Origin of the sequence: Brenneria tiliae (assembly GCF_023347575.1) — a bacterium.
In the GTDB taxonomy this organism is placed as follows: Bacteria; Pseudomonadota; Gammaproteobacteria; order Enterobacterales; family Enterobacteriaceae; genus Brenneria; species Brenneria corticis.
Genome location: NZ_JAKPCB010000094.1, coordinates 115,344 through 173,014, shown reverse-complemented (window position 1 = coordinate 173,014; position 57,671 = coordinate 115,344). Strand labels below are relative to the sequence as shown.

50 protein-coding genes, 1 tRNA gene and 2 pseudogenes (2 of these 53 cut by a window edge) are annotated in these 57,671 nt (G+C 56.1%); 10 read left to right on the top strand and 43 right to left on the bottom strand.

Translation table 11 applies throughout. The features are described from left to right. The 25 genes from tssH to MFP24_RS08430 form a co-directional block, all read right to left on the bottom strand. A protein-coding gene (gene tssH, locus MFP24_RS08545; protein WP_249229850.1) for a type VI secretion system ATPase TssH crosses the window boundary here: on the bottom strand, nucleotides 1–641 show its 5' end (the start). Its footprint begins 1,972 nt before the window's first position; only the first 641 of its 2,613 coding nucleotides appear in the window; the start codon lies at nucleotides 639–641; its stop codon lies off the left edge, out of view. A gap of 112 nt (nucleotides 642–753) precedes the next feature. Next, nucleotides 754–1,797, bottom strand: coding sequence for a type VI secretion system baseplate subunit TssG (tssG, locus tag MFP24_RS08540; protein WP_249229851.1), 1,044 nt, complete (start codon nucleotides 1,795–1,797; stop codon nucleotides 754–756). After that, nucleotides 1,794–3,665: a type VI secretion system baseplate subunit TssF gene (tssF, locus tag MFP24_RS08535; RefSeq protein ID WP_249229852.1), complete on the bottom strand. Its 1,872-nt coding sequence runs from the start codon at nucleotides 3,663–3,665 to the stop codon at nucleotides 1,794–1,796. The genes tssG and tssF overlap by 4 nt, the downstream gene beginning before the upstream one ends. Before the next feature lie 2 nt (nucleotides 3,666–3,667). Further along, a complete protein-coding gene (gene tssE, locus MFP24_RS08530; RefSeq protein ID WP_249229853.1) occupies nucleotides 3,668–4,237 on the bottom strand; it encodes a type VI secretion system baseplate subunit TssE in 570 nt (189 codons plus the stop codon). Then, nucleotides 4,230–5,045, bottom strand: a complete 816-nt coding sequence (locus MFP24_RS08525) for a type VI secretion system accessory protein TagJ (RefSeq protein WP_249229854.1) — start codon at nucleotides 5,043–5,045, stop codon at nucleotides 4,230–4,232. Before MFP24_RS08525 ends, tssE begins: the two co-directional genes overlap by 8 nt. Before the next feature lie 17 nt (nucleotides 5,046–5,062). After that, nucleotides 5,063–6,034, bottom strand: coding sequence for a hypothetical protein (locus MFP24_RS08520; RefSeq protein ID WP_249229855.1), 972 nt, complete (start codon nucleotides 6,032–6,034; stop codon nucleotides 5,063–5,065). Between the two features lie 21 nt (nucleotides 6,035–6,055). Continuing rightward, a complete protein-coding gene (locus MFP24_RS08515) occupies nucleotides 6,056–6,850 on the bottom strand; it encodes a PP2C family protein-serine/threonine phosphatase (protein ID WP_249229856.1) in 795 nt (264 codons plus the stop codon). A gap of 2 nt (nucleotides 6,851–6,852) precedes the next feature. Further along, the gene (tagH, locus tag MFP24_RS08510) at nucleotides 6,853–8,622 is read right to left on the bottom strand and encodes a type VI secretion system-associated FHA domain protein TagH (protein WP_249229857.1); all 1,770 of its coding nucleotides are present in this window, start codon (nucleotides 8,620–8,622) and stop codon (nucleotides 6,853–6,855) included. A gap of 48 nt (nucleotides 8,623–8,670) precedes the next feature. Next, entirely contained in the window at nucleotides 8,671–8,868 is a 198-nt protein-coding gene (locus MFP24_RS08505) for a hypothetical protein (RefSeq protein ID WP_249229858.1), read from the bottom strand. Between the two features lie 472 nt (nucleotides 8,869–9,340). Beyond that, nucleotides 9,341–9,823, bottom strand: a complete 483-nt coding sequence (locus MFP24_RS08500) for an Hcp family type VI secretion system effector (protein ID WP_136168594.1) — start codon at nucleotides 9,821–9,823, stop codon at nucleotides 9,341–9,343. A gap of 232 nt (nucleotides 9,824–10,055) precedes the next feature. Then, nucleotides 10,056–10,244 carry a T6SS effector amidase Tae4 family protein gene (locus tag MFP24_RS24090; protein ID WP_318011334.1) on the bottom strand — a complete coding sequence of 63 codons (189 nt, stop codon included), beginning with the start codon at nucleotides 10,242–10,244 and terminating at the stop codon, nucleotides 10,056–10,058. A 41-nt stretch (nucleotides 10,245–10,285) separates the two neighbouring features. Continuing rightward, nucleotides 10,286–10,549: a hypothetical protein gene (locus MFP24_RS24085; RefSeq protein WP_318011333.1), complete on the bottom strand. Its 264-nt coding sequence runs from the start codon at nucleotides 10,547–10,549 to the stop codon at nucleotides 10,286–10,288. Next, nucleotides 10,549–10,950, bottom strand: coding sequence for a Rap1a/Tai family immunity protein (locus tag MFP24_RS08490; protein ID WP_249229859.1), 402 nt, complete (start codon nucleotides 10,948–10,950; stop codon nucleotides 10,549–10,551). Before MFP24_RS08490 ends, MFP24_RS24085 begins: the two co-directional genes overlap by 1 nt. Before the next feature lie 142 nt (nucleotides 10,951–11,092). Continuing rightward, nucleotides 11,093–11,530, bottom strand: coding sequence for a T6SS amidase immunity protein Tai4 family protein (locus tag MFP24_RS08485; RefSeq protein WP_249229860.1), 438 nt, complete (start codon nucleotides 11,528–11,530; stop codon nucleotides 11,093–11,095). Continuing rightward, nucleotides 11,527–12,084 carry a type VI secretion system amidase effector protein Tae4 gene (locus MFP24_RS08480; protein ID WP_249229861.1) on the bottom strand — a complete coding sequence of 186 codons (558 nt, stop codon included), beginning with the start codon at nucleotides 12,082–12,084 and terminating at the stop codon, nucleotides 11,527–11,529. Before MFP24_RS08480 ends, MFP24_RS08485 begins: the two co-directional genes overlap by 4 nt. Nucleotides 12,085–12,104: 20 nt before the next feature. Beyond that, complete coding sequence (gene tssC / locus MFP24_RS08475; protein WP_249229862.1) at nucleotides 12,105–13,604, bottom strand: type VI secretion system contractile sheath large subunit; 1,500 nt, start codon at nucleotides 13,602–13,604, stop codon at nucleotides 12,105–12,107. A gap of 3 nt (nucleotides 13,605–13,607) precedes the next feature. Next, nucleotides 13,608–14,147 carry a type VI secretion system contractile sheath small subunit gene (tssB, locus tag MFP24_RS08470; RefSeq protein ID WP_249229863.1) on the bottom strand — a complete coding sequence of 180 codons (540 nt, stop codon included), beginning with the start codon at nucleotides 14,145–14,147 and terminating at the stop codon, nucleotides 13,608–13,610. A 65-nt stretch (nucleotides 14,148–14,212) separates the two neighbouring features. Continuing rightward, nucleotides 14,213–15,226: a type VI secretion system protein TssA gene (tssA, locus tag MFP24_RS08465; RefSeq protein WP_249229864.1), complete on the bottom strand. Its 1,014-nt coding sequence runs from the start codon at nucleotides 15,224–15,226 to the stop codon at nucleotides 14,213–14,215. Between the two features lie 15 nt (nucleotides 15,227–15,241). Then, nucleotides 15,242–15,949 carry a type VI secretion system-associated protein TagF gene (gene tagF / locus MFP24_RS08460; protein WP_249229865.1) on the bottom strand — a complete coding sequence of 236 codons (708 nt, stop codon included), beginning with the start codon at nucleotides 15,947–15,949 and terminating at the stop codon, nucleotides 15,242–15,244. Nucleotides 15,950–15,965: 16 nt separating this feature from the next. Continuing rightward, nucleotides 15,966–19,583 carry a type VI secretion system membrane subunit TssM gene (gene tssM / locus MFP24_RS08455; RefSeq protein ID WP_249229866.1) on the bottom strand — a complete coding sequence of 1,206 codons (3,618 nt, stop codon included), beginning with the start codon at nucleotides 19,581–19,583 and terminating at the stop codon, nucleotides 15,966–15,968. A 3-nt stretch (nucleotides 19,584–19,586) separates the two neighbouring features. Further along, a complete protein-coding gene (locus MFP24_RS08450; protein WP_249229867.1) occupies nucleotides 19,587–20,825 on the bottom strand; it encodes a DotU family type VI secretion system protein in 1,239 nt (412 codons plus the stop codon). Nucleotides 20,826–20,843: 18 nt separating this feature from the next. Continuing rightward, entirely contained in the window at nucleotides 20,844–22,187 is a 1,344-nt protein-coding gene (gene tssK / locus MFP24_RS08445; protein WP_249229868.1) for a type VI secretion system baseplate subunit TssK, read from the bottom strand. Between the two features lie 24 nt (nucleotides 22,188–22,211). Continuing rightward, the gene (gene tssJ, locus MFP24_RS08440; protein WP_249229869.1) at nucleotides 22,212–22,718 is read right to left on the bottom strand and encodes a type VI secretion system lipoprotein TssJ; all 507 of its coding nucleotides are present in this window, start codon (nucleotides 22,716–22,718) and stop codon (nucleotides 22,212–22,214) included. Between the two features lie 25 nt (nucleotides 22,719–22,743). Then, nucleotides 22,744–23,244, bottom strand: coding sequence for an SH3 domain-containing protein (locus MFP24_RS08435; RefSeq protein WP_249229870.1), 501 nt, complete (start codon nucleotides 23,242–23,244; stop codon nucleotides 22,744–22,746). A gap of 1,119 nt (nucleotides 23,245–24,363) precedes the next feature. Further along, on the bottom strand, nucleotides 24,364–25,905 hold the full coding sequence (locus MFP24_RS08430; RefSeq protein WP_249229871.1) for a nucleoside hydrolase-like domain-containing protein: 1,542 nt from the start codon (nucleotides 25,903–25,905) through the stop codon (nucleotides 24,364–24,366). A 227-nt stretch (nucleotides 25,906–26,132) separates the two neighbouring features. On the opposite strand from MFP24_RS08430, the pseudogene MFP24_RS08425 reads away from it, so the two are divergent. Then, a pseudogene (locus MFP24_RS08425) lies at nucleotides 26,133–26,342 on the top strand (DDE-type integrase/transposase/recombinase); the annotation flags it as partial. Nucleotides 26,343–26,389: 47 nt separating this feature from the next. Here MFP24_RS08425 and MFP24_RS08420 read toward each other — a convergent pair. After that, complete coding sequence (locus tag MFP24_RS08420) at nucleotides 26,390–27,049, bottom strand: TetR/AcrR family transcriptional regulator (RefSeq protein WP_249229872.1); 660 nt, start codon at nucleotides 27,047–27,049, stop codon at nucleotides 26,390–26,392. A 220-nt stretch (nucleotides 27,050–27,269) separates the two neighbouring features. Between MFP24_RS08420 and MFP24_RS08415 the strand changes: the two genes are divergently transcribed. The 5 genes and pseudogenes from MFP24_RS08415 to MFP24_RS08390 all read left to right on the top strand — a co-directional run bounded on the left by MFP24_RS08415 (nucleotide 27,270) and on the right by MFP24_RS08390 (nucleotide 33,099). Continuing rightward, complete coding sequence (locus tag MFP24_RS08415; RefSeq protein ID WP_249229873.1) at nucleotides 27,270–28,748, top strand: efflux transporter outer membrane subunit; 1,479 nt, start codon at nucleotides 27,270–27,272, stop codon at nucleotides 28,746–28,748. Then, the gene (locus MFP24_RS08410; RefSeq protein WP_249229874.1) at nucleotides 28,745–30,328 is read left to right on the top strand and encodes an MFS transporter; all 1,584 of its coding nucleotides are present in this window, start codon (nucleotides 28,745–28,747) and stop codon (nucleotides 30,326–30,328) included. The genes MFP24_RS08415 and MFP24_RS08410 overlap by 4 nt, the downstream gene beginning before the upstream one ends. 17 nt (nucleotides 30,329–30,345) lie before the next feature. After that, nucleotides 30,346–31,356, top strand: a complete 1,011-nt coding sequence (locus MFP24_RS08405; protein ID WP_249229875.1) for an HlyD family secretion protein — start codon at nucleotides 30,346–30,348, stop codon at nucleotides 31,354–31,356. Nucleotides 31,357–31,410: 54 nt separating this feature from the next. Continuing rightward, nucleotides 31,411–31,653 (top strand): annotated as a pseudogene (locus MFP24_RS08400) (DUF190 domain-containing protein); the annotation flags it as partial. 414 nt (nucleotides 31,654–32,067) lie between these two features. Then, nucleotides 32,068–33,099, top strand: a complete 1,032-nt coding sequence (locus tag MFP24_RS08390) for an IS630 family transposase (protein ID WP_249229877.1) — start codon at nucleotides 32,068–32,070, stop codon at nucleotides 33,097–33,099. Between the two features lie 5 nt (nucleotides 33,100–33,104). On the opposite strand, the gene MFP24_RS08385 is transcribed toward MFP24_RS08390, so the two are convergent. The 9 genes from MFP24_RS08385 to cuyB all read right to left on the bottom strand — a co-directional run bounded on the left by MFP24_RS08385 (nucleotide 33,105) and on the right by cuyB (nucleotide 42,573). Continuing rightward, entirely contained in the window at nucleotides 33,105–33,278 is a 174-nt protein-coding gene (locus MFP24_RS08385; RefSeq protein ID WP_438839185.1) for an Arm DNA-binding domain-containing protein, read from the bottom strand. 229 nt (nucleotides 33,279–33,507) lie between these two features. Beyond that, nucleotides 33,508–33,583, bottom strand: a tRNA-Asn gene (locus MFP24_RS08380). 153 nt (nucleotides 33,584–33,736) lie between these two features. Continuing rightward, entirely contained in the window at nucleotides 33,737–34,855 is a 1,119-nt protein-coding gene (fbpC, locus tag MFP24_RS08375; RefSeq protein ID WP_263458444.1) for a ferric ABC transporter ATP-binding protein, read from the bottom strand. Nucleotides 34,856–34,869: 14 nt separating this feature from the next. Next, nucleotides 34,870–36,948, bottom strand: a complete 2,079-nt coding sequence (locus MFP24_RS08370) for an ABC transporter permease (protein ID WP_249229878.1) — start codon at nucleotides 36,946–36,948, stop codon at nucleotides 34,870–34,872. Between the two features lie 145 nt (nucleotides 36,949–37,093). After that, on the bottom strand, nucleotides 37,094–38,125 hold the full coding sequence (locus tag MFP24_RS08365; RefSeq protein WP_249229879.1) for an ABC transporter substrate-binding protein: 1,032 nt from the start codon (nucleotides 38,123–38,125) through the stop codon (nucleotides 37,094–37,096). A 28-nt stretch (nucleotides 38,126–38,153) separates the two neighbouring features. Beyond that, nucleotides 38,154–39,461 carry an MFS transporter family glucose-6-phosphate receptor UhpC gene (gene uhpC / locus MFP24_RS08360; RefSeq protein ID WP_249229880.1) on the bottom strand — a complete coding sequence of 436 codons (1,308 nt, stop codon included), beginning with the start codon at nucleotides 39,459–39,461 and terminating at the stop codon, nucleotides 38,154–38,156. 89 nt (nucleotides 39,462–39,550) lie between these two features. Further along, nucleotides 39,551–41,125 (bottom strand): MASE1 domain-containing sensor histidine kinase, encoded by a 1,575-nt coding sequence (locus tag MFP24_RS08355; RefSeq protein WP_249229881.1) that lies wholly within the window; start codon nucleotides 41,123–41,125, stop codon nucleotides 39,551–39,553. A gap of 3 nt (nucleotides 41,126–41,128) precedes the next feature. Beyond that, on the bottom strand, nucleotides 41,129–41,758 hold the full coding sequence (locus MFP24_RS08350) for a response regulator transcription factor (RefSeq protein ID WP_249229882.1): 630 nt from the start codon (nucleotides 41,756–41,758) through the stop codon (nucleotides 41,129–41,131). A 98-nt stretch (nucleotides 41,759–41,856) separates the two neighbouring features. Then, nucleotides 41,857–42,573 carry a cysteate racemase gene (cuyB, locus tag MFP24_RS08345; RefSeq protein WP_249229883.1) on the bottom strand — a complete coding sequence of 239 codons (717 nt, stop codon included), beginning with the start codon at nucleotides 42,571–42,573 and terminating at the stop codon, nucleotides 41,857–41,859. Nucleotides 42,574–42,793: 220 nt separating this feature from the next. On the opposite strand from cuyB, the gene hypT reads away from it, so the two are divergent. Further along, nucleotides 42,794–43,684, top strand: a complete 891-nt coding sequence (gene hypT, locus MFP24_RS08340) for a hypochlorite stress DNA-binding transcriptional regulator HypT (RefSeq protein ID WP_249229884.1) — start codon at nucleotides 42,794–42,796, stop codon at nucleotides 43,682–43,684. Nucleotides 43,685–43,753: 69 nt separating this feature from the next. Here hypT and MFP24_RS08335 read toward each other — a convergent pair whose 3' ends face one another. Next, the gene (locus MFP24_RS08335) at nucleotides 43,754–45,049 is read right to left on the bottom strand and encodes a dicarboxylate/amino acid:cation symporter (RefSeq protein ID WP_249229885.1); all 1,296 of its coding nucleotides are present in this window, start codon (nucleotides 45,047–45,049) and stop codon (nucleotides 43,754–43,756) included. Nucleotides 45,050–45,795: 746 nt separating this feature from the next. Between MFP24_RS08335 and flhA the strand changes: the two genes are divergently transcribed. Continuing rightward, nucleotides 45,796–47,946, top strand: a complete 2,151-nt coding sequence (gene flhA, locus MFP24_RS08330) for a formate hydrogenlyase transcriptional activator FlhA (RefSeq protein WP_249229886.1) — start codon at nucleotides 45,796–45,798, stop codon at nucleotides 47,944–47,946. A gap of 77 nt (nucleotides 47,947–48,023) precedes the next feature. Here flhA and fdhF read toward each other — a convergent pair whose 3' ends face one another. Both fdhF and MFP24_RS08320 read right to left on the bottom strand, forming a co-directional pair. Then, nucleotides 48,024–50,174 carry a formate dehydrogenase subunit alpha gene (gene fdhF, locus MFP24_RS08325; RefSeq protein ID WP_249229887.1) on the bottom strand — a complete coding sequence of 717 codons (2,151 nt, stop codon included), beginning with the start codon at nucleotides 50,172–50,174 and terminating at the stop codon, nucleotides 48,024–48,026. Between the two features lie 38 nt (nucleotides 50,175–50,212). After that, a complete protein-coding gene (locus MFP24_RS08320) occupies nucleotides 50,213–50,752 on the bottom strand; it encodes a 4Fe-4S binding protein (protein WP_249229888.1) in 540 nt (179 codons plus the stop codon). 340 nt (nucleotides 50,753–51,092) lie between these two features. Here MFP24_RS08320 and MFP24_RS08315 point away from each other — a divergent pair, with 340 nt between their 5' ends. Next, entirely contained in the window at nucleotides 51,093–51,794 is a 702-nt protein-coding gene (locus tag MFP24_RS08315) for a lipopolysaccharide core heptose(II) kinase RfaY (RefSeq protein ID WP_249229889.1), read from the top strand. A gap of 336 nt (nucleotides 51,795–52,130) precedes the next feature. After that, nucleotides 52,131–53,813, top strand: coding sequence for a methyl-accepting chemotaxis protein (locus MFP24_RS08310; RefSeq protein ID WP_249229890.1), 1,683 nt, complete (start codon nucleotides 52,131–52,133; stop codon nucleotides 53,811–53,813). Between the two features lie 94 nt (nucleotides 53,814–53,907). Here MFP24_RS08310 and hycI read toward each other — a convergent pair whose 3' ends face one another. The 5 genes in view from hycI to MFP24_RS08285 are tightly spaced (at most 10 nt apart) and all read right to left on the bottom strand, a layout consistent with a single transcriptional unit that may run on beyond the window. Continuing rightward, nucleotides 53,908–54,402, bottom strand: a complete 495-nt coding sequence (hycI, locus tag MFP24_RS08305) for a hydrogenase maturation peptidase HycI (RefSeq protein ID WP_249229891.1) — start codon at nucleotides 54,400–54,402, stop codon at nucleotides 53,908–53,910. Beyond that, nucleotides 54,395–54,799 carry a formate hydrogenlyase maturation HycH family protein gene (locus tag MFP24_RS08300; RefSeq protein ID WP_249229892.1) on the bottom strand — a complete coding sequence of 135 codons (405 nt, stop codon included), beginning with the start codon at nucleotides 54,797–54,799 and terminating at the stop codon, nucleotides 54,395–54,397. The genes hycI and MFP24_RS08300 overlap by 8 nt, the downstream gene beginning before the upstream one ends. Then, nucleotides 54,796–55,587 carry an NADH-quinone oxidoreductase subunit B family protein gene (locus tag MFP24_RS08295; RefSeq protein WP_249229893.1) on the bottom strand — a complete coding sequence of 264 codons (792 nt, stop codon included), beginning with the start codon at nucleotides 55,585–55,587 and terminating at the stop codon, nucleotides 54,796–54,798. Before MFP24_RS08295 ends, MFP24_RS08300 begins: the two co-directional genes overlap by 4 nt. After that, the gene (gene hyfH, locus MFP24_RS08290; RefSeq protein ID WP_249229894.1) at nucleotides 55,584–56,168 is read right to left on the bottom strand and encodes a hydrogenase 4 subunit H; all 585 of its coding nucleotides are present in this window, start codon (nucleotides 56,166–56,168) and stop codon (nucleotides 55,584–55,586) included. Before hyfH ends, MFP24_RS08295 begins: the two co-directional genes overlap by 4 nt. A 10-nt stretch (nucleotides 56,169–56,178) precedes the next feature. Further along, nucleotides 56,179–57,671 carry the 3' portion of a hydrogenase large subunit gene (locus tag MFP24_RS08285; protein ID WP_249229895.1) on the bottom strand. It continues 244 nt past the right edge of the window, so 1,493 of the gene's 1,737 nt are visible here — the last part of the coding sequence; its start codon lies off the right edge, out of view — the gene reads right to left on this strand; the stop codon is at nucleotides 56,179–56,181.

Genomic DNA, 57,671 nt, shown 5'->3' with positions numbered 1-57,671 from the left:
ATCAGGATATCGACCATCTGGCGAATTTCTCCGTCGCGCCCGACCACCGGGTCGATTTTCCCTTCGCGCGCCCGTTGCGTCAGATCCTGACCGTACTGCGACAGCGTGCTTTGCTGGGCAGGCGCGCTTCCCGCTTCCGGCGGGGCGGCGGCAGCCTGCTGCGTTTCTTTGCCGGCGGCAAAAATGGCATCGAAGCGATCGGTCAGCTCGTCGGCGCTGACGCGATCGAACTGCGGCGAAATGCCCCTCAGTACGTTTGCCAGGTTTCGCGTTTTCAGAATGCCAATCAGCAGATGACCGCCGCGGATGCGGTTGACGCCGAATTTCAGCGATCCGTAGACCCAGGCGCGCTCCACGGCGCTGTCGATATGTTCGGAGAGATCGGAAATCGAACTGGCCCCGCGCGGCAATTTATCCAGCGCCGCGACAATATCCCGGCTGAGCGCCACCTCATCCAGCGAAAAGTGGCGGATAAGTTGTTGCAGGTCGCCATCCTGCTGCTGCATCAGTTGATGCAGCCAGTGCGTCAGCTCTACGTAGGGGTTGCCGCGCAGTTTGCAAAAGGCGGTGGCGCTTTCCAGCGAGGTAAATAACAGCGTGTCCAATTTGCCGAACAGTACGGCGCGGCTGATTTCTGACATGATCGATTCCGTTTATCAAGATGCGTAATGAACGCAACAGGCAGTATTATTTTCGGGCGTACGCACAGGGGGAGAAATGCGTAAACACCATAAAAAGGGAAAACGTTTTGCTTTACCTCTCCACGCTAAATACCAGATCTCCGCGCGGCGCGGGCTGCGGCTGATGACCGAGCCAGGTGGCGTAACCCAACGGCGCGCTGTCGCCGAGCGCGGCGCCGCAGACGGCCTCTTGGTGCAAAATCAGGCGCACTTCCCACAGGTATTCGATCCCCAGATACTGGCGTATCCAGTCGCGCAGTTCCGATACCCAGGCGCCGCCCGGCACGAAACGCCGGTAGGTTTCGAGATCCAGCGGTCCCAGCTCAAGGCGAAATTTATGCTGCGCATCCCGTACCGCAACGCCGAGGAAGGCTGATTTCCCCAGGCGCGGCACGCGTCTGCCCGCGCCAAGGCGCGCCTGTTCACCGGCGGTGAGGGACATCCACTGCGCGACATTCTCCACCAGCCGAACCGGCACCTGAAAATAGTGGCGCAGGATCTTTTCCAGCCCTTCGGCGTCGCGTCCGTGACGCGAGAGATGCCCGGCAAGCGCGTAGCGCGCGTGGTGGCTGAGACCGCCTTTTTCCATCTGGCCGGGTTGCCCCATCCCGATGAGCGATGCGAGATACCGCTCGAAGCGTTTGTCATCTTCCCGGTCGAGGGAAACCGTCGGCTGCGCGTCGGCCCAGGCGCGGTAAAAAAGCAGCGTCAGGCGGTGGTGAAACAGATCCGCAAAGGCGCTCAGGCTATCGTCCTGATGATGATAAATGCGCTCGCGCGCATATTCGGTCATATGCAGCGGCAGCGGACCGTTGGGGCCGAAGAGGCCGAAACTTAAAATAGCGACATCGTGCAGCGGCGAGTTATCGCGTGAACTCACTTCGGCAATCGTCGAGGGGGCGAAGGCCATGGACGGTTTCTGGCCGATGCGCAGCGGTTCAAAGCGAGGCAGCGGCGCGCGCCCAAGCAGGTAACGTTCGCCGCCCTGAGCGTCCAGGCGCCGCAGAAGCTGGAACAGGTCGTAGCGCCAGGGCGCGGTCATTACCGCGTCCCAGAACGTTTCCGACAGCGGCGTCAGACGCCGTATCGGAGTGCAGGCTGGCAGCGTCTCGCTCATATCAACGCCCTTTTACCCATGCGAGGCTCCCAGTAGCCGACTTCACCGCGCTGCTGACTTTTGAGGGTGAATTCGGTAAAACTGTTCATGGCCACCAGGCGGGCGAACATGCGTTCCAGCACGCTTCCCAGCAGCCAGGGGCTGGAGCCGGAAAATGCCTGTTCATCCACGGTAAGCGTGATGCCCACGCCGCGGGCAAACACAATCGGACCCGGCTCCGGCACCCGGCGGTGCACCGGCTCCAGCACGCAGTGGCGGATACCTTCGATCTGCCGCGCCACCGGCGTTTCCGCAAGCTGGGCGTAAAGGCCGAGCAGCTGGCGCAACGCCGCCGCGCCTTCGCCGTCATCGCTATCCATCAGGCTTAGATAGTTCATTTGCAGCTGGCTGATAAGCCGCCAGGTGCTGAGCCCTTCCGCCAGCGCCGGGCGCGGCGGCGTCGGACCTTTACGCATCGTAAGCGCGCGTACCGGCAGGGAGTCCGGCATCACGAACTGGCCGAGATCCTGTTGCAGCATCAGCGGCAAATCGCGGCTGGTGCACAATACTTCGGCGGTGATATAGCGCAAATCGTCGCGCCACGGCGCGTGATGTTCATCCACCAGCGAGACGAACGCCTCCGAACCGACGTAGCCGGTGCGGGCGCCATAGCGCAGAGCATGTTCGGAAAGCGCGCGCTGTTCGCGGCGCAGCGAAAAATAGGCGCCGTAGTTGTCGCCATCCCGGCTCCAGGTGCTCCAGAACGGGCGAAAAACCTGCTCATCGTGCAGCCCATCCACGCTGGCGTAGAGTTTTTGCACCGCGAAAATTTCGTAATCCAAAGGACGGATATTATCCACCACCAGATGATATTCATGCTGGGCGTCGCTGATTTTCTGGCGTTCGGCCACTTTGGGAAACAGGTTGATGACCGGCGTACAATGCAGCGCCAGATGGTCTTTATCCACCACTCGCTCAAGCTGCGCGTCGGCCTTATCCAGCAGAATGATGATGTCGAATGCCTTGACCTCGCCGCTTTGCGCCAGCAGCGGGCGCAGGCCGCGCACGCTGATAAACTGGAAACGGGCCGGGAAGGCGAAATATTCATGCAGCAGGCGGTAGCCGTCGAAGTTCCGCAAGTCGTCCGGCAGCAGGGCCTGATCGGCTTCGAAGCCCTCCTGGCGCAGGGCGTCATCGCCAAGGACGATGCGCGCCGGATTCGGCCCCAGGGTCTGGCAGACGATGCCTACCTGGTGCTCCATCAGCAATTCCAGCAGTTTCAGCGCCTGAATATCGGGACCGCTGAGGAAAAAGTCGAGACGGTCGAAATCAAGGTGCCTGAGGTTGACCGGGCCGTCGCACGCCACGCGCACGCGCAGCGCGCTCACCGCGCCGCGCTGGCTTAAACCAAGCTGGCCGAGCGGCGCGTCGGCGGGCACGCCGCCAAGCTCCGCCAGACCGATGTGCAGCGGCAGCAGCGTGACGTCATGAGCCGTGGCGTAGCTGCAGGTGACGCCGCTTTTCTTCAGGGTCTGGCTGTCCATCATGGTGCCGCGCGGCACCACAAAACCGTTGCTCAGATCGCCTTTGGCGCCGTCGGGGTGCAGTTCCGCAATGGCCATCGAGGGCGTCGGCGCCAGGTAGTTGGGGGCGATCATTTCCAGCAGACGCTGGGAAAAGCGCGGGAACTCAGCGTCCATTTTTAGCTGCACGCGCGAGGTAAGAAAGGCAAAACCTTCCATCAAGCGTTCGACATACGGGTCCGCCACGTCGATGCCGCGCATGCCGAGACGTCCCGCCACCTTGGGATAGCGCTCGGCGAATTCCGCGCCCATTTCGCGCAGATACGCCAACTCACGGTTGTAATAGTCGAGCAGTTTACTCTCCATGTTCACCCCGCGTCTTTCAGTTCAAAGTAGCCGTTTTCAAGATCCACATCGGTACGGAACAGAAACTCCAGCGGATAGGGCACGCACCACAGCCGGCCTTTGATTTCAATCGACAGCACGTTGTGCAGGTCGAGGGATTTCGGGTCGGAGACGCAGCGCACCTGTAGCCCCTGCGGCAGGATGCGCGGTTCAAAGTGCAAAATCGCCTCGGTGAGCTTGCGCTGAATATCCTGCCATTCAATGTCGGACATTCGTTGTCCGGCCAGCGGGGCGACGCCGAAATTGAGCACCGAACGGCGAATGTGATCCATACCGCTTAAATCGTGCTGCGCTTCATTGTTGATGGTGTTGAACAGCCATTGCAGGTCGCGCAGCACGTGGCGGCGCAGCGTGCTGTGAGAAATCAGATTGCCGTTGACCGGCTCCTTGCGTTTGTCGGGCGCGTCGTCCGTCAGGCGGTCGAGCAGCGAGGGCTGCATTTTATCGCGCGCGCCGATGGTCTCCTGCCCGCGGCGAAACCGCCAGCCGCTGTGCAGCAGGTTATTCCCCTCTTCGCGATACGGCTTATTCATGCCCGTCTTCATCCGTGGCGAATATCAGGCTATCGAGCGAGAGCAACGGGAACTCGTCGCTGTCGTTGAGCCATACTTTCTGACCGAGCCCCAGATACTGTTCTCCTGCGCCGTTTATCGTCTGCCATTCGGTGGCGCGGGCCAGCAGGAAGCGCTCTTCGGCGTCTTCCGTCAGCGGATAACGCGCCGGGATCTGGCAGACCTGTTCGGTGCCGTCCACCAGTCTGACCGAGGTATGCCGCCACACCAGATCGGTGACGCTCGCCGGTGCCTGAAAACGCATTTCCGCGATGGCGCTAAACGGCAGCCAGAAGTAGCGGCCGTTGACAATGATTTCACACACCGGTCCCAGACGGGCATCGCCGTCCATCAGCCAGTCGAAGCGATGGGCGCCATCCTGCGACCTTAGTGCTCCCGGGTTGAGGTCGGCTTGTTCGAACGCGGCCGCGCGCAGCGCGCCGGCGGCCTCGGCGTCGCGGGCGCGCTGCGCATCCAATAGCGGAGCGAGCCACGGCCACTGGGTATCCGGCATATTCGGACGGGCGCGCCCTGCCATGACTTCACTACGCCGTTGTTCGCCGGTAATCGCCTGTTCCAGCAGGGTGATGGTCGGTTTCGCCTGTGGTTTCAGCGCCAGCCAGCTTTTTAGCTGGATCAGCGCGCGTCCCCAGTTCCCCGCCAGGCACAGCAACTGCACAAAGGCCGCGCGCAGATCGGCGTTAGCTGGCTGGCTTTTGATGTCGTTTTCAAGGCGCGTCAGCGTGTCGGCGAGCGACGCGCTCGCCAGTTGTTGATAAAGAGTTTGCATCATGGCTCCTGAGGGGGTTACTTCAGCGTGCGGTATGCGCCGGCCGCCGGATCGCGCAGCTGCGGATACAAGGCGTCGACCAGCACAATGGTCAGGCTGGCGCCCGGCTCCAGCCAGGAGGACCAGACTTTACGCACCTCTTCCAGACGTAAACGCAGGCGTTCGTCGTTACCGGCCAGATCGTGCGGCACTTCCACCGCCACGGTGCCGTTCGCCCGCCAGGCGTTAAGGTCTGCGGCGTAGGGCAGGATCATCCAGCTTTGCGCCAGGCGTCCGTCGCTGACCACCATACGTTCGTTGTTAGCGCTGGCGATGGTCAGTTTTTCGGCGTCGGCTTTTTTGTTCAGTCCAATCACCGGGAAACCCTGTACGAAGGTTATGGCGATCTTCTTTTCGCCGTCGGCGCTCAGCTGAGTGACGTCGTAGCGGCCGTTTAGCCAGACGTCCGTTTCACATTTGTCATCGCCAACGGTCGGAATAAACAGCGCCGGCGCATGGGGGCCCCCTTGCCAGAAGGTGCGCAGATAGCAACCATCCCGCAGGCTGAATTTCAGCCACGGAGTCTGGTCGGCGGGAGGCGATAGATCTTCGACGCGCACCTGCGGCGGAGTATTCACGGCCTGTTCCACCGGCTGGCTGGCTGGGATAATCGGCGCCCAGTCGTTAATTTTGACGGCGTTTCCCTGAGCGATCGAGGTGCCGTCGGGTTGGTTAAACTGCCAGTGAATCACGTCAAGCTTGGCGCACTGGCTTTCCAGCAGCGAACCCAGGCGGGGCATAAAGGATTCCAGTACGCTGATTTTTTTATCGCCGTTAGCCACAACGCGCAGCGATAGCTCCGCCGTGCACCAGCTTTTCGGTGTGTTGTCTTTGATGTTGTCGATCCAGACATCCAGTTTCTGGGAGGTGGACTGAACAATCCGGTAATTTTCTGCCTGAGCGCTGGCGGATACCGCAAGCAGGGCCAAACCCGAAAGCCAAAGTTTCATAAAAATCCTTGTTAGCCTTAATCAATCACGGAGGGGGAGAAACTGCTCGGCGTCAGAAAGCGAATGTAGCAGGGTGGTGTCCTGAGGCTCGCCGATCCAGACGGCCACTGCGCTGTAATTGTCCTGCTTGCCCGGCGTCCGATGCTCGTTTTTCAACAGAATCTGGTTCATCAGCGTCAGCCAATCCTGCGGGGACTTCACCATATGCAACGACTGTTTCATCTGTTCTTCGCTGACGCCATGCCAGAAACCGTCGGTGCAGAGTAAAAACGCGTCGCCGTCTTCAATCGGCACCACGTCGCTGTAGCTGGATTCCCGGCCTTCATCGTCCATACCGAGGGCGAAGTAGAGCAGGTTGTCGTTAATGCCGTCGGTCTGGTGTCCCGCGTCTTTCATCTGCTGAATCAGGCTGTGGTCGGTGGTGACCTGGTAGAGCCAGCCGCGGCGAAACAGATAGAGGCGGCTGTCGCCGGCATGCACCCAGTAAGCGAGCTGGTAATCCCGGTCGATAAATAAACTGACCAGCGTCGTGCCCATGCGATGATAATCTTTCGCCGCTTTCTGTTCGCTGCGGATGCTATGGTTCGCTTCATTCACGTAGTCGCGAATGTGCTGCGCATTCAGGTGATTATCGCCGTCAAACCGTGAAAGGATGGCGTCGCGGGCGAGTTTCGCCGCCACATCGCCTCCCGGTAGTCCGGCGATGCCGTCGCATACCACAAAGCAAGCCGAACGCTCGCCGATGGTCTCACCGATCTGATCCTGGTTGCTGGCGCGAGCGCCTTGCCTGGAAAGTGAGGCCGTATTGATATTCATCGTTATTCCGATCCGCTTTGTGAGTCTTTGTACTGGTTCACTTCCATGTCGTAGGCGTGCAGGAAGGCTTCGCCGAACAAGGTATGGAAATCGTCTTCGATTTCGCCCGCGGTATCATTGTATTGACGAACGAAATAGTCCCACAGCGCCGCTTTGCGGCTGGTGGATAGCGACAGCCGCGAGGTGGCGCCGTCACGTTTCGCCGCTTCCTCCAGCAGGTCCGGATTAAAGGATTGCAGCATGGCGGCAATAATGGCGCGGATACCGGAAATCATTCCCAACTGGTGCGCCTGAAGGTCGATAAGCGCATCGCGCACCGATTTTTTCGGCGGCATAAAACCCGGCATACGGGAGCCAAACATCTGCATCAGCACCGTTTTGCCGGAAGGCAGCAGTTTGAAAGGGTTGTTGGCGTCATCCAGCACCATGGTCATATCCGCTTTTACGCCGCGCTTCAGAATAGAGCGCGAGGACAGGAGCGCCACGGTGCCCTGCGAGAACATGCTTAGCATCTGGCCGAGCTGATGCATGCTGTCCCGGTCAAACTGCGGGATCGGCTGCATATCGCCCAGCCCCATGCCTTCGAGTAATGCTTCCAGCAGTTCGCCATGCAGTACATCGCCGCGTACGGATGATGCCGCCGCGCGGCTCTGCGCATCGCTGGTGTTTACCGGGTCGATGCGCAGGCGGCCGGTGGGCGTCTGGCTGGCGCTGCGTTGTACGGTCTGCGGGGTGGGCAGGGTGATGCTGGCGTAATCCTGTGGCTCCTGCTCCTGACTCCGCGGCGTTTCCTCCTCCGGTTCATCGCTCAACAAGGATGAGTTATCCGCCGGGGAGTAGGAGAAGGGCGTATTTTCCTTCGCCGGCGCGGGAATTTCATTATCCGCCGTCGCTGGCGCTTCGGACCGCGGAACGCTTTGCGGTTCGGGAGCTATTTCCGCGTCGTCAGGCTGCGTCAGCGGCAGCGCGCCGCCCAGCAGACCGAGCGGATCCTCGCTATTGATATGGGATTTGCCGCTGCCCGCGCCGGCGAAAAGCGCAAGTGGATCCAGTTCGTTTTCTTCGTCGTTTGCCTGGGGAGATGATGCGTTGCCCGACGGCGTCAGCGTGGTGGGCGTGGCATCGTTGAAGATGCTATCGCTGTTAAAGAGTTCTTCATTGTTGAAAAGCTGGTCGGTTTCGACATGCTTTTTGTCAAACAGCGGCTCTTGCGTATCGAAATGCGCCAGCGGATCTTCCGGGTTGCGCTCTGGTTCCTGCGGCGCGCTAAACGGATTGATCAGCGGCTCTTCCGGCGGCCTTGAACGGGCGCCGGAAATATTGTCGGAAATGGAAAACTCCTGCATCAGGCTATCCCAAATTTCCGCCGGCACGGCGGTGGGGACGTTTTCCGCCGGCGGCGTCTGCGCCGGACGCTGGGCCGCCGCCGCGTTGCCGGGAGCCGGACTGGCGTTCAGCGTCAGTTCGCTGACTTGCAGACGATACTCGTCGATGCCGAGGATATCGCCGTCCTGAAGTTCAACCTGACGACCGCGATCCAGGGGAACGTCGTTCAGCATCATGCGCGTCACATTACCGCGGTTGGTAATACGGCATTCGCCATCGGCGGAGATATGGACAATCGCTTGCAGCCGCGAAATGGCGCGGTCATTATCCGGCAAAACCAGATTATTATCGGTGCCGCGGCCAATAGTTCCCCCCGGCGGGCTAAAATCGCAGCTACTCTGCGGTGGCTGATGACCGGGTTTGGTGGTGATGATTGTGAATCGCATAGCGTATTCCTGCCTGGGTATATGATTAGCGCTCAAACGGCGCGGGTCTCAACGAGGCCCGTGCGGTTTGGGGGCTAAAATTAACTCTCTGAGCTCTGCAATATTGTTTGCGCCCAATGAACCGATTTTATCCGTCAACGTTGCATCGATTCCCAGGTTGTTATTTTTATCTATATTGAAAACAATAGATTCGTTGGCGATGGAATTAGGCGAAGTCGCTTCATATACAATCGCCAGTTTAACCACGGCGCTATCTTTAGCAGAAATGATACCGACAGATCTTGTTTTATTACAAACTTCTGCTTCCCAGTTGCTGAAACCTATTGGTGGTATTAGTTTGATAATTTCTGGTTTATTGACTGACTAACCAACAAAACAGACATTGTCATCATTTTGATTGAATTCTCTACCGGAAATAAAGTACCCAAACTTCTTGGTTGTTAATGTTTATTTTAAAATTCCGATCATCAACCGGAGATCCTCTATTAATGGAGGTGTTTCAGCGCCTTTTGATATAGTGGTTGCTCAAAAATAGTTGCATTAATTGATTGAAGCGATGTCGAGGCAAAGATAGATGTCGGTGCCAATATGGAAAAAGTCAATATTAAAATACGCATGGTTTTTTCTTAATGACTATTATTTTTCCTCAACTTAAAGCGTAATCCGTAATTATGATTCGGGGGCCAAAATTAGCCCCCGATAAAGAGAGCTTAATTTATTACGCTTCTTTATTTTCCTTGATATTCCAGCCAGCGCTGCTTTCCGCGCCTTTACCGCCGGAAGCGGTCTGCTCCCAGTACTGCTGTTTCACTTTCGCCGCCTGGAAGGCGTAGTTTACGCCGACGGTATCGCCGTTATCCGCACCGGTGTACTGTACCGAAGTGACCAGAACTTCTTCCAGCGTAATGCGGGTGTACTCCACCTGTTGGCCGCCTGATTTGCAGACCGAGAGTTCAACTTTGGTCAGGTGCTTACCGCTGGAGCAGTGTTTCAGGATTGCGGTGGTGGATTTGTCAATCAGCGCATTAACGTGCAGATCGTTAAAATTCACTTTACCGGCGCCGCCGCCGCCGCCCACGCCCATATTTCCCGGTTGGGAAGCCCCCCAGGAGAAAGACGTGATATCAGTCCAGCCAGTGTGATTGGAATCTTTTGATTCACCGGTTACACCGTCAACTTTCAGAAACATATCAATAGCCATAGTATCTACTCTTCGTTGTTAGTTACAATATATTGCTTTCGAAAAAGCACTTATATGGCAAACAGGAAAGCATGGGGCCGAATAAAACCGTCCATATTTTACCTCTGCCTCGTGACTGGACAGATGGAATATCTGTCCAATCATCTCAGTCGCTTGCCTGTGGGCAAGCGACTAAAATCGGTATGATTATTAAACTTATATCAATGGAATCCATAAAAATATTTATACAGGATTATTTTAATTCCCAGAACCAGACTTCTTTGCAGTTAAAAAAACACTCAGAGTGACATTGAAGTATATTATCACTCAAGGGTTCCAGGAGGTCGATATGTCCGCCTCCATAGCCAGTGATGGCATTGAAGAAGACAACGCCTTTTCTATTTCTCAATGCGCGGGCAGCCTGATTAGCATCTGTATACAATTCGGCTTTACCGAAAATATTATCTTTATAAAGTTGGTCAGCTAATAGTTTAGCGCCAGGCTCAATTTTTTTCCTTTATAAGGGCCTTTTTTAATCGAAATGCGTCCTTGAAAAGAAATATTGCATTTCAATAATGCCAAACTCACCCTAACTGCGCAGGTGTTTTGATAACTCTGATTTTCTCTGATTAAATCTTTATAGTCATAACCTATTTCTGCATATATATCTTCAGAAGAAACAAAACTAGGATTCTCACCTCTGGATGAATAGTGATGTTTTTTTAATTGTTCATATAATGGTTTCATCACTTTCTCCTTTCTTTGCATGAATTATTCTGTATTAAAGCCTCTTCAATCAGATGAGCGGCTCTTTCCTGTAATCTTTCAGCAGGTAATTTCTTAAAATATGAAAATACAATTTCGCTTAAAGTGAGTGATTTCAAAACATTATAACTACACCAGGATTTTCCTTCTGTTGCATCGAAAACACCTAATAGATACATATCAGCTTGTTGTCTTGCCTGGTTATCATTTTGAGCAGTCCATGCACGAAGAAAGTCCGTGCCGCTAAGATTTACATCGTTACGAGAAATTTGTCCCTCTATGAGTGCAGGATCAAGTATTTCTTGGCCAGCTGAAGCCAGTGGCGATATCACTAGCATCGAACTGATAACCACTGACAGTAAAAAATGATTTTTATTTACCATATAAATATCTCTTTATGTAAAAGCTCTGATGGCTGATAAATAGCAGTGAGAAAATGGCGAGGATATATTTTTTCAGCGGTCATTAAAGCAACTTCCATAACCAGACTTCTTTTTCTAATATCCTAATAAATTTGAATTTTTTTTACTGATTGTCCTGATACCAGGTATGGTCAGGGTCGCCGTCAATAACCTCGCGAGATAACTTGTCCAATTCCGGACTGTGATAGAGACGCAGGCAATTTAACGTGACGCCTTTGGTATCCGGGCCCACCTCGCGGTGTGACGGATTATAGGTCGACTTGAATTTATCGATAAGCGCATTAATTTTCCGATCGCCGTTTTCAATATCAAAAGGCATCCATTCTCTCATCGCATTTGCTGTTCTGGCCGCATCCAGAGAAAAGAGAGTATCTTCTGCCGATACCTGTGCAATACACCGGGCTAGCGCCAGTTCTTTTACCACCTGGTGATAGGGCATTTTTTTTATAAAATCAACAGGGTCAAAGGGCGTTTTACTAACGACGTGAAAAGACGTGCATAATAATCCAGTTAACAGTGAAAATGCGATTAGTCTTTTCATGACAACTCCCAAAAATTCGCCTTGTTTGTTGTATAATTCGCGTTGGTATCATTGAAGTAACAATGATCGGAACAAAGGCTGCCATTCCAGAATGTCGCATGCCCGTTGGCATCGCCCCAACCGGAAACTTCAAACAAGATCAATCCATTCTTGTTTTTTAGCTGTTCAACAGGCAATTGTGGATAGTTGATAATTAAATCCGCGTTTCCCCATACGTTATTCAGGTATTCAATAACATCCTTAACACGATAGAAATACCATTTCCTGTCTGCTCCGGAGACTGTTTTACTTCCTATCCTTGGGATTGGGTGACCGGTATAATTCAACACATAGCTCATCCTTACGGCGCAAGAATTTTCCCATCCCCCGTCTCTGACCGGAATCTCAAAATTCCTCTTCACCGTTCCGCCGATGGTGTCTTTCACTTTACCGATCGGATCGTTAGGATCATAGATCTGTTTCGCCGCCGTCCACGCCGCGATAAAACCGGGTCTTATTCCCATCGTTCTGTGCTCCTGATTTATCTTGGTCATGTGGATAAGAGCCGTACTCATACGGCTCCGTAACCATTACATTATGCTTCTTTACTCTTCAGCGATGGCAGCTTTGAAACCAGCCGCAGAGAGACGGTCAGTCCTTCCAACTGGTAGTGCGGACGCAGGAAGAACTTGGCGGTGTAGTAACCCGGGTTGTCCTCGATCTCCTGCACCTGCACTTCGGCGGCGGCCAGCGGTTTACGGGATTTGGTTTCCTGAGACGAGTTGGCCGGGTCGCCGTCGACGTAGTTCATTACCCAGTCATTTAGCCAGCGCTCCATTTCGTCACGCTCGCGGAACGAGCCAATCTTGTCGCGCACGATGCATTTGAGGTAATGCGCAAAGCGGCAGCAGGCGAACAAATAGGGCAGGCGCGCCGCCAGACGCGCGTTGGCCGTGGCGTCGGCGTCGTGGTATTCCGTCGGTTTTTGCAGCGACTGGGCGCCGATAAAGGCGGCAAAGTCCGAGTTTTTGCGGTGTACCAGCGGCATAAAGCCGTTTTTCGCCAGTTCCGCTTCACGACGATCGCTGATGGCGATTTCAGTCGGACATTTCATGTCCACGCCGCCGTCGTCGCTCGGGAAGGTATGGCAGGGCAGATTTTCCACCGAACCGCCTGATTCGACGCCGCGGATGGACGTGCACCAGCCGAACTCTTTAAATGAGCGGTTGATGTTGGCGGCCATCGCGTAGGCGGCGTTGGTCCAGGTGTAGTTGCCGTGGTTCGCGCCGTCGGTTTCTTCTTCAAAATCGAAGCTGTCGACGGGGTTGGTGCGCACGCCGTACGGCAGACGCGCCAGGAAACGCGGCATCACCAGGCCCAGATAGCGCGCGTCTTCAGACTCGCGCAGGCTGCGCCAGGCGGCGTATTCGGTGTTCTGGAAAATTTTGGTCAGATCGCGCGGATTGGCCAGTTCCTGCCAGGACTCCATCTGCATGATGCTTGGGGCGGTACCGGCAATAAACGGGCAGTGGCTGGCGGAACCAATGCGCGCCATTTCACCCAGCAACTCCACGTCCTGCGGGCTGTGGTCGAAGTAGTAATCGCCCACCAGGCAGCCGAACGGCTCACCGCCGAACTGGCCGTATTCTTCTTCATAGATTTTTTTGAAGATTGGGCTTTGATCCCAGCCTACGCCTTTGTGGCGTTTCAGGGTGCGGCCCAGCTCCTGCTTGGTGATGCTCATAAAGCGAATTTTTAGCATCTCGTCGGTTTCAGTATTACTGACCAGGTAGTTCAGCCCGCGCCAGGCGCTTTCCAGCTTCTGGAACTCTTCGTGGTGAATAATCTGGTTAACCTGCTGGGAAAGTTTCTCGTCGAGGCCGGCGATCAGATTCTGAATGGTGCGATAGATATCGGAGGAGACGGTTACCGTATTTTCCAGCGCCTGCTGGGCCAGCGTTTTCACCGCGCTTTCCACCGCCGAACGCGCCTGGTCGGTCTTTGGCCGGAACTCTTTATTAAGCAGCGCGCTGAATTCGTCTTCACTGAACGTCTTCTGCGCTTGCTGTGTCTGCTGTTGGGAAGGATTGCTCATCGATTACTCCTCGTTACCTTTTTCCGCGTTATCACCCTTGGGCAACTGGCTCAGCGCCTTGAGCAGCGTAGGGTCCTGAAGCACTTTGGCAATCAGTTCTTCCGCGCCGTTTTTGCCATCCATATAGGTCAGCAGGTTGGAAAGCTGAGTGCGAGCTTCGAGCAGTTTGTTAAGCGGTTCGACTTTGCGCGCTATGGCATCCGGCTGGAAATCCTCCATGCTTTCAAACGTCAGTTCGACGTTAATCTTGCCATCGTCGGTCAGCGTGTTATCGACCTGGTAGGCAACGCGGGGTTTCAACGCCTTCATGCGTTCGTCAAAATTATCAATGTCGATTTCAAGGAACTTGCGTTCATCGATCGACGGCAGCGGATCGACGGGTTTTCCTGCCAGATCGGCCATCACTCCCATGACAAACGGAAGCTGAATTTTGCGTTCCGCGCCGTAAATCTCTACGTCGTACTCAATCTGTACGCGTGGCGCACGATTTCGGGCGATAAATTTTTGCCCACTGGATTTATTGGTTGGCATGATATTCTCCATCGGATATGCGCGTTGAAAGTCTGGCTGCAGGCGTCAACGCCCACTACCGTTACGGGCGGACACGGCTATTCGCGGCGTCCGAAGATGTTTTCCAGTTGATTGACGCCGTCCGGCGCCAGATCGCGAATAATGTCCATAAAGTTCATTTCAATCAGCCGCTGCACGCGCTCGATCATCTGCGGGGCAGGGTGGCTGGGCTCGTGCAGGACAAAGTACTGCTTCACTTTCTCCAGCATCAACTGCGCATCCTCACGGGAGCGAACCTGTGCGGAACGCCAATCTCCTGCCCCGCGAGGGGCGGAAACGGTCGGTGCGGGTACGGTTTCCTGTTTCATCTCCGGCTCCCTTGTGGGGATTAAGGTTGAAAGATCGGTGCTCTGACAGGACTCGGCGACGGTGCTGACCAGTTTCCGCAGCTGTTCCATCTCCGGTACGCCGCTCTCGCCCAAATGTTCGACGAGTATTTCGCAGATGGTCTTCAGCCGCTCATTGATCAGTTGGATGGCTTCGATGCCCGGCTGGTTGCTGCTGGCCAGCTCATCCAGCAGACGCGCCCGGCCACCGGGGTAGTCCGGGCATTCGGTTTTGCTGCCGTCGAGCAATGCCTGGGCGTCACGCAGGGTGATTTCATCCGCAGCGTTGCGCAACAATTTGGCCTGACGCAGCGCGGCCGTCAGCGCCGATTTATCGCCAAGCGCCGCCAGCGCATTGATACGGTAAAAGGGATCGCGCGCGCCATACTCTTCCAACTGCGGATAGAGCGCTTCCCAGTAGAGTAACAACGCCTGCTGGATAAGCAGCAGGCCGTCGGCGTAACCGGGCAGGCCGCGGCGTTTGGTCCAGGCGTGGGTCAATGCGAGCATGACCCGCAAATCTTTAGTGCGGGCGAGCAGGGAGGCGGCGAGCTTCTCGACTTTGGTCCAGTCGGCGGGTTCCGCCGGGATAATCGTCTCGCCGAATTGCTGCTCGGCTTTGCCCTGGCTTGCCTGCTCCATCGCCTGAAAGTCGGCATCGTATTCAAGATTTTCCCCACACGGCTTTTCCGCTGTCACCGGCGTGAGAAAGGTTTCAATATCCATTCGCTCTCCTGCGATTTATTCAAACATCGGCGGATAGAGTCCGTGGCGGCCGGGACGTGCGCCGCCGGCGGGGTCGAACAACAGCGAAAACAGCTGTCCGGTGAAGTTGCCGCTGTGGACGTGGGTATAGAGCGGATAGCCGTCGCTGCGGTTGGTCCACCAGAAACTGGTCTGGCGCTGCGGGTCGAAACAGTCGCTGGCCTGGCACCAGCTAAGATTGGCGGGGGCATCCTCATAGCCGATAACCTCCAGAATTTCTGAACGAGACTCCTGCGCGGGTATGGCTGGCGCCGGGATGGCGAGCAACGTCTGGTCAAGCTGCTCTGCCGAATAGCCGTTGCTTACGGCATGGTGGAGCGTGCGTCCCAACTGCTGATACCAATCGCCGGCCATTGCCAGCAGCCGGGGCGACCATTCAGCGGGATTAAAAGCGCACAGCGCGCACAGCGGATACTGACGGCCTACGCTGTCGCGTCCGGGCAGCAGGCAGCCTATCTGTACCTGCTGGCTGCCGAGCATCGGCGGCACCGCGAAATTCCACACCGGCGCGTTGCCGAATTGGCGACTGCCGGCAGCGCGCTCTTCGTCTGTTCGCCAGTTCAGCAACCCTACCTGAAACCAGTGCGACCACTGGCGCAGTAGCGCATCGGGGAACCGGCGCTGTAAAAAGTCGCCGGCGCTGGGTAATTTGCCGTACCAGCTAATCACAGGATAGTTACTCATAGTCCGTTCCTTGCGGTTATGGGCATACGAAGCCGGGAAGCTGGAAAGGATTGCGGATGCTGTTCGGTACAAATTCCAGCGTCACCTGATGTCCGTCAACCGTGAAAGTGGCCTGACGGCTGAGATTGCCGCCAGGCGTGATGCGAGCGCGGTCGAAAAAACGGTTCAGCGCCCAGGAACCGTTGGTTACCAGCGTTGAGGTCGTCCCGTCGGCGAGCCCCAGCTGCATCCGCACCTGGTTGGTTCCGCCCGGGCCGGGCCAGCTTACCAACTGAACGGCCTGCGGACCGTGGCTGTAACGCAGCTGCTGACCATCCACATCCAGCGTCAGATTAAGAATGGCGTTATCCATCCGCACGGTGCGCACGGTGACTCGATAGGATGGCGTGGCCGTACCGTTGGCGAAAAAAGCGTCGCGAATGGATTGCGCCTGCTGGAACGGGCGCAGCAGGCTTTCGCTGCCGGGCAGGGTTTTGCCATCGATGCCCGGCGTAAAGCGCCAGCGCTGCTGGGTGGTATCGACCTTGTTGGTCAGGTTGTCGCGAAAAAAGGTGTCCATCAGTCCGGTTCCTGGCGCGAACATGCGCGCCAGATCGTCCGGGGTTACGTCATTGCCGGCCGAACGGATCAGCGGGTAGCGCCCGGCAATGGCCTGACGGCAGAAGCTGCCCACCTCGACGCTGATGCGTTTGCGGATGTTTTCAAGATCCCGGCGCTGAGTATCGCTGCTTGCGCCGACCGCCATGCTGCTGAACATCCCCTGCAACTCTTTTGGCAGACGACCGGCGCTGGCCTGTAGACGGCTGATGGCGTCATTCCCCGGCGCGGTCATGCCGCTGTTGGCCGCGTCCTGGACGGCGGTAAGATAGCGGTATAGATCGTCGACCTGCTTGAGAAAATCGTCGAATACGATGGTTTTGCTGCCTTTCTCCAGCGGCTTCGCCAGTTCAATTATCGGGGTATAGTGATCGGTGACCAGCTGTTCCGGCGTTTGCGCGCCGGCGGTGGCTATCGGCGCATTGTCATTATTGCCGAACAGCGTTTCCAGCGTACGCGTGGTGCTATTGCCGCTTTGCGAGGACGGTTCCTGCTCAGCCTCATTTTCCGTTGTACGAGCGATGGTCAACGCCTTGCCGAGGTTGATGACCAACTTGCGCAACGGCGAGTTACTGCTGGAGATCAGCCGTATGGTATTGATGCGCTGCGCGAGGTCGGAGCTGTTGTTAAGCTGAATATCGGCAAGGAAACCGTCCCAGTTGGCGATGAAATCCCGCATATATAGCTGGCGCACGGCGTTGTCGGTCTGCTGCTTGTCTTCCTGCGGCGCGTTCACGCCCAGCACCCAGGCGTCGTCCTTGTGTAAGGCGGCGGCGACGCCGTCAATCCGGTCGTTGAAGCTGTTCCAGTAGCCATCGGGCGTATACAGGCCCGGTACGCCGTCGCTGATGGATTTGCCGCTTTTGCGGGAAAACGCCAGTTCGCTTTGCGGGCCGACGAGGGTTGTCAAAGAGACGGGCCGCAGGCTTTCGTCATGTTCCAGCAATCGCTTCAGGCGACCGTATACGCGAGTCGACAGCGGGTTCTGCTTGATAAGCGCCTGGTGACGGCCGATCAACGCCTCTTCTTTGGCATAAGGCGATGACTGAATCTGCGGCTCCAGCAGCTGCGCCAGGTGCCGCTCCAGCTGGCTAAGCTGCGCCTGGGTCACATTCTGCGGCAGATTGCGCCGCAGATTCAGCATTACCCAGGAGTGCAGAAATTTGCCGTCGTAATGTTTAGGCTGGTAAAGCATTTGGTAGGCTTTGAGCGCTTCGTAGCTGTATTCCGCGTCGCTGCCGTTGTCATTGCGCAACCAGGTGGTGATGCGTTGGGTTACCGCCGGCAGCAGTAACTGCTGCAAAGATTTTTGGTACAGAGCCTGTGACGCATTGCTGATGTCATCGCCGCGATACAATCCCATACGGCGAGTCAGCGGAGGATCGTTGACGTCGAACTCCGCGCTGGCCGGAAGATTGGCGAGGCTGTTGAGAAGCGGCAGCAAATCGAACAGGTCCTGTTGACCATGCCCTTGCAGCGTTTTGCTCTGCTGCGCTACGCCCGGAATTTTTGCCTGAACCTCGTCAAGATAGCTATTGTTCCGGCCGTAACTGATCAGCCACAGGGTGCCGAACACGACCAGCAGCGTCAGAAGCGCCGCGTAGCCGGACCAGATAATCGCGTGGCTGCGCAGCTCCCACCAGCGGTTTTGCCCCGCAATGCCGGCCTCCCGGAAGATGACGTTTTGCAGCAGGTCCTTGATAAAGAAGCTCTGTCCCTTGCCGGCGGGAATGGGCGCTTCTTTGCTGACGGAATCCCAGCTGTCGCCATCCGCGTCGTTTACCGGTAGTGAAAGGGCGCGATTGAGTTCGCCCATCACCCGGTCGAACGGCAGCCCTTCCTGGGTTCCGCTTGCCAGATAGATCCCGCGTGGGGAGAATTCGGTTTCAAAATTGGAACGGGCAAAGACGGTGCTCAGGTAATCCGCGAGCAGCGGTCGCAGAGCGGCGAACTCCTGCGGGAAGAGGAAGCTCTCGGCGCGCGTTTTGGTATCCCGTTCTTGCAGCAGGGTATCCGGCAGGCCGGCGTCCAGGCGCTGTTGCAGCAGCGCGAACTCCTGCATAAATGCGCCCATAAGATCAAAATCGGCCTGCTTTGAGCGCTCCCACGGGAAAGTAAAGCCCCAGATTTGGTCACGCTGTGTTTTATCAAAGTTGGCGAAATAAGAACGGAAACCTTTAAGCAGATCCGCTTTGGTGACCAGTACGTAAACCGGGAAACGAATACCCAGCTGTTCGTGCAGCTCCTGTAGGCGCTGGCGCAGGTTTACCGCCTGCTGCCGGGAGGCTTCCGGCGTTTGGGTGAGCAGATCGGAAACGCTTATGGTGATAATGACGCCGTTAATCGGCTGGCGGCGGCGGTATTTACGCAGCAGTTCGATAAAACGCAGCCACTCGCCGGCATCCTGAGTTTGTTCACTTTCCTGAGTGGTATAACGCCCGGCGGTATCCAGTAACACCGCTTCGTTGGTGAACCACCAGTCGCAGTTTCGCGTACCGCCTATTCCGCGCAGCGCGGTTTTGCCGAAACGGTCCGCCAGCGGGAACTGCAAGCCGGAATTCATCAGCGCGGTGGTTTTACCGGCGCCTGGCGCGCCGATAATCACGTACCAGGGCAATTGATAGAGATACTGATTGCTGAAGCGCTGAGTCCACTGGGCGCCGCGCTGCGACGAGCCGTTGAAGTGCGCTTTTTTCAGGATCTCCGCCGCCTCGTCAAAGCGTTCGGCCAGGATCTGATCGGCATTATTAAGCGGCGCGCCGTCACCTTTCGACGGCTCAGGCTGTGCGGCGTTGAGGTTATCCATCAGGCGGCGGTTGAGCCAGGCTCTGTAGATACGCGGCACGAGGTGCGCGTGAATCCAGATGAGAAAAATCACCAGGACGCCGATAACGCGGTTCTGCACGGACTCCAGCGGGCGGATATCGGCAATGGAAAACAGCGGGCCAATCATCCAGATTACCGCGGCCAGCGCCGTGGCGCCCAGAAAGCCCCAGAGGATACGGTTAGTCAGTATTGAAACGAGAATATTCAGCATCCTTTAATTTCCTTGCACCAATCCGTTCAGCTCGGCCTGAATGTTTTCAGTCGATACCAGCAGGGTGATTTCCACTCGGCGGTTACGGGCGCGGTTTTCAGCGCTATCGTTCGGGGCGACGGGGTTCATTTCGCCGCGACCCTCGGCTTTTACCCGCTCGGGGCGCGCAAGGTGCTTTTGCAGCATTTTCAGCACTGACTCGGCGCGGGAAAGGGACAATTCGTAGTTTGAAGCGAAACGCGCGCTGCGGATAGGCACGTTATCGCTATAGCCCACCACCAGGATTTTGCCGCTGACGTTGTTCATCGCCTGGGCGATGCGATCAATGACCGGTTCGTAGCGATCGCGCACCACGGTGGACGCCGAGGCGAAGAGCCCGTCGCCTTTCAGAATGACCACGCTGCGATCCGGCTCGTCGCGCACCGCCACCAGCCCCGCATCAATTTCCGGGCGCAGAAAACCGCGCAGATTCAGTACGGCGGGCAACTGCTCCACAGGTCGTTGAATATTCACTTCCGGAAGCGTTGTCTGATAAATATTCGCCAGCACCGGACTGGTTTTATCGCTCAGACGCCAGTTAAGGCTGATGTAGAACAGACAGCCCAGAAACCCGACCAGCGCGACGCAGGCCCACAGAGGTACCACCGGCCTCCATAGCTTACGTATTACCGGCTGATCTTCCGGGTGCGGCGATAGGCGCGGGGGGTAGGTGCCGCGCACGCCGCGAATCATTTGCCACAGGCGCTGTTTAATGGTTTCTAGTTGGGTGCGTCCGTTATCCATTACGCGGTAACGGCCTTCAAAACCAAGGAGCAGACAATAGTTGATAAGCTCCAGCAGCACGATATGCTCACGCGGATTCTGCGAAAGGCGAGCCAGCAACTGGAAGAATTTTTCCCCGCCCCAGGTTTCATTGTGGAAGGTCACCAGCAGGCCGCTGCCGGACCAGACGCCGCGACTGCCCCACGGCGTAAGCGCCGCCGCTTCATCCAGCGCGGTACACAGGCAATAGCGCGCGCCGATAATGACTTCATAAGGCAGATCCGCCTGTTGGCAGCGTACCTCGAAGCGGCGGATTTCGTCGATCAATCGCTGGCGCAGGCCGGCCTGGTCGTCGTGCGAAACAGAGTGGCGAATCTGATGGATAGCATTAAGCAGCGGGTTGGCGGATGCAACCAGGGGGTTGCCGCCGCTCGCGCCAGAAAGAATAGTATTGCTGCCGGTAGCTTGTCGTTCCTGCATGGTGAGCTCTCGTTGTCGTTATTCTGATGGGCTGCGGATGGCCCAGAACTCCATATCCAGTCCGGGAAACTCACCGGCGAGATGTAGCGCGAACGCGCCGGATTTTTCCATCTCCTTCCAGAGTTCACCGCCTTTTTCCAGTTCAAAATAGCTGTAACCGGCATGCCACGGGATTTGCGGGGGCGCTATCGGCATGGCGCGCAGCACCATGCCCGGTAATTGAAGCTGTACCAGATCGCGAATTTTGGTGACCGGGGCGATTTTCATTTGTGCCGGGAAGTGAGTTTGCAGCATTTCACCCGGCACGCTGGCTTTGACCGCCAGTACGAAACCAAACTGCCGCGCCATGCTGCTTTCCGGCAGCGTCGCGATGTTGAGCCCATGGGAGCGTTCGGTGAGCGGGAGTTGGATGGCGTTCTCTTCCATTACCAGCGACAGACCCTGACGCAGCACCAGCATCAGTTTGCCGAAGCAGACGGCCAGATTGTCGTGATCATAGACCGGCAGGGAAGCGTCGGGCATACGCTGAGGCAGCCAGGTAGTCAGCTCCGTGGCCAGGGGCAGCCAATCGCGCCACAGCGATTCCGGATGAAGCAGGGGCAGCGAACGCAGATGGGTGATATGGCCTATATGGTGATTGATTAAGGCCAGCAGCATGAACTCAACCATTTCGGAGGTATTAAAACGCCCCGGCTGGCGCAAACGCTGGCTCATCTGCTGGCTGCGCTGCTGTAGCAGCCCCTGCATATCGTTGAGCAGACTGTAGATCTGTACGCTATTGACGGCGTTGAGCATGGGGGGAATGTAGCTGGTATCCAGACGTATCTGGTTGTCGTTGCGCTTTTCAATCACCTCGGCCACGCCGATGGCGGTCCACTCGGCGGTGAGCTCGTTTTCCAGCATCAGTTTCAAACGCAGCCTGCCGAACTGTAACGCCGCCGCGCCTATGGAGATGGCGTTGTCGTCATCCACCTCTTCTTCAAAAGCAATATAGCGGGCAAGGGAATCGGCCGATTCGCTAAAAATCACCTCTTCACGTCCGGCGCGCCGCGCAGGCAGCGCAAGCACCACCCGCGCATTGGTCAGGTTATCCGGAATTTCCAGGGGCGCCGGCCCGTATCGCGCATCGCGAAAGGAAAACGGGGTGCCATCCGGCAGCAAACCGCTGGCGTAACTCAGCGCAATACATCCCTGACGCAACATCGCCTCGTCAAATTCCAGATCGAGAAATCCCCACAGGTAGGGGCGCTGTAAATTTCCCCATTCCCGGATGTGGCTTTGCAGGAAGCTTTCCGTTCTCTGGAAATGATGAGGGCGCAGAAACATCCCTTCGCTCCAGACCACTTTTTCTGCTTTATTCATACTGATTTCCTGTTGGAACTTCCGTTACTCGTTGACGACGCGGATCCCATCAATATCGAGAAAAACGCTGGCTTTGAGCTCGTCAGACGACCATTTCCAGAACTTATAGAAGCTATCTTTATTGGCGGCGGGAAGAGGAAGCGAGATGCGCCACTTTTTGCCATCCAGCACCTGGTATTCCGTCATGATGCCAATGTAGCGCGCATCCGTCGGGGTTTGACCGGTCGGCGTCCTGTTGAGCTGTCCCGGCATCAGGAAAAATTCGTCGACGTTAAGCAGGTTGGCGCCGAGAACCGCCTGGGCATTATTTTGCAGCGAGTAGAAATCCGCCGACATAAAGCCGGCGTCGGATTTCAATAACAGAACCCTGACTTTTAGCGGCGCCGCGTCGTTAATCTCCGGATGCGCATAAAAGTTAAGAATGTAACTGGAAGGCTCGCTGCGTGAAGACGAAACACAACCGCTCAGTAGAGTGAGAACGGCTATGAAAAACACCAGTAGAGACTGGTATAAAACCGATTTTTTTTTCATGTTGTGTTGTTAGGTTGACGCGAGATTAGTCGATAATCCAGGTTCCGCTGTTGGTATTGCGGCAGGCTTTGCCGCTGCCATCCACCGATACGCAGGTTGGTTTCTGCGCTTGACGCCGCGGTTTACGCAGCCGGTCTTTTTTCAGCGTCTCTTCATACAGTTCGCTTTTTACCGCCGCGCGGGGTGGAACATAGCCAATCAGTTCCTCCTGGCCCTGTTCGGCAATCGCCAGCCAGGCGTTTTCCACCTGACCAAGTACGTTGTAGGTATGGTTGTTTTCGAGATGGCGAACCACCTTGCCGCTGAAGTCGGGACGGCTCATGACCGACGCGGCGTAAAGCGCGCGGTATTCCTGGTTAATAGGTTGGAACTCTTGAGGTGGAACAATGGCATGACGATGCACTAACGTGACGCCATTGACTTCATTGGTCACGATGGTGTCATCAGTTAATGCGGGGGGGGGGGGGGCTTTGCAACTGGCAAGGCCAAACGCGGAGAGTAGAACTAATACGATTCGCATATTCATCATGACTTTCCTTTGCAAATAGTTTGTACGTACGAAACAAATTTCTGAGTGCTTACTGGACGATATTATTGAATAACTCGGTTAATAGCTGTATTCCCGAACAGCTATTTTTATTAAGACATGGCTACCGCACGGACTTTACGCAGAGTAAAGCCAGGTCTGCTATTTACGTTTGTCAGAACTTAATGGCGTGATTCTACATAGACTGGCTGATAATTCAATATTGTTCTCGTTACATAAAAAGGCGTTAATTATATGAAATGCTCACCAAACGATGAGTTTTTAAGCGTTGTTTATAACCTAAGTAAAATTCGGTATTGGTTTTTATTATGTGTCCAGAATGTTAACTTTATGATTATGCGTAAATTTTATCTTTTGTTTTCCTTTTCTTAACGCCAATTGTTTTTGTCTATGATTTCAGCATCATAGGTATTGAGATTAATCTTAAAATGATGGCGGCATGGTAAGGTGGCGCCGGGTTTATCCTATCGGATATTGTCGTATATTCAATATGTTGACTCCATTCAGCTATTGTATTCACATTCGAGGCGCGGTTACATATCGTTTGGAAATTTTGTTAAGGCATTAATACGATTATGCAGAGTTTGAGCCGTACCAAGGGTGCCTGCTTTATTTATGACAAACATCAACGATGCATGCAGGGGATGAAGTTCCTTGGTTCGATCGGTTAGGAATAAGATAATTAGCATGGAAATGATATTTTGATTAATGATTTATATTGGGAACAAAATTGCCCAATCAGGTCTGTTTTTTTATCTCATACTCCGTCTAAATTTGAAGGTTTAAATAAATCCTAATATTTTAACTAAATTAACCGACGTTATACCGTGATTAATTCTCGACTTCAGTTGGGTTATTTATATTCACTATTTAAGTGAATATAATAAGCATGCTAAATAATATTTTTATTAATAATCCCGATTGTACCGATCGGAGAACTCAGGTTGTGTGGATATAGCCTAAATAATTCGAGTTGCAGGAAGGCGGCAACTGGCGAAGTTCCGCAGCGCGCAAATCAGCGCGTTGGCGGGAACGGCCAGGACCGCCGGACTGTTTATCGTGTCCTGCCGCGACTGCTGATAAAAAGCCGCTGGCGCGTTATTGCGCCGTAATAATGATGCGGCGATAGGCGGTTAGCGCCGGGCTGCCATTGTCGGTAACCGCCAGGATGATGTGTTCCGTGCCCTTATTTTGCACCTGAACTTTTATCGTCTCGCTGCCATCATCTCCTAACGACAGCACCTGCGGTTTTTGCAGGAAATCTTCCCCCGGTTTCCCGACGATCTGGTCCATCGCAACCATCTGGGAAATGGCGGAGCTGGCTTCCGGGTAATGGATCCAGCTATAGCTGAGCTTATCCCCATCCGGATCGTGGGAGCCCTTGGCGCTAAGCGTGACGGTTTCCCCAACGCGGACGGCGATATTGAGCACATCTTTCCCGGCGTTGCCGTTCACCACGGCCAGCGGATTGTGATTGGCGGACGCGTAATCCTTAATGCTCCAGTCCATTCTGGCGGCAAAATCATGCTGAAATGCCGTACGCCAGCGCCAGATTGTCGCCTGATGGGAGGTATATTTCTGGCCGTCGCTGCCAGTGACCGTATCCGCCGCGTTTGGGTTGCCGGGGTAGAAATCGCCGCCGTTGCTCCAGATAGGGCGGGTTTCATTTTGCGGCTGGCGCACGATGTAACGGCCGCCCCAGCCGCCCCAGCCGGGGTTCCTGTCGCTGTTCAAACCATTGCGAATCAGACTGAGAAACGCGGGCGTATCGCCTTCCATAATAAATATATATGGTAGATACCCTTTCCCTAACGGCCCCTTGCTGCGGATATTTTTGTCGAGCCAGCTTTGCGAAACCGTGGTGAAATCCGCGCCGGGCGCATTGCGGTAAAATTTGTCGCCACTGATGCCGGTCCAGGTGGCTCTGGCATAGTCTTCCCCGTTCTGGCTGGAAGGATCGACGATATAGGTGATCTGGGGGTAGTGCTGTCTGATCCAAGACCCGGCGTCATCCTGATCGGAAATGGAATAGACGACGAGGTTACGCGTCAGCGCTTCAACCTGCTGCGCCGGGTGTTTTTGGGATAAGTCGATCAGCGCCTGGGCCAAGGTGTTGGCGCCGCCCCACAGGTTAATGAATAAGGGGTGGGCCGGATCAGCGCTTTTTTCGATGGATTTCAACAGCAGATCCGAACCCTGACTGTTTTTCCCTTCTCCGGTGGCGGCGATGCCATAAGCGGGCTGACCGGAGGCGATCAGCGATTTCAGCAACGAGGCGGCAGGGTAATTCGCATCGTGTTTCAGCAGGTTCGGCTGCACCTCGCTATAGTGATTCACCACCAGTTCAATCATATCGGGACGGATTTTTTCCCGTTGCCAGGTCGAGGTTGTGGCGACCAGGCCTTCAACATTCAGCTCATTGGTATAGAGCAGAAAGCGGGTCAGCGACATTTGGTCGTCCGGTTCGTTGCCGATGTCGCTCAGAATAAAGACGCGGGGCTTTTCCTGATAGGGCAGGGTCTTGCCGGCGATTTGCTGCATAGACTCATTGGCGGCGGCGGCCGGCAGCGCCGCGGTGAACAAGATCGGGGAGATAAGCAACAGGCCTTTGGTGACGGCGTTGTGCGTTGAGTTAAGCATTTGTAACCTCATGGATAATAAAATCAATTAATTATGTTTTTTGCGAGAGCGAATAGCGGATGAGAACACATTAGTTAGCTATGGAAACAAAATAAAAAATAAAAACCATTTTTGCGGTTTAAATCACAAAAAAGAGGCGTGGTTTTCAAAACAGCATGATGGCAAAGCGGTAATGCCGTTTGGCGGCAGGGTAGGTGAGAACGATCTCAGCGTTGCAATCGAGTCTGAATCTGCTGAACCGGGCGTTTAATCCGTCAGCGGCGAATATCGCGTGGGCTTCGGATATCACGTATATCCGCACGGGAGAAGGCTGGCTCTATCTGGCGACGGTGATTGATCTGTATTCCAGACGCATTATCGGCTTGAGTCAGAGTAATCGCCTGAAAAAGCAGTTGGTGATTGACGCGTTAGAGATGGCAATAAAACAGCGCAGACCGTTCGTAGAGCTGGCTATATGTGGCGGTTGTTTGATGACGCTTCTATTCTACGACGGTTCGTGATCTTTTGGGCGAACGGCAGTCGGGTGAACAACAGCAAATCGCCCGATAAAGGTGTCGACAGCCAGCTTTACCCATCTGTCCAGTTGACCAGGAGAGGGCCGCGTTCCCGGATGTAACAAACAATCCAGTTGTCCTTCGCTGCGCACCATGCCAATGAAAAGTGCCGCGGCGGTCTCGGCACCGATATCATGGATATTGATATCGCCGGCCAGTGACGCCGCACTTAGCTGTTCCGCCACCATCGCGGTAACGACTTTGGGGCCTGACAGGTAGAAATGCCTGCCGGCCATCGGAAAGCGGGGAGACTCGGCGACTACCACTCTGAACAGCGCGACACCGGTATCGGACAACACGATATCCAGATAAGCCCGGCCGATGTCCGTCAAGGTTTTGGCAAGGTTTCCGGGAGCGGGCTGGATCGCGCTGACCGTCGAGGCCATTAATGCGCACTGCCGCTCAATCACCGCCATAAACATGGCCTCTTTGCCGGGAAAGCAGGCATACAGCGTCTTTTTGGAGACGCCGGCTTCACGCTGAATCATATCCGTCGTCGCGGCGCTGAAACCATGCGTCAGGAATACCGAAGCCGCTGCATTTAAGACGACGGATATCTTGTCGTGATGGGGATGAATACTTTCGGGCACAGAGCGCTCCTGCGTTAAAAGCCATTAGTCAGCAAGTATACCTACCGGTATCCTGAGATAAAACTCATTTGTTACAACAATATTAAGAAATTGACGATATTTGATTTATTTTGTAAGGTACCGATCAGTTTCCATCCCCGTATGTAATCGCAATATCCCCTTTATTTTTGTTGCTTTAATGAAGAGAACGGTTAGTTCCGCTCTCGGTTTGAGGAATTGAATGAACCGTCTTGTTCGATATACATCGCTGTCTCAAGGCGCACCTGCTCTGATTGCTCTGTTACTGGCAGGATGCGTCACTCCCCCGTCGGTACAGGCGCCCGCTACAGGCTCTAAAGTTGCAGCGCTGAAGGCGCGTGAGGCCATGGTCGCCCGGCATCCCGCACTGACCCGTTCCCGGGCGCCTGAGCACTGGTGGGCGTTGTTTAACGATGCCACATTGATACAACTGGAGTCTGAAGTGGGCGCCAACCTGGATTTGCGGACAGCGGCTCTGCGTATCGACGAAAGCCGCGCGCAGTCAGGGCTGGTCGACGCTTCCCGCCGTCCCAGTCTGTCCGCCCGTAGCGGATACGCCAGTTCCGCTATCAGCGAGAACTCGCCCACCCATCGGCTCGGCGCGCCGACCAGCAGCTATAATACCTGGTCGTTAGGGATGGAAGCCGCATGGGAACTGGATTTATGGGGGCATCTGCGCCATCTCGGCGAATCCGCGCAGGCCAACCTACAGGCGGCCTACTATGGCCGGGAAGCGGCTGAGGTTTCCGTTACCGCGGAGGTGGCCCGGACCTATATTTTGCTGCGGGGCATACAGGCGCAGGCGTCGCTGGTGGAAGCGAACCAGCGCATTGCCCGGGATTTAGTGCGTATGGCCGAAAGCCGGGAACGTAATGGCGTGGCTAACCGTTTTGATGCGGCATCGGCGCGGGCGGATGCCGCAGCACTGGAGGCGAGATTAACGGACTTGAACCATCAGCGCGCTGCGTTGATGAACGCGCTGGCTCTGTTGTTGGGCAGGGCGCCGCGAGAGCTTGATGCGCGTCTGACGAGCGCCGCGCTGCCCTCTATGCCTGCGCGGTTGCCGATTGGCGTACCCTCCGACCTGGCCCGGCACCGACCCGATATATTGCAGGCGGAAGCAAAGCTGCATGCCGCAGTGGCGGATATCGGCGCGGCCGAGGCCGATTTCTATCCGCGTATCAGCCTGACCGGATCGCTGGGCGTGCAGGGGTTCAACTTATCGGATCTCGGCAGTTGGGATTCCCGCCAGTTTTCGCTTGGCCCTACTCTCTATTTGCCCATTTTCGAAGGCGGGCGCTTACGCCGACAACTGGAGTTGAGTGAAACGCGCATGTCTCTGGCGGCCGTCGACTATCAGCAAACCGTGCTGCGGGCATGGCATGAAGTGGACAACGCGCTGGGCGCTTATGCCAGTGAAGGCAAACGGCATGAGCAGCTTCAGAGCGCCATCGAAAACAACCAGGTGGCGCTCTCCGTCGCCCAACGCTCTTATCAGGAAGGCTCGGCTGATTTTACTACCGTATTGGTTGCCCGCCGCACGTTGCTGGCAAGTCAGGCAGAACTGAGCGACTGTGCAACGGCTTCAGCACTGTCCGTTGTCTCGCTGTATCGTGCATTGGGCGGTGGATGGTCGGCAAATCTCCAGGCTGAAGCCGCTACGGGCAGGACACGATCATGAGTACGGCGATGCCCGCTTCCGCGCCTTCCATCCCCCAGCCCCAACCGGTCTTTAATCTCCGTCTGGCGGTGGGTCTGTTGGGCATACTTCTCGCCGCAATGGTAGCCGGCCTGAGCAGCCGGGTTCCCTCTCTGGCGCTGGCTGATATACAAGGAGGGCTGGGGTTTGCAAGGGATGATATCTCCTGGCTTACCACCGCCTATTCGGCCGGTGAACTGGCCGCCATGCCGTTTGCGGCGTGGTTCGCCATCACCTTCTCAATGCGCCGCTTCCATTTGACGATGCTGGCGGCGGCAATGGCGCTTGCCGCCCTGTTGCCCTATATCCGCGATTTGCACTTACTGCTGGCGTTGCGTGTCCTGCATGGTCTGTGCGCCGGGGCGCTTGTGCCCATTCTGATGATGGCTGCTCTGCGTTTCCTGCCTGCGCCGATCAGGCTGCACGGCCTGGCATTGTTCGCGATGACGGCCACACTGTCACCCAATGTCGCACTCTGGCTTGCCACCTTCTCCGTCGATCAACTGGATAACTGGCGATGGGCATACTGGAATGTTATTCCCCCGGGGCTGTTGGCCATGGCGATGGTCGCCTGGGGGATTCCTGAAATGCCGATGGCGCTGGCGCGGCTAAAACAGGCTGACTGGTTTGGTATGCTGTTTGCCGTACCCGGCCTGATGTTGTTGGTGGTCGGCATCGATCAGGGCGTGCGTCTGGACTGGTTTCACTCACCGATGATCGTGGCCGCACTGTGTGTTGGTCTCGGCTTCACCGCGTTGTTCTTTATCTGCGAGTGGTTACATCCTGCGCCCTTCATCCGGCTGGATTTATTGAAGCGGCGCAATATCTGGCTGGGCTTCATCACGCTGTTGGGCTTTTTTGTCGTCAGCTTTTCCGGAGTCGGTTTACCTGCCAATACCCTGGCCGGGCTGCACGGTTTTCGTCTCGAACAGACGGCTTCTTTGGGATTGATGGTGGGTCTTCCGCAACTGATTCTGGGTTCCTGTGTGGCGATCATGCTCTACCAGCGCTGGGTAGACGCGCGCTACGTCTTTGCCGCCGGCCTGGCATGCATTGTTGCCGCATGCTGGCTGGCGTCGGGCATTACGGATGAGTGGATGGTGCCGCAGTTCCTGGTCATCACACTGTTGCATGTCATCGGGCAACCGCTGGCGATGGTTGCCATGTTGTTTCTTATCGTCAGCGTCGTTCAGCCAATGGAAGGCCCCTATCTGGCGGGGCTGGTCAATATTGTGCGCGTCATCAGCACGGTTGTGGCGGGGGCGCTTATCAATCAACTGAATCTGATACGTACCCGCATTCACTATGAGTCGTTACGGGATCAGGCCGGCAACCTTTCGGCGCACTGGGCAGGTTTTCATACCTCGTCTGACTCGCTTACCGCGTTGGTCGTCAGGCAGAGCAGTGTGCTGGCGGTGGCGGATATCTACCGCGTTATCGGTCTGGTTGCGCTGCTGATGATCCCGCTGGTCCTTAAGTTCCAGTATATTCCGGCGCCTGTCGTTCCTCGTCTCTCCCCATCCATTCCGTCGGCCTCGCAGCCTGGCGTGGCATCAAAATAAGCTAAAGAAAAGTGAACATGACTACTAAATATAAACTGCAAATCATCATCGCACTGATTGCCGCCGCCATAGTGATCTCGGCCATCTGGATACTGAACAAATCGGAGGCCGGCGCCGCCTCGCAAAGCACAGATGATGCCTATGTACGGGCGGATTTTACCGTGATCGCCCCTCAGGTCTCAGGTGTGATTACCACGGTTTCCGTCGATGATAACCAACAGGTTGAGCAAGGGGCGCCCTTATTTCAAATTGATGACCGAGAATTGATGGTCGCGCGCGAAAATGCGCAGGCCAATATCGACAGTCTCAATGCACAACTGGAACGTCAGCAAAGCCTGATTGCGCAGGCAAATGCGGCGGTTGCCGCCTCAAGTGCTAATCTCAAACTGGCGGAACGAAACCACCAGCGCTTTATCAATCTTGCCCGTGACGGATCGGGTACGGTAAAGGACCAGCAGCAGGCTGAAGCGGAGTGGGGCGTACAGCGTGCCGCTTATGACCGGGATCGGGCCGGATTGCGCTCAGCCGAACAGCAGGTAAAGATCCTGCATGCCGAGCTTGATAAGGCGCGGGCGGCAAAAGTGGATGCTGACCTGCGGCTATCCTATACACAGGTAGCGGCCCCGATAGCCGGCACGGTTGCGCAACGCCATGCGCGTGTCGGGGGGTATGCGCATGTGGGCGAGCCGCAGCTTACCCTGGTGCCGCTGGATAAGATTTACATTGAAGCAAATTTCCGTGAAACCCAGTTGGCTCGTATACAGGTTGGACAGACCGTAGACATCACGGTGGATGCGCTGCCCGACGTACATCTCACCGGGCATGTGGACAGTGTCGGGCCTGCCAGCGGCGCAAGCTTTTCACTGGTGCCGCCACATAATGCGACGGGGAATTTCACCAAGATCGTTCAGCGACTGCCTGTTCGTATCCGACTGGATAAAGAGCAAAAAGATGTGATGAGGCTACGTGTCGGTATGTCGGTCACACCGACTGTTGATGTTGCCGACGCGCTATCAACATCAATGTGATGAACTGTTTTTTAAACCGGTTTCCAGAATAACTTACTGTTTCCGAGGTTGCGTATGCACGGCTATCAAATAACGTTTTTTACCCAGCAGGACCGTTTACATGGACAACGTCCTCTTGCGCAATGGCTGATCGAAGAAGCCCGTCGTCAGGGCATTCGTGGCGCGACGCTGAACGGCGCGCTTGGCGGGCTGGGGCACGATGGTACCGTGCATGCGGTCAATCTTTTCGATCTCTCCGACCAGCCTGTTCAGGTAACGCTGGTGGTCACTGAAGAGGAGGCCGCGCGGTTCTTTGAGATTCTGGAAAAAGAGCAGGTACACGTTTTTTACGTTCAGGTCGCCGCTGAGTTTGGAACATTGGGGAGCGGACCATCCCGTGTTCTATCAGGAGGTTGATATCGACCTGAATCCCAATATCGGCGCGGACTGGATGCTCAACCCGGCAATCGACGCGGGTTGACTAAAGTTGAGCGGTAATGTGCAAAGTTATTTAGTTCAATTAGTACAGCGGGCGACAGAAAAAGGTAAGTCGGTATCTACCATAACTAATGGATACTGGGTGAAAAGTTATGAAAAAGCATACAGTAGGTTATTCAAACTTAAGGCGCTAAATAGCTGTTCCAAATAGTAGATCACCGTGAGGGAACTCAGTCCGAATTGTGCGATCTGATCAATCGCCAAACCAACCAAAATCACCAACCGGACTGAGCGATGCCGATCATAGCACCAATGCCTCGTAACGAACGACGCCTGATGCGGAAAACCATCCATAAAACACGTGATAAAAACCATGCACGCAGGCTCAACGCCATGCTGATGCTTCACGATGGAAACAGCGTCAGCCATGTCGCCAGAACACTTTGCTGTGCCCGCTCTTCGATAGGCCGCTGGATTAACTGGCTGACGGAATATGGTCTGGAAGGCCTGAAAACCCTGCCTTCCGGACGGCAACGACGATGGCCATTTGAACAGATATGTGCATTGTTACGCCAACTGGTCCAGCGAACGCCGGGGGATTTTGGCTACCAGCGTTCGCGCTGGAGCACAGAACTGCTGGCGATAAAAATCCGCGAGATAACAGGTTGTCAGCTTCATGCCTCTACGATACGGAGATGGTTACCGGCAGCCGGACTTGTCTGGCGCAGGGCTGCGCCTACCTTGCATATACGCGATCCACACAAGGAAGAAAAAATGACGGCAATCCACGGAGCACTGCAAAAATGCAGCGTGGACCATCCGGTGTTTTACGAGGACGAAGTGGATATCCACCTCAACCCCAAAATCGGTGCAGACTGGCAAGTGCGTGGTCAGCAAAAGCGCGTTGTGACACCGGGCCAGAACGAAAAATATTATCTGGCGGGAGCCCTGCACAGCGGAACAGGAAAAGTCAGCTACGTCGGGGGTAGCAGGAAAAGCTCAGCACTGTTTATCAGTCTGCTGGAACACATGAAAGCGACATACCGGCGGGCGAAAACGATCACGCTTATCGTCGATAACTACATCATCCATAAAAGCCAGCAAACCCTGAAATGGTTGAAACAGAATCCGAAGTTCAGGGTTATTTACCAGCCCGTATACTCACCGTGGGTGAATCACGTTGAACGACTGTGGCAGGCACTGCACGACACGATAACCCGAAACCACCAGTGCCGCGCCATGTGGCAACTGCTGAAAAAGGTTCGCCATTTTATAGAGACCGTCAGTCCATTCCCGGGAGGAAAACATGGACAGACCAAAGTGTAGCGGTATTAGGAACAGCTATTTAGGGAAATTCGCTTTTGTTTTCCGCCCCAGTAATAGCGGAAGTGCCAGGTTTTTCCACCTTTGGGTGAAACAGCAAGCGAAAGGCCGGAATCATCGGGGAGAGTATAGGCTTTGCCGGTAATTTTGGCCCGGCGGACTGCGGTATCGGAACGTGCCATGATCGTAGCTCCTGATTTTTGGTCAGAGCTGGATTTTGGTTTTCAATCGTAGAGTCATCTAGCAACAATCCGGAATCAAACTCACCCGCATTTCCGATGGACTTAAAAATGGACTTAAAAGTATCGGATACAGGTGGATTTCAGTGGAAGTCGCTGGAGCATAGAAGGATGGTTTTCATTATTCTATCAATGACCTATGGACATCGGTAGACATCCACAGAACAGAATTTGGCTCCCCTGACTGGACTCGAACCAGTGACATACGGATTAACAGTCCGCCGTTCTACCGACTGAACTACAGAGGAATCGTGTGAACGGGGCGCATCATAACGGGGTGTATCGCGCATGTCAAAGGCGGCGACCATATATTTGAACCGTTCGGCGAGAGAATGTGCAATCTGCGGGAATTTATACCGCTGTCCGGTATCGGGCGCCCGCGCACCCGATACCGGCGCCGGCTATTTATTCGCCGGGTCGTTATCCGCCAGCACAAACATCCCGTAGGGGTGAATCTGTAAAAAGTAACTATCCCCCGGATTCGGTTGGAGCTGGGTGGCGTTGACCTGCAACAGCAGCGATTGCCCGTGCCACTCCACCTGCACTTCGTATTGCGGCCCCATATAGGCGACCTGGGTAATGGTGCAGCGCTGGCTTTCCTCGCCTTGCAGGCCGAGGGTGATGGCTTCCGGACGCACGCCGACCGTGCATTCGCCCGCGCCCGCGGCGAAACCTGGCGGGCGCGGCAGTTTATAGCCGTAAATAGCCACGCTGTCATCGGCGATCGCCGCCGGGAAGATGTTGGCATCCCCCATAAAACTGGCCATAAAGTGGGACGCCGGCTGGCGATACAGCTCCTGCGGCGCGCCCAACTGCATGATTTTGCCTTTGTTCATCACCAGCACCATATCGGAAACCGCAAAGGCTTCGCTCTGGTCGTGCGTGACGTACAGCGAGGTGATGTTGAACTGCTGCTGAAGCTCGCGGATTTTCTCGCGCATGCTGCGGCGCAGGTTGGCGTCCAGGTTGCTCAGCGGCTCATCAAACAGCAAAACCTTGGGCTTGAGGATTAACGCGCGGGCCAGCGCCACCCGCTGCTGTTGGCCGCCGGAGATTTGATCGACAAAACGATCGGCGAACCCGTCCAGGTCCACCAGCGCCAGCGCCTCTTTTACCCGCTGGTTAATTTCCGCCTTTGGGCGCCTGAGCATTTTCAGCCCGTAGCCAATGTTTTCCCCCAGCGACATATGCGGGAAAAGGGCGTAGGACTGAAACACCATACAGATGTCGCGCTGCTGAATGGAGCGTTCGGTCACGTCTTCGTCGTCGATAAGGATGCGGCCTTCCGTCGGTTTTTCCAGCCCGGCGACCAGGCGGAGTACGGTGGTTTTGCCGCAGCCGGAGGGGCCGAGCAGCGTGACCATTTTCCCTTGCGGAATGGCCAGATTGAGGTCGTCAACAACGGTGTTGTGGCCGAAACGCTTGGTGACGTGCTTCAGTTCAACAAAGTTCTTATGACGGGCGCCCTGTGGGCCGGCGTTAAATGAGGTTGCCGGCGCTTGTTGGTTTGCAGTATTCAAGGTAATCACTCCGCTTAGTCGCTGTTCTGGGCTTTGGAGCGGGAAACCCGCGCTTCGCCGACCAGGTAGTCGAACAGGAAAATAATGGCCAGCATCACCACAATCAGAATGGAGCCGTAGGCAATCGCCATGCCGTATTCGCCGTCTTCCACCCGGTTCAGAATGTAGGAGGTGGCGACCCGGGTGTCCGGCGTCACCAGAAAGATAATGGCGCTGACGGTGGTGACGGCGCGTACAAAGCTGTAAATCAGCGCCGACAGGATCGCCGGGCGCAGCAGCGGCAGCAGGATATAAAACACGGTGCGCATCGATCCCGCCCGCAGGCTGAGCGACGCCTCGTCCAGCGATTTGTCCAACTGGCCCAGCCCGGCGATCCCGGCGCGGATGCCGACGGGCACGTTGCGCATCACCATCGAGATAATCACGATGGCCGCGGTGCCCGTCAGATATATCGGCGCGTTGTTAAACGCCAGAATATAAGAGACCCCGGCCACGGTGCCCGGCACGGCGAAACACAGCATGGTGGTGAACTCGATGGTCTTCTTGCCATGAAACTGCTGGCGCACCACGATATAGGCGATCAGCAGCCCGAACAGCGCGGTGATTGGCGCGGCGATGCCGGCGAATAGCAGGGTATCGAGCATGGAGGGCCAGGCGCCTTCGCTGAAGCCCTGTCCGAACAGCTTGCTGAAGTTGGCCAGCGTCAGGGTGTAGTCGACGCCCCAGTTAACGGTGAAGCTGCCGTAGAAAATGCTGCCGTACAGCAGGAAGTTAAAGGCAATCCACACATAGAGCAGAATACTGACGATCCACACCAGCGATACCGGCAGCGGCTGAACGTCCCCGCGGTAGGATTTCCCGGAGATGGTGACGTAGGAACGTTTGCCGATCCACAGGTACTGGATACAGAATACCGCCAGGGAGAACAGCAGCAGGATCACCCCCAGCGTGCTGGCGGCCTGATAATCCAGCTGGGCGCCGACGATATAGAAATAGATCTGGGTGGCGAGAACGTCGAAGTTGCCGCCCAGCACCAGCGGGTTGCTGAAGTCCGCCAGCGACTGCACGATAACGATCAGGAACGAATTGGCCAGCGCCGGTTTCAGCAGCGGCAGAAAGACGCGCCGAAAGGTCTGCCAGCGGTTGGCGCGCAGCGTATAGGAGGCTTCCTCCAGCGACGGATGGATGGTTTTAATCGCCCCTTCGAGGATCATAAACGACATCGGGGTAAAGGCGAGGACCTGCGCCAGCCAGATGCCGGTAAAGCCGTAGAGCCAGTTGGTATTGGTTAATCCGAACCAGTCGACCATCAGTTCGGTGATGTAGCCGGAGCGCCCCATCATCAGGGTCACGCCCAGCCCGACCACGAACGGCGGCGTAACGATGGGCAGGATGGAGAATACCCGGCCGATAATGGCGGAGCGCCGGGCGATGCGTGAGGTGTAGATGGCCAGCACCATACCGAAAAAGGTACAGCCGACGCCGACCGCCACCGACAGCATGAACGAATTGCCGATCACCTGTAAAATATGGGCTTGCTGCAGTATCTGTATAAACAGCAGCGGCGCGAACTCGCCGCTGCTGTTGGTGAACATGGGGATGAAAATGGCGATGCTGGGGTAAAGAATAAATACCCCGATCAGCGCAATGATGCCGACCAGCGAGCCAATAACGAACCGATCGCCGCCCAGCCAGTCGAGGCGCGACAGCGACAGGGTGATGATGGCCCCCAGCGCGATAAACAGCGGGATGGTGGCGTAACCCATGCCCCGTCCTTCAATGGCGGAGCCGATCACCACGAAGAGGGCGCAGAACAGCGCGTAGGCCGCGTCGCCGCGATGCCGCCCGCGCCGTTCGCGGCCGGCGGCAGCCAGCGGGCGAAGCAACAGGCCCAGCGGCAGCGCGAACCACAGCAGGCTGACATTCAGGCTCGACCAGCTGTAGGCCTCCAGCAGTTCATCACGCGAGACGTCAAACAGGCCGTAATCCAGGCTCCAGGCCGGCAGCAGCAGAAAGGAGGCCGCTATCAGCGCCAGCCACAGAAAGACGGGGTCTCGTTTGCGCGGCGGCGTCAGTGTTAAGGTGTGTGACATGATGGATTCCCTGGTGTTGTCATCATTTATTAAGCGGGATCGCGAGATTGTTATTGGTCTTTAACGGCGTCGGCCCGGCGGATAAGTCGATGGCGGCGGCCCTGCCGTTTGCGCTTTATCCGCCGGACATTTACCCCATAAACGGCTATTTCCCCATTTTTACTTCGTTAACCCATTTGGAGATCAGCTCTTTACGCACGTCCGCCGCGCCGTATTTATCCATGTCGTAGTTGATCAGCTTCAGGTCCTGCAGCTTCAGCGACAGCGGCGACGTCTCGGCGGTGGTGTTGGTCAAGATCTGGTAGGACTGGCCTTTCTTCCAGGAGAGCTCCTGGGCTTCTTTCGATAAGGCCCAGTCCACGAACAGTTTGGCGTTATCCAGATTACGCGCGCCTTTCAGGATGCTGACCCCGCCGATTTCGTAACCGGTGCCCTCACAGGGGGAGACCAGCGTCAACGGCGCGCCTTTCTCCTTTTCCAGCGAGTAGTCATGCAGAAAGCCGATGCCGATGGCGGTTTCGCCGCGCGCGGCGTTGCGCGCCGGGGCGATGCCGGATTTGGTGTATTGCGAAACGTTGGCGTTGAGTTTTTTCAGGTAATCAAACGCCTGATCCTCGCCCCACAGCTGCGAGAAGGTGGCCAGCGCGGTATAGGCGGTGCCGGAGCTTTGCGGATCGGCGATCTGGATTTCGCCTTTGTAGACGGGATCGGTCAAGTCCTTCCAGCATTGCGGCACCGGCAGATTTTTCTCTTTCAGGCGATTGGTGTTGACGCCAAAGCCCAGAATCCCCACATACACGGCGGAGGAGTAGTTGCCCTTGCGTTTGGCCGGGTCGCGGAACTGCGGCATGATTTGCTCAAGATTGGCGGACTGGTAGGGTTCAAGCAGGTCCATTTCCCCCGCCTGAGACTGCGGATCCAGCGTGCCGCCGTACCAGACGTCCGCCTGGGGGTTTCTTTTCTCCGCCTCGACCTTCGCCAGCGTACTGCCGGAACCGTTGCGGATAAACGAGGTTCTGACGTCATATTTTGCCCCGAACGCCTTGGCTTCCTCCTCGCAGAAGGCGTTGGTGGCGCTACAGTAAATCACCAGGCGTCCGGCGGCCTGCGCGCTGGTCGCGGCGGCGGCCAGCGCCAGCCCGGCGGCAATCAGAGAGGTAAGGGTAGTCAGTTTCATTATGTTTTCCTTTCTTAGGGTATTGAGGTTACAGCGATTTCATCGTTTCCCGTTGGCTGATGCCCGCCATCAGCAGCGGCATCAGCAGCAGCCCGATGCAGGCCGACGCCAGCGCCAGCAGGGTGAAAAATCCGGACCAGCCGGCGTGGTGCAACACCTGGGCCAGCGGCCAGCCCGCCAACGCCGCGCCCAGATAGGCGAACAGGGCCAGAAAACCGGTGACGGTGCCGGGCGCGTCCTTATGGCTGTACTCGGCGGCCGCCAGGCCGATCAGCATCTGCGGGCCGAAAACGAAAAAGCCGATGCTGAAAAAACAGGCCGCCAGCAGCGGGTAATGATGTACCGGCGCCAGCCACAGCGCGCTCATGGTCAGAAACAGTCCCAGCGCGAACAGCAGGATCATCGGGGCGCGCTGGCCGCGAAACAGCAGGTCCGATCCCCAGCCGGCAAACAGCGCGCCGGTCAGACCGCCCAGTTCAAACAGCGACAGCGTGGCGTTGGCGCTGAGCAGGTTGAAACCGTGGCTTTCCGCCAGCCAGATATTGCCCCAGTCATTCAGGGCGATGCGGATCAGGTACACCAGAATGTAGGAAACCCCCAGCAGCCAGATGGTGCGGTTGCCCAGGATCGTCTGCCGCAGGATCTGCCGCATCGGCATCGGCGGGCTTTGCTGCTCCTGGCGGATTTCCAGCGCGTCGCGCCGCCACTGGCCGACGCTCGGCAGCCCCTGTTGCTGCGGCTTGTCGCACAGCTGCCGACACAGCCACAGCCCAATCAGGATGCCGATGATGCCCGGCACCAGCAGCGCCGCCTGCCAGCCCCATTGCGCGGCCAGATAGCCCGCCAGTAAGGGCACCGCCGCGCCGCCGATATTGATCGAGGTGTTCCAGCACCCCCACCAGAAGCCGCGCTCGTTGCGCGAATACCAACTGGTCAGCAGTCTGGCGCACGGCGGCCAGCCCCATCCCTGAAAGAAGCCGTTCAGCGCCCAGACCAGCAGCAGCCCGCCGAGAGACTGGCAAAACATAAACAAGATGTTCAATATGCCGGTGATCAGCAGCCCGACGCCCATAAACCAGCGCGCCTGACTGCGATCGCACACCATGCCGGAGATAAACTTCGATGCGCCGTAGCACAGGTAAAACAGCGTACCCAGCAGGCCGATATCGTCTTTCGTCAACCCTAGTTCCAGCTGCATCACCGGCATGGCGAAATTGACGCTGCGCCGGGTCAGATAGAAGGTGGCGTAGCCGATAATCATCGATATCAGCAGGCGCGGCCGCCAGTAACGGTAGCGCTGGCTGATTTGTGTCGCTGAAAGCGTGGTCGCCTGCATGGGTATCTCCGTCGCATTGAGGGAAGAGTAGGGGGAAGGAAGGGAAAAGGGATGAGATAAGGTTGTAGGGCATTAGGAATAATTCCTAGTTATCCGGCCTTTTGTTTAAATTTTGTGGGCAGGTTAACAATTATCCGCGTGCCCATCGGGCGCGCCGTGTCGTCGGCGGCCGAAGAATGGTTCCTGGCCTGCACCTGCCAGTTGCCCCCCAGGGCGCGCACCCGTTCTTCTATGCCGCGCAGGCCGAAACCTTCGGTTTTGTGCGGCGGGATGCCGATGCCGTCGTCGGTCACTTCCAGGGTGATCAGATCGTTGCGCTGGTAGAGCGCCACCGCGATATGCCGGGCAGAGGCGTGTTTATTGATGTTGTTGAGCAACTCCTGCACCAGCCGGTAAAGGGTAAAGATCACCACATCGTCATAGGCCTGCTGCGGCAGTTGATAATCCAGCTGGAAAGCGATGCCTCTGGCATTGAAGGCGAACTCATCCGCCAGATGGCGCAGGGCTTGATCCAGCACCATTTCATTCAGCACAGGGGGGCGTAGCCGGTGCAGCAGTTGCCGGGTGGTGTGATGAATGCGCTGGGACAGATCGCTGATTTGCCCGGCGGCATGGCGGGCGGTTTCCTCCGGCGTGCTGTGCCTGACCAGCATGGCCTGAATCTGGATGGCGGTAATGTTCTGCCCGATATCGTCATGCAGTTCGCGGGCGATATCCTTGCGCACCTCCTCTTCGGTATGAATGATACGCTCCATCAGCCGACGGCGGGTTTTCAGCTCCTGCTCCAACTGCTGGCGGTAGCGTTGCAGGCGCTGCGCCAACTGCTGCTGGCGGCTGATGGCGATCCCCAGACCGATGCCCAGCAGCGCCTGGGTGGACAAGAACAGCTCCAGTTCACGCAGGTCGTTGAAGGCGCCGCTGACCTGGCGGGTGATGGTAATCATCAGGCTGCCCAGCACCGCGGAGAGCACTCCGCCTTGCCAGCCGAATTTGTAGGCCATCACCACGTTCGGCAGGAAAACGAAAATGATCAGCAGGCGCTCCATTTCCGGGGTAAAGGTGATTTGCAGACAGACGCCGATCGAGAAAAACAGCGAGCACCAAATCAGCAGGGAGGTGCGCAGCGGCGGATCGGGGATCGCCTGCGCCAGCAGGGTTTGCAGGTGCTGCTGCTTGATGTACTCATGGATCAGATAGGTGAAGGGAATCAGCAGCACGCCGCCGGTAAAGGTCGCCAGTAGGGTCTGGGTCAGCTGCGTATCCAGCCAGGGGCCGATAAACACGCCGTGCAGGATGCTGTTCAGCGTCAGAGCGGCCAGCAATAACAGCAGCCGCTGCCAGTAAAGGGTATAGCGATGCCAGATTTTATGCGTCAGCGCCGCCGGTAGCAGACTCAGCCAGGGAGAGAGCAGCATCAGCCGCCGGGTCAGCAGTTGTTCGCCGATCAGCCAGCCCTGAAGCGCCGTTTCCGTCAGCAGGAGGGTCGGCCAGTATTTGCGCGGCAGCAGGATCATCAGCGCCAGCCGCAGTCCCTGCGGTAATAGCAGCGTCGCCTGTTGGCCGTTATTGCTCAGATAGAAGCTGATTGTCCACAGCGCCAGCCAGCTCAAGCCATAGAAAAAAACCAGAAACAGCATCATGCCGGCGGAACGCAGGCGGCGCATCGATCAGTTCCCCGGCAGCAACTGGTGCTGTAGGGCGAAATGCACCAGCTCGACCGTGGTGGCGCACTGTAGCTTGCCCAGAATATTGGCCCGGTGGACGTGCACGGTTTTGTGGCTCAGCGCGAGCCGTTCCGCGATATTCTTTACGCTTATTCCGTTGATCAGCATGGTAAAGATTTCCCGCTCGCGCGGCGTCAGCGCCAGCAGCTCCTGCGGCGGTAGCTGCTGGTGGCGTATGGCGCGCAGGGCGTCGGCGCACAGGTATAGCCCGCCGCCGCTGACGGTGCGGACCGCCTGCACCAGTTCCTCGGGACCGCAGCGTTTGGTGAGATAACCGCCGGCGCCGGCGTCCAGCGCGCTTTGCACAAAGGCGCCGGTGTCATAGATGCTCAGAATAATGGCGCGGAAGCCGGGGCGCTGCCGGCGCAGGCGGGTAAGTAAACTCAGGCCGCTTTCATCCGGCATGGCGATATCAATCACCGCCACGTCAATGGGTTGTTTGAGCAGGTGCGGCCATGCCTGCGCGGCGCTGGCATACTGTCCGATGACCTGAATATCCTTTTCCAATGTCAGAAGCTGCGCAAAACCAGACCGTACAACGATGTGATCGTCTATCAGCGCCACATTAATCATGCTGTTCCACGCTAAGCCAAAGTCATTAAAACGTAATGATGAGCAGTAACGCGGCCGCCCGCAACCGCAGGAAATAAAAATGGAAGCGAGTTAACAGATCAGGCCGCGACTTCGTTTCTGTGCGTATGCGTGAAGTACCACTCGACGGTTTTTTTGATCAGCGCTTCGGTGGCGTCAATATAGTTCTCGGGGGCGAGTTCGATCTCCTGTTGCAGAATAAGCGGCAGCTCGGTGCAGCCCAGAATGATTTTTTCGACGCCGCTTTGCAGCAGGCGATCTTTTATTGGCGTTAACAGGCTATGCGCCCTTTGCGCGTCGCCCGATTTGTACGCGTAAATGCTTTCCATCACCGCGCTTTGCTCCGTCGCCGGCGGAATATGGCAGTCAATACCGCTTTCCGCCAGATGGCGCTGATAAATCTGCGCCTGGATGGTGGCGGTGGTGGCCAGCAGTCCGACGTTGGCTATTTTCTTATCGCGAATAACCTGACAGGCGGCGTCGATAATGCTGATCATGTCGACGCGGCTATGCAACTTTAATTCGTTGAACCAGTAATGTGCGGTATTGCAGGGAATAATAATGCACTCGGCGCCGGCATTTTCCAGGATTTTCATATATTGAATCATTTTTTCCAGCGGCGACGCGCTATGGTCGAGAATGCATTTGGTTCTGTCCGGAATATCCGGAATGGAAACCGCAATCATCGGAATATGATCCTGGTCGCGGTATGCCGGGGTGTTTTTTATCAGCTTTTGCATGGCGTCCACGGTGGCGCCCGGTCCCATGCCGCCAAGAATACCCACTAAACGGTTCATGCTGTTCCCCATAGGTTTTTGAATCTTAAAGAATACTCTTACGTATCCCCTGGACTTGACGCCGCCGCGTCGTCGGCTGCGACAGCGCTTACTTTGGGGATATTGGTCAGGAATGTGAATTGCTAAATCCCCATGCGCTATGTATGATTTGCATAGCAGATGGCATCCTTATGCTTTTCTTGGTTTTAACCGCGCGGTAAAATAGAATCGGTGAAATATCATGCTTAATAATATCGAAACCAAATGGCTTTATGATTTTATCGCGCTGGAGGAGTTCCGCAGTTTTACCGTCGCCGCCGAAAAACGAAATATTTCTCAGTCATCATTCAGCCGCCGTATTCGCGCGCTGGAAAACGCTATCGGTTTTGATATCTTTGACCGCAGCTCCTCGCCTTTGCAATTAACCGAACAGGGCCGCGTTTTTCACGCGCATATTCGCAATACGCTGGATGATCTGGAATATCAGCTGAATAAACTGCACGGCGGTAGTAACTATAAAAATAAAATAACGATTGCCGCCGCGCATTCGCTGTCAATTTTTATTATGCCGGAGTTGCTCAAAGGGGTGCCGGAGACGCAGGAAAAGATATTTTACGTCGAGTCCATTGATGTGGATGAGGCGGTGTTAAATCTTAAAGAGGGGCGGAGCGATTTTATTTTCTCTTTTTACAATGAAGAGCTGATGTCCGAACCCTTTATGCATGAGAAAATACTGGAGTCCCGTCTTTATCCGGTCTGCGCCTGTGATAGCGCGGGCAAGCCGTTGTTCGATATCGACGCGCCCTCCGTCCCGTTGCTTAACTACACCGACGGCAGCTATATGGGGCGTCAGGTAAACCGCTATCTCGCCAGCATCGACAGCGATAAATTCGCCATTACCTTTGTCTCTTCTATGAGTGATTTGCTGAAAAGGATGGTCAGGCAGGGTTACGGCATCGCCTGGTTGCCGGATTATTCGATTCAGGAAGAGTTGAAAAATAAGACGCTCGCCATCATCAATATGGAGCATGGGGTTATGCGCATGGGCGTCTATATTTATCGTCTCGATACCCGGTTGAATATGGCGTCGGAGAAGTTCTGGCGTTATCTGAAAAGCCTGAGCCAGCAGTAAATTCGGGCGCTGAAAAGAGTATGGCGGCCGCTAAGGCCGCCATATCCAGAGAACCAGACGAACGGTTAATTACCGGTTCGCATTGGCCTCCTGATAGACAATTTCCGCTTCTTCTTCCTCCTCCGGTTCGCCAATGCTGTTCTCCAGTTTGGCGACGACGGCGGTGGAGATGCTGTTGCCGATGACGTTGGTGGCGGTACGGCCCATATCCAGGAACTGATCGATACCGATAATCAGCAGGATACCCGCTTCCGGCAGGCTGAACATCGGCAGCGTGGCGGCGACCACCACCACGGAGGCGCGGGCGACGCCGGCCATCCCTTTACTGGTGATCATCAGGGTCAGCAGAATCAGGATTTGCTGCGTCACGCTTAAATCAATGTTGTATGCCTGGGCGATAAACAGGATCGCAAAGGACTGATACATCATTGAACCGTCAAGGTTGAACGAGTAGCCCAGCGGCAGCACAAAGCTGGTTATTCTCTTCGGCACGCCGAATTTGGTCAGCGCTTCCATGGTTTTCGGATAGGCCGACTCGCTGCTGGCGGTGGCGAAGGCCAGTACGGTCGGTTCGCGGATCAGTTTCGCCAGGGTGAAAATGGGTTTGCCGAGGAAAGCGTAGCCGACCAGGAACAGCGCCGCCCACAGTATCGCCAGACCGAGGTAGAACTCGCCGATCAGCTTGCCGAAGTCGTAAAGCAGACCCAGTCCCTGGGTGGCAATGGCGGACGCGATGGCGGCGAATACCGCAATCGGCGCCAGGCTCATCACGTAGTCCGTCACGCGGAACATGACCTTGGCCAGTTCTTCGATCATCGACGCAATCGCCGTCGCGCTTTTGTTCTTGTTTTTCACGTAGGCGAGCGCTGAACCGAAGAACAGCGAGAAGACCAGGATCTGCAGAATTTCATTGTTGGCCATGGCTTCCACGATACTTCTCGGGAAGATGTGGCTGATAAAGTTCTTGAGCGTAAAGCCGTCGGTGTTCAGGCCGGTGGCGACGTGCGCCGCCGTGGCGGGAACTTCCAGATTCATACCGCCGCCGGGCTGGAAGAAATTAGCCAGCACCATGCCGATAAGCAGAGAGAGGAAAGAAGCGGTGATAAACCAGGTCATGGCTTTCAGGCCAATACGTCCGACCGCGGAAGAGTTGCCCATGCTTGCCAGGCCGGAGACCAGCGTGGAGAACACCAGCGGGGCAATGATCATCTTGATCAAACGCAGAAAAATATCGGTAACCATGTTGAAATAAGAAGCGATTTCTTTTGCTCGCCCGCCATCAAGATATTGATGACAGAGCCATCCTATGAATATCCCTAATAAGATAGCGATGACTATCTGTATAAGTAACTTCTGCCTTTGCATATAAACCTCATGTTGGTGAATAGATTCAGACAACACACAGTATTATTACAGCGTGGGAAACGATGCGTATTCCTTGAACGCACTGAACCAGCACCCTGACTGTTATTGGGGATGTCGTGTCTGCCTGCCCGATATTACATTGATTCTGATTTTTTGGCGTTTTTTTCTGGGTGATGAGATGCAAATTATGGCAATTCAATGCAAAAAACGCATGTTCATAACCAAGTTATGGCGATGACGGATGTGACATTGATGCGCCGCTTCGGGCGGTTTTTTATTAAATAGATAAAAAACAAAAAGATAGACTGTTTCATTTCCATGACTCGTCGTCGACTTACCGTCTTATCAGATTTACTTATAATAATAAGGCTATTAACAATAAATAGAATTTTGTCCGCACGGCGCGCTCTGCGAGCGCAGGTAGCGGCGAGAAGAATAGTTGTATTTTCAATGATAAACAAAAGTGATTTTTATGTTAATTAATGGCTGCAATTACGCCATGGCGATGATTTCTGATATTCAGCGCATGAATTAAAATAAAATCCGGCCGGCGGCGATTTATTGAAAGTAAAGTAAGCAAAGGGGCCAGATAAATGGTTCTTATTATTATTTTGGGGCGGCGCAAGCCGTTATTCATGGCGGCTAACCCCGGTTCAGATCAATCTATTGACGCGGCAACGTAGGATTCCCGCCAGTTAATCCCTACACTATTCACCTTATTAATTACGGATTTTATTACGGTGATTATGGCGATACAACTGACAGATACTCCATCACGGCTGTCCATTCTGTGGCAGGACGCCTTGCTGAAAGTGTCGCAGACGCTGTTGCAGCAACGTAGTATCGATGCTGTGCTACAGGTGCTGGATAGCCTATCTTTTTCGGTGGTGCGCTTTGGGCGGGTCAATCTATTGCTCATCGACCCGTTGCATAATCAGACCCTGTTTTATCGCCGCGACCGCGAGGCGAATAAAACCCACTGTAGTGAAGAAGCCCTGCTGTTATTGGATGGACCCGGCGGCACGGTATGGCATACCCATATGCCGCTGCACTGCGACCAGGCCCGTTTCCGGCGCGACTTCCCCCATCTTGGCGATCAACCCGCCTATGCCGGGCTCAGCGATTATTGCCAACTGCCGTTATTGACGCCGCACCGCGCATTGGGGGGCGTCGAGTTTATCAAAACCGACGGCAGCCGCTTCGACGACAGCGAGATTACTTTTTTCCAGGCGCTGTCCGCGGTGATTACGCTGGTGCTGGAGAACATCGGCGAACGAGAGCTGGCCCAGCGTGAGGAAGAGAAACTGCGCCATGAGCGCGACCATTTCCGCATTCTGGTCGATGTGACCAATACCGTTATTTCCAAGCGGGAACTGAAGGCGCTGGCGCAGGAGGTTTCAAAGGAGATCCATCGTTTTTTCAATATCGACTTTGTGGCGTTGGCCTTACGGGATGACGACGATAAAACGCTGAAGTATTACGCCACGCATTACCTCGCCGGGCATGCGCCGCGCTCAGGCGCGGGAGCGCTGGATCTGGCGGAAACGCACGCCGCCGAAGTGATGCGCAGCAACGAGGCGATGTTAATCGATAACGGCGAGCCCGCTGCGCGGCCGCGTTATCTGGCGCAGTGGTTCGACGGCGAATTAAAACATGCCTGCCTGCTGCCGCTGGCGTTCGGTAATCGCGTACTGGGGGTTCTGGAGCTGGCGCACCGCCGCGACCTGTCGGTCCAGGATGCGGAAATGAAATTGCTGCGCCAAATTGCGTCGCGTATCGCGATTGCGCTGGATAACGCGCTGGCCTATGAGCAGATTACCCGTCTGAAAGACAGCCTGATTCACGAGAATGTTTATCTGACGGAAATGCTGACCGAACGGACCCACAGCGCGGAAGGCGACGCCTTCGGGGAAATCATCGGCCGCAGCGCGGCGATCCGTCAGGTGCTGGAGCAGGTGGAAATGGTGGCCGGCAGCGACAGTACCGTGCTTATTCTGGGGGAGACCGGAACCGGGAAAGAGCTTATCGCCCGCGCCATCCATCGCCTGAGCCGGCGCCAGGGCAAGCGCATGGTGAAAATGAACTGCGCGGCGATCCCCGCCAGCCTGTTGGAAAGCGATCTTTTCGGCCATGAGAAGGGCGCTTTTACCGGCGCCAGCCATCAGCGGCAGGGCCGTTTTGAAGTGGCGGACGGCAGCACGCTGTTTCTGGATGAAGTCGGCGATATTCCCCTGGAGCTACAGCCCAAACTGCTGCGCGTATTGCAGGAGCGGGAGATAGAACGGCTGGGCGGCAGCAAAGTAATTCCGGTAGATGTGCGGCTGATTGCCGCCACCAACCGCGATCTGCAACGGATGGTGGCCGATAGGGAATACCGCAGCGATCTCTATTATCGCCTGAATGTGTTTCCTATCGTGATACCGCCGCTGCGCGAAAGGCCGGAAGACATTCCGCTGTTGGCGAAGTTTTTTACCCGCAAGATTGCGCGCCGGATGAACCGCACCATTGACAGTATTCCCTCTGACATGCTGCGTCAGCTGAGCCGGCTCCCCTGGCCGGGGAATGTGCGCGAGCTGGAGAATGTGATTGAAAGGGCGGTGATCCTCACCAAGGGCGCCACGCTGAATTTGCAGCTGGCCGAGCTGCAACACCATCTCTCTCCGTTGGAAACGCCCAAACCCGCAGCGGCGCTGACGGCGGCGCCTATAGCGGAAGAGAATGAAAGTAATAAAGAAGAGTCGGAGCGTCAGCGGATTATCCGCGTGCTGCAAGAGACCAACGGTATTGTCGCCGGCCCGAAAGGCGCGGCGGCAAAGCTGGGGTTGAAGCGCACCACGCTGCTGTCGCGCATGCAGCGTATGGGGATCTCGGCTAAAAGCATCGAGCGCGTGGAGTGAATGTCATTCACTCCAGGTTTCGGTTTTAACAGCCGGTCCCGTTGCGCATAGCGGCCGGAATATCCGGCCGCGCGGGGTTAATTCACTTCCTCCGCGGTTTTGCGCAGATGGGCTTTCAGCTGGCTATATTCCTGCTGGACATAATTTTCCGCCCACTGCTGGTTGTCGATCGCTTCCAGTTTCACCGCGCAATATTTATATTCCGGGGTTTTGGAAATCGGATCGAGGTGATCCAGCGTCAGCTCGTTGCAGGCGCCGATCCACCATTGATAGGTCATATACACCGCGCCTTTATTGACCCGCTCGCTGACGGCCACGCGGCTTATGACCTTGCCGCGCCGTGAGGAAATCCAGGTCAGCTGCTGATCGAGCAGGCCCAGCCGTTCGACGTCTTCAGGGTTGACCTGAACGTAACCGGGCTCGTCCGCCAGCGTTTGCAGCGCGCTGCAGTTGCCGGTCATCGAACGGCAGGAGTAGTGGCCGACTTCACGCACGGTGCACAGCACCAGCGGGTAACTTTCATCCACCAGCTCCATCGGCGGCCGCCACTCGGTGGCGAACAGCAGGCCTTTGCCGCCGGGACGGGCAAACTGGTTGCCTTCGTACAGCCACGGGGTGCCGGGGCTGTCTTCGGTAGCGCACGGCCACGGCACGTAGCCCAGACCGGCCATTTTCTCGTAGGTCGCCCCGTAATAGAGCGGGCACAGCTGGCGCATTTCGTCCCAGATTTCCTGGGTATCGTTGTAGTGCATCGGATAACCGAGCGCGGTCGCCATCAGGCTGATGATTTCCCAGTCGGGCTTGACGTCGCCCTGCGCGTCAACGGCTTTGTAAAAACGCTGGAAACCGCGGTCGGCGGCGGAATAAACCCCTTCATGCTCCCCCCACGACGTCGCCGGCAGAATAACGTCAGCCACCGCCGCGGTTTTGGTCATAAAGATATCCTGCACGATCAGCAATTCCAGTTCGTTGAACGCTTCGCGCATCATCGACAGATCCGGCTCGGTTTGCAGCGGATCTTCGCCCATCACATAGTTGGCTCTGATTTTTCCTTCTTTGATCTTGTGCGGCACGTCGGTAAGGGAATAACCGACCTTGTCCGACAGCTCGGGCACGCCCCAGGCCCGGGCGAATTTATGGCGGATTTGCTCATCGGTAACCGATTGATAGCCGGGGAACATATCCGGCAGGGCACCCATGTCGCAGGCGCCCTGAACGTTGTTCTGGCCGCGCACCGGACCGACGCCGACGTTCGGCCGCCCCAGATTACCGGTCAACAGCGCCAGCCCGGACAGCCCCTTGACCACATCCACGCCCTGGCCCCACTGACAGACGCCCATGCCCCACAAAATGGTGGCGGATGGGGCGGCGGCGAACATGCGCATCGCTTCGCGCACCAGTTGGGGAGAGAGTCCGGTGATATCGGCGACATAGTCCGGGGTGTATTTGGCGACGATGCGGCTGTACTCCTCGAATCCTTCCGTATGGCGGGCCACATACTCCTTGTTGTAAAGGCCCTCATTGATCAGCACGTTGGCAAAGGCGTTGACCAGCGCCATATTGGAGCCGTTTTTCAGCGGCAGCCAGAGATCGGCGATGCGCGCGGTTTCAATGTGGCGCGGGTCGCAGACAATGATTTTGGCGCCGCGTTCTTTGGCTTTCAGGATGCGGCGGGCGACGATGGGGTGCGAATCCGCGGCGTTATAGCCGAATACCAGAATACATTCGGTATGCTCTATTTCGCAGATGGAGTTGCTCATCGCCCCGTTGCCCAGCGTAACCCGCAGGCCGGCGACGGAAGGACCGTGGCAAACGCGGGCGCAGCAGTCCACGTTGTTGTTGCCGGTAACGGCGCGGGCGAATTTTTGCATCACATAGTTGGTTTCATTGCCCGGACCGCGGGAAGAGCCGGTGTGCATAATGGCGTCCGCGCCGTACTTCTCTTTAATGTCTTTCAGACGGGAACTGGCGAACGCAATCGCCTCATCCCAGGAGACCGCTTCAAACGGCGCGCCTTTCTGGCGGCGAATCAGCGGTTGTTTCAGCCGCGGCGTCAATAACTTGGTGTCGTTAAGGAAATCCCAGCCGTAATAGCCTTTCAGGCACAGTTCGCCTTCATTGGTGACGCCGTTGGCGCCCTCGGCGCCCACTACCTTGCCGTTTTCCACCAGCAGGTTAATTTTGCAGCCCGACCCGCAATAAGGGCAGACGGTGATCACTTTTTGCATGATGATTATTCTCCTTCAGCGTACCTTGGCGGCGCTGCTCAGAACTGCATTCCCGCGGCTTCATCAAGCGCCGCACGCCGTTGTTTTTGTTGGATCATGGCCTGAATATCATCACGGCTGATCATCCGTAATGCTTTTGTCGGACAGACCTCGACGCACGCCGGCCCTGCCGCGCGCTTGGCGCAAAGATCGCATTTCTGCGCTTCGGCTTTTATACAATTACCCAGCACCTGATAATGGCTGATTCGGGCCACAGGTTTACTGATCACGGTCATGGCGCCGTAAGGGCAAGCCACAACGCAGGTCTTACAGCCGATACATTTTTCCTGCTGTACCTGAATACAGTCGTTCGCATGGGTGATGGCGCCGTTCGGGCACACGTTGGCGCATGGCGCGTCCTCACACTGGCGACACTGAATCGTGGTGCTGATATTCAGCCCTTTAACGACCCTGAGGCGTGGTAAAAAGTTTTCTGGGGATAATGCGGCCTTACCGTCGCTGTGGGACAGCGCACAGGCGACTTCGCACGTGCGACAGCCAATACATTTCCTGGAATCTGCAATAACGAACCGGTTCATGACATCGTCTCCGACCTGAGTTCAGGTGAAAAAAGCGTTGTGTCGACATACCGATACGGCGACACATCGCCGCCAATAAGCAGACTTTATGCCAATAACGATATTGTGATTTTAATATATTGAATATTAACGGCTTATTATTATTCTTTGCCGTAACGCATGGCGTGAGCGTCAAGGGTGACGACGACAGAAATGCAATTTCGGCAGATTTGACGAAAAAAATATGATGTCGCTCAAACAATGGGAGCCGGGAGGTATCAATGGCAACTTATGTCAAAAAACTGTCACACTGAGGCGTATATTTCGGCTGGTATCAGCAATAGTAACGTCAGGTATTGTTATGCCGGAAACCATAAACAAAAGAGAAATAAATGGCTTTCATGTCTATGAAAAGTCCCGTTGTGGAACCTATGTCCGAATTTTAGCTGATTTTGGCGCGGGCAAAATCGACTATAAGGTACTGAACAGCGGCAGCGAAGAGCGCAAGGTCTATTTGATCGAGGTTAAAGGAATTAAATATGTGCTGAAGTGGGAGCGGGAGCGGGATCCCCGGCTGGAGAAACGCCTATCCCGTTTTATCTTCGGTCCGTATTACTCCAGATTAATGTACCGTGTGGCCGTGGCGCGCGAACAAGGCTGTACCAAAACGGCGGATATTTATGCCGTCGCCGAAAAGGTCAGACATCGCGAAGCGGTGGAAACCTACATCCTGGCGGAATATGTCGAAGGCAGGCCGCTGGCTGAACTGGGCGATTTTTCGCCTTATAAAGATGAAATAAAAGCCTGCGTGGAAGATTTGCACGGTCATCGGCTGGCCTCCAACGATATCCATCCCGGCAATATTATTCTCACCGACCACGGAGTGCGTATTATTGATTTGTCGGACGCCGGCAGCCTGTCGATTTGTCAGGTGAACGATGCCTTTGCCTTGAAAAAATTCTATGACATCGATTTAAGAATCAACAACGTTATTTATTATCTTATCGGCCTGCGCAACAGGTTTCGTGATGTCTCCCGAAAGCTACGCGGTAAAAAACATTAGTCACGGTCATATTGCCGCCTGGTGGGCCCTGGATGTTGCGCCGGCTGGGTATGCTGGTAATAAGCTGACATGAAATTGCGCTAATCACCCTCATTTTATCTATTCTTGCCTATAATTTATTTATCCCCGGTACAGGGGGTACGCTGACTTTTATTAACCAACCTCTGGGTATCTCGGCTCTTTTGTTGCACGACTTCTGAATCGGGCGTTCCGATACGCCTGAGGGGGCTTGTCGATGCGCGTCGCCGGGACGGCACAGTAGTGATCAAAATACAAAATAGTTTCCAAACTCGAGCCTGGTATGAGAACTATTTTGGTAACTTTATGAGGTTTATTATGAGCTTTCTAAAGAATATCAGCATAAGGATTATGGTGCTAATTATTGTGGCGTTCCTGCTGCTGATCTGGGGCGCCTCATCAGGCTACAGTCTTTATTCTCTTTATCAGGTGACTGATTTACTTAATAAAAATGAAACGCAGCGGAAAACCTACTCCTATCTGGTGTATGGCAGCGATCAATATTTCCGTGCGGTTACCCGCCTGGAACGGACGATGGACTATTTGCAGAATAATGACGCAGAAAATGCGCGAAAAACGCTGGATATGGCGCAATCAGCGATAACAAATAGCAAAGCGTCGTTGGCGAAATTTAAGGCCGCGGAACACGTCGGGGTGGATAACGCCACCCTGGAAAGTATTACCAATAACTGGTCGCGCTTAATAGCCGCGGCGATTGATCCGATGAATGGCGCGCTGCAACAGAATAATGTCGAGGCGTTTCGCCAGGTATTCCGCGACGTTTATCCGCCGATAAGTTTGGCATTCGGCGGTGATATTAAAAAATACACCGACCAAATTTACTCCGCGGAGTTTATTCCGCTGGTGAATGAGCACAATATTCATAATCGAAACGTACTGATCGCCGCCATGATTCTTGGTATCGCGGTACTGCTGTTTACCGAATATTATCTGCGAAATTATCTGGTTATTCCCATCGGCGTACTGAAGTCGCATCTGGCGCAGCTGACGGCGGGCGGCCTGGGATGCGATCTGGCGGAATTCGGCCGTAACTGTGCGGGGCGCCTGATTCCCGATATCAAACGGTTGCAGAAAAGCCTGCGCGATACGGTGACGGTCATCCGGCGCAGCGCCACGGCGATTGATGACGGCACCACACGGATCCGCAAGGGCAACGACGATCTCGCCAGCCGCACCGAGCAGCAGGCCGCCGCGTTGCAGCAAACGGCGGCCAGCATGGAGCAGATTAGCTCAACGGTGAAACAAACCGCGGAGAATGTCCATCAGGCGCGGGTGCTGGCACAGGAAGCCACGGACACGGCGAAAAAGGGCGGTGAAATCAGCACCAACGTGATGGCGACCATGGATGATATCAGCGCCAGTTCACGCAAGATTTCCGACATCACCACGGTGATTAACGCTATTGCCTTCCAGACAAATATCTTGGCGCTTAACGCTGCGGTCGAAGCCGCCCGGGCCGGTGACCAGGGGCGGGGATTCGCGGTGGTGGCCGGAGAAGTTCGTACCCTGGCGCAGCGCAGCGCGCAGGCGGCGAAAGAAATTGAAGCGCTGATCGACGAGTCGGTATCGCGGGTTTCCGCCGGCGCGGGGCAGGTCAGGCAGTCCGGCGAGGCGATGGGGGCGATTATCGCCGCTATCGATCATGTCAACGATCTGATTAGTGAAATTGCCGCCGCAACCGACGAACAGACCCACGGCATCAGTCAGATCAGCCAGGCAATTCATGAAATAGACGGCGTCACGCAGCAGAATGCCGCGTTGGTGCTGCAATCTGCGGAGGCCGCCTCCAAGCTGGACCAGCAGACCAGCGAATTGTCAGCGGCGGTGGATGTTTTTCAACTGGAGAGCGGCGACGGCCTGTCGGACGTGGTGCCACAAGGCGCGTTGCACACGCCGCTGCAACGTCCGGTGATGGTAAAGGAAAATACGCCGCTGCTGAGCGCCGGCGGCCACGGCGATCGCGACTGGGAAAAATTCTGATTTGACCGCTCGGCGCCGCGGCTTTTGTTTATCATTTTATTGATTTTTAATGCAGGCCTTAATGCGCATGGTTAGTGCGCATTAAGGGAAATCTTCACAATTTCTGAAATCCGCCGTTTCCCCGCCAGTTCGCCAGCCGCTGATAAATCTGTTCCACCGCCCGTTCAACCTCCGCGCTGAGCGGAAAATAGAACGCCACCAGCGCGGGCTGAATGCCGATAATAATCACCTCGGGAATATCGTCTTTCAACTGGTCGATAAGGAAATTCAGCGGCAGATTATGGGTGTTCATCAGCAGATCTTCGGCGATGCGCGCCGGATCGACAATCCGTATTTCACCGGGCGCCAGCCCCATATCGCTGGCGTCCACCACCAGCAGGCGGCGCGGACGCAGCGCGCGCAGCGTATGGGCGGCATTCTCCGGAATGGCGCCGCCGTCAATCACCGACCAGCCGGCCACCGGGTTTTGCGTCATGCGCTCGGCCAGCAGCGGCCCGGCGCCGTCATCGCCCATCATGGTGTTGCCGACGGTCAGCACCATATTTTGGTTATCAACGCTGTTGTCATCAGCGCGCTTGGTTTCAGTCATCAACGCGTTTCACCAATAAATAGAGCGCCGTTTCCCGTTCGATGGCGCGCAGATAGTCCAGCAGGGTTGCGGTCCAGGCGGAATAATCATCCCGTTCGGCGCACAGCGCCCCGAAGACGTAGCCCAGCAGCTGCGTGTGGCTGCTATCGATGACGATCTCGCCGAATTTCAGCAGGCCGGCCATTTTGCGCTGCGCTTCCCCCGCGGCCAACTGCCCGATCCAGCGCTGATAGTCCGCCTGCGGACAGTTCAGCACCGGCTTCAGGCAGTCGATGACGCCAACGTGGTGGCCGATAGCCAGGGAGTAGTACATCACCTGCTGCGCCTGCTCCGGCACTTTATCTTTGCTGTCGAGAAATTTCTGGTTCAGGGCGTAGAAAATCACCTGTTTGCTCATCGATAGCGCTCCCCGTTCAACAGCGCCAGATAGATCTGCTGGAGCTGCCCGACGATCTCCGTCAGACGCGGATCGTTTTGCCGCTGCAGCCACGCGGCGATCCGCTGTTCCAGCCCGTCCAGCGGCTGGTTTTCCAGACGCGCCAGAAAAGCGTCGCTGATTTCCCGCCCCTGCCGGTAGCCCGCCATGCGCCGGGCCTCCCGCTCCAGCAGCACGCGCAGATCCAGCGGTACGTCCGGGTGGATCAGGGCGGCTTTTTCATCCGCCGTCTGCCGATGTTCGCCGCCGTGCAGTTTCTGCTCCAGCAGGCCGAGCGCGACGGCGAAACCGTAAATGGTGGCGGCCGGGGTGGGCGGGCAGCCGGGAATGTATACGTCTATCGGCACGATGGCGTCGCTGCCGCCCCACACGCAGTACAGATCGTGGAAGATGCCGCCGCCGCAGCCGCAGGCGCCGTAGGAGATGCAGATTTTCGGGTCGGGCGCCGCTTCGTAGGCGCGTAGGGCCGGTATTCGCGTGGCCCGGGTGACGGCGCCGGTAAATAACAAAATATCCGCATGGCGCGGCGAGGCCACCACCTTGATGCCGAAACGCTCGGCGTCAAACAGCGGCGCGACGGCGGCGAAAATCTCTATCTCGCAGCCGTTACAGCCGCCGCAGTCGATGCGGTAGACGTAGGCGGAGCGCTGAATGTCTTTTAACAGCGTTTTCTTGAGTTTTTGCGCCGGTTTATCCAACGCTATCGGCGTGGTCCGGTAGTGATCGACGCCGGCGGGCAGGGTGCTCATGATTTGCTCCCAATAACGGTAGCCGGTGATAATTCGGCCGGGGGGGAAATATGCTGGCTCAGCATCAGGTTATTTTTGTCGTCCAGGTTCTGGCGGCGTTTACATTGCGGACAGGTTTCAAAACGGGGGCGCTGCGATTCGACCTCCGCGGCGGACTGCCCCGACTGCGCCAGCAGGGCCATAACGTACTCCACCTCTTTTTGCGGGGCGAAGGGGCGATGGCATACGCGGCAGTTCAGCAGGCTAAAGGTGGCGCGCTGATAAAGGTCCGCTTTATTGCTCACCGCCATTTCAAACTCCTGCGACAGCACGATGGCGCGCGTCGGGCACACCTCCTCGCAGCGGCCGCAAAAAATGCAGCGCCCGAGAAACAGCTGCCAGGTGCGCGTACCGCCGGCGACGTCCGTCTCCATGGTCAGCGCGTTGGCCGGGCAGACGGTGGTACAGGCGGCGCAGGCGATACACTGGGCGGCGTCATACTGCGGTTTGCCGCGAAATCCCGCCGGGACGTCCAGCGGTTCAAACGGGTACTTCAGCGTACTGTTGCCGGTTTTCAGGATGGTTTTAAACAGTTTCAACATGGTTCATCCCCTACTTGAGCGGCGAATGGGTGCGTTCCAGGCCGTAACGCTCCATTTCTTTATAAGGCACGGTGGTGATTTTCCGTTTGCGCACGTCGATCAGCGTTACCCGGTCGGTGCAGGAGTAGCAGGGATCCAGGCTGCCGATAATCAGCGGCGCGTCGGAAACCGTATTGCCGCGCAGCATATAGCGCAGCACCGGCCAGTTGGCGTAGGTGGCGGCCCGGCAGCGCCAGCGGAACAGCTTCTGGTTGTCGCCGGTCATGCTCCAGTGGATGTCGTCGCCGCGCGGCGCCTCGGCGAAGCCAAGAGCGAACTTGCCCGGCTGATAATGGATATGCTCATTGAGCAGCAGCCCGCCCGGCAGATTGTCCAGACCGTATTCGATCATCGCCAGCGAGGTGAACACTTCACGCACCCGCACCAATATGCGCGAATAGACATCCCCGGCGTCCAGGTGCTGCAGCTCCATCGGCAGATCGAGATAGCCGGCGAACGGGTGGTCGGTGCGCGCATCCCGCTGGAAGCCGCTGGCGCGGATCATCGGGCCGACCGGGCTGTAATCGCGGGCGATCTTTTTATCCAGGATCCCCACGCCCTGGGTGCGCTGCATCATATTGGGGGTGTTGAGCAGCATATCGCTAAGCTGGGTGATTTCGCTGCGCATCTCCCGAATCAGCCGGATGGTTTTCAGCCGGTCGTCTTTCAGAATATCGCGGCGGATGCCGCCAATCAGATTCAACCCGTAGGTTTTACGCGCCCCGGTCAGCATTTCGGCGATGGTCATCGACTTTTCACGGATGCGGAAGAACTGCATAAACCCGGTATCAAAGCCGACGAAGTGGCTGGCCAGCCCGATATTCAGCAGATGGCTGTGCAGCCGCTCCACCTCCAGCAATACGCTGCGAATGGCGTGCGCGCGCGGCGGCACCACCACGCCCAGCGCGTTTTCCACCGAGCTGGTATAGGCCACGCTGTGGGTAAAGCCGCAGATGCCGCATACCCGGTCCGACAGAAAAGTGACTTCGTTATAGCCCATGCGCGTTTCCGCCAGCTTTTCCATGCCGCGGTGCACGTAGAACAGACGGTAATCCGCATCGACGATGCGTTCGCCGTCGACGAACAGGCGGAAATGGCCCGGTTCGTCCGAGGTAATATGCAGCGGCCCGATGGGCACGATGCGGGTTTCGCCGTCGGCGTCATTGACGAACGAGTAGGACTCCTCGTCTCGGGTGGGGGCGGGGCGCTGGCGGTAATCCATGGCGTCCTTGCGCAGCGGATAGAGATCGTCCGGCCAGTCGTCCGGCAGCACCAGACGGCGCTCGTCGGGCAGCCCGACCGGGATCAGGCCGTACATGTCGCGCACTTCGCGCTCCCCCCAGACGGCGGCGGGCACGCGGGGCGTGACGGAAGGGAACTCCGGATTAACCGGGTCGACCAGCGTTTTCACCGTGACCCAGCACTTCTCGCCCGCTTCCATCGACAGCACGTAGTACAGGGCGA

Coding starts and splice junctions, on each gene's coding strand:
- MFP24_RS08485 (WP_249229860.1), bottom strand. CDS start 11,530: ATGAAAAGACTAATCGCATTTTCACTGTTAACTGGATTATTATGCACG.
- tssB (WP_249229863.1), bottom strand. CDS start 14,147: ATGGAGAATATCATGCCAACCAATAAATCCAGTGGGCAAAAATTTATC.
- tssA (WP_249229864.1), bottom strand. CDS start 15,226: ATGGATATTGAAACCTTTCTCACGCCGGTGACAGCGGAAAAGCCGTGT.
- MFP24_RS08370 (WP_249229878.1), bottom strand. CDS start 36,948: ATGTCACACACCTTAACACTGACGCCGCCGCGCAAACGAGACCCCGTC.
- MFP24_RS08515 (WP_249229856.1), bottom strand. CDS start 6,850: ATGAATATCAATACGGCCTCACTTTCCAGGCAAGGCGCTCGCGCCAGC.
- MFP24_RS08335 (WP_249229885.1), bottom strand. CDS start 45,049: ATGCAAAGGCAGAAGTTACTTATACAGATAGTCATCGCTATCTTATTA.
- flhA (WP_249229886.1), top strand. CDS start 45,796: ATGGCGATACAACTGACAGATACTCCATCACGGCTGTCCATTCTGTGG.
- MFP24_RS08500 (WP_136168594.1), bottom strand. CDS start 9,823: ATGGCTATTGATATGTTTCTGAAAGTTGACGGTGTAACCGGTGAATCA.
- tssF (WP_249229852.1), bottom strand. CDS start 3,665: ATGGAGAGTAAACTGCTCGACTATTACAACCGTGAGTTGGCGTATCTG.
- MFP24_RS08415 (WP_249229873.1), top strand. CDS start 27,270: ATGAACCGTCTTGTTCGATATACATCGCTGTCTCAAGGCGCACCTGCT.
- MFP24_RS24085 (WP_318011333.1), bottom strand. CDS start 10,549: ATGAAACCATTATATGAACAATTAAAAAAACATCACTATTCATCCAGA.
- hyfH (WP_249229894.1), bottom strand. CDS start 56,168: ATGTTGAAACTGTTTAAAACCATCCTGAAAACCGGCAACAGTACGCTG.
- MFP24_RS08300 (WP_249229892.1), bottom strand. CDS start 54,799: ATGAGCAAACAGGTGATTTTCTACGCCCTGAACCAGAAATTTCTCGAC.
- MFP24_RS08490 (WP_249229859.1), bottom strand. CDS start 10,950: ATGGTAAATAAAAATCATTTTTTACTGTCAGTGGTTATCAGTTCGATG.
- MFP24_RS08430 (WP_249229871.1), bottom strand. CDS start 25,905: ATGCTTAACTCAACGCACAACGCCGTCACCAAAGGCCTGTTGCTTATC.
- tssK (WP_249229868.1), bottom strand. CDS start 22,187: ATGAATAAAGCAGAAAAAGTGGTCTGGAGCGAAGGGATGTTTCTGCGC.
- tagH (WP_249229857.1), bottom strand. CDS start 8,622: ATGCGATTCACAATCATCACCACCAAACCCGGTCATCAGCCACCGCAG.
- MFP24_RS08480 (WP_249229861.1), bottom strand. CDS start 12,084: ATGAGTACGGCTCTTATCCACATGACCAAGATAAATCAGGAGCACAGA.
- uhpC (WP_249229880.1), bottom strand. CDS start 39,461: ATGCAGGCGACCACGCTTTCAGCGACACAAATCAGCCAGCGCTACCGT.
- MFP24_RS08365 (WP_249229879.1), bottom strand. CDS start 38,125: ATGAAACTGACTACCCTTACCTCTCTGATTGCCGCCGGGCTGGCGCTG.
- MFP24_RS08350 (WP_249229882.1), bottom strand. CDS start 41,758: ATGATTAATGTGGCGCTGATAGACGATCACATCGTTGTACGGTCTGGT.
- MFP24_RS08525 (WP_249229854.1), bottom strand. CDS start 5,045: ATGCAAACTCTTTATCAACAACTGGCGAGCGCGTCGCTCGCCGACACG.
- MFP24_RS08520 (WP_249229855.1), bottom strand. CDS start 6,034: ATGAAACTTTGGCTTTCGGGTTTGGCCCTGCTTGCGGTATCCGCCAGC.
- MFP24_RS08390 (WP_249229877.1), top strand. CDS start 32,068: ATGCCGATCATAGCACCAATGCCTCGTAACGAACGACGCCTGATGCGG.
- fdhF (WP_249229887.1), bottom strand. CDS start 50,174: ATGCAAAAAGTGATCACCGTCTGCCCTTATTGCGGGTCGGGCTGCAAA.
- tssC (WP_249229862.1), bottom strand. CDS start 13,604: ATGAGCAATCCTTCCCAACAGCAGACACAGCAAGCGCAGAAGACGTTC.
- MFP24_RS08435 (WP_249229870.1), bottom strand. CDS start 23,244: ATGAATATGCGAATCGTATTAGTTCTACTCTCCGCGTTTGGCCTTGCC.
- tssG (WP_249229851.1), bottom strand. CDS start 1,797: ATGAGCGAGACGCTGCCAGCCTGCACTCCGATACGGCGTCTGACGCCG.
- MFP24_RS08315 (WP_249229889.1), top strand. CDS start 51,093: ATGCCGGAAACCATAAACAAAAGAGAAATAAATGGCTTTCATGTCTAT.
- tagF (WP_249229865.1), bottom strand. CDS start 15,949: ATGAGTAACTATCCTGTGATTAGCTGGTACGGCAAATTACCCAGCGCC.
- MFP24_RS08385 (WP_438839185.1), bottom strand. CDS start 33,278: ATGGCACGTTCCGATACCGCAGTCCGCCGGGCCAAAATTACCGGCAAA.
- hycI (WP_249229891.1), bottom strand. CDS start 54,402: ATGACTGAAACCAAGCGCGCTGATGACAACAGCGTTGATAACCAAAAT.
- MFP24_RS08450 (WP_249229867.1), bottom strand. CDS start 20,825: ATGCAGGAACGACAAGCTACCGGCAGCAATACTATTCTTTCTGGCGCG.
- MFP24_RS08405 (WP_249229875.1), top strand. CDS start 30,346: ATGACTACTAAATATAAACTGCAAATCATCATCGCACTGATTGCCGCC.
- MFP24_RS08320 (WP_249229888.1), bottom strand. CDS start 50,752: ATGAACCGGTTCGTTATTGCAGATTCCAGGAAATGTATTGGCTGTCGC.
- tssE (WP_249229853.1), bottom strand. CDS start 4,237: ATGAATAAGCCGTATCGCGAAGAGGGGAATAACCTGCTGCACAGCGGC.
- MFP24_RS08410 (WP_249229874.1), top strand. CDS start 28,745: ATGAGTACGGCGATGCCCGCTTCCGCGCCTTCCATCCCCCAGCCCCAA.
- MFP24_RS08310 (WP_249229890.1), top strand. CDS start 52,131: ATGAGCTTTCTAAAGAATATCAGCATAAGGATTATGGTGCTAATTATT.
- cuyB (WP_249229883.1), bottom strand. CDS start 42,573: ATGAACCGTTTAGTGGGTATTCTTGGCGGCATGGGACCGGGCGCCACC.
- hypT (WP_249229884.1), top strand. CDS start 42,794: ATGCTTAATAATATCGAAACCAAATGGCTTTATGATTTTATCGCGCTG.
- MFP24_RS08355 (WP_249229881.1), bottom strand. CDS start 41,125: ATGCGCCGCCTGCGTTCCGCCGGCATGATGCTGTTTCTGGTTTTTTTC.
- MFP24_RS08295 (WP_249229893.1), bottom strand. CDS start 55,587: ATGAGCACCCTGCCCGCCGGCGTCGATCACTACCGGACCACGCCGATA.
- tssJ (WP_249229869.1), bottom strand. CDS start 22,718: ATGAAAAAAAAATCGGTTTTATACCAGTCTCTACTGGTGTTTTTCATA.
- tssM (WP_249229866.1), bottom strand. CDS start 19,583: ATGCTGAATATTCTCGTTTCAATACTGACTAACCGTATCCTCTGGGGC.